General features: G+C 36.5%; 64 protein-coding genes (1 of these 64 running past the window's edge). 19 read left to right on the top strand and 45 right to left on the bottom strand.

What is annotated here, in order from left to right:
* The 6 genes from SLH51_RS07775 to megL all read right to left on the bottom strand — a co-directional run.
* Nucleotides 1–1,658, bottom strand: partial view of an ABC transporter ATP-binding protein gene (locus SLH51_RS07775; RefSeq protein ID WP_335960439.1) — the 5' portion only. Its footprint begins 376 nt before the window's first position; only the first 1,658 of its 2,034 coding nucleotides appear in the window; it begins with the start codon at nucleotides 1,656–1,658; its stop codon lies beyond the left edge, outside the window.
* Nucleotides 1,659–3,407: an ABC transporter ATP-binding protein gene (locus SLH51_RS07770; protein ID WP_335960437.1), complete on the bottom strand. Its 1,749-nt coding sequence runs from the start codon at nucleotides 3,405–3,407 to the stop codon at nucleotides 1,659–1,661. It abuts the gene before it with no gap.
* Between the two features lie 551 nt (nucleotides 3,408–3,958).
* Nucleotides 3,959–5,329: a hypothetical protein gene (locus SLH51_RS07765; RefSeq protein WP_335960435.1), complete on the bottom strand. Its 1,371-nt coding sequence runs from the start codon at nucleotides 5,327–5,329 to the stop codon at nucleotides 3,959–3,961.
* A gap of 496 nt (nucleotides 5,330–5,825) precedes the next feature.
* Nucleotides 5,826–8,942: an efflux RND transporter permease subunit gene (locus SLH51_RS07760; protein WP_335960434.1), complete on the bottom strand. Its 3,117-nt coding sequence runs from the start codon at nucleotides 8,940–8,942 to the stop codon at nucleotides 5,826–5,828.
* 17 nt (nucleotides 8,943–8,959) lie between these two features.
* Entirely contained in the window at nucleotides 8,960–10,312 is a 1,353-nt protein-coding gene (locus SLH51_RS07755) for an efflux RND transporter periplasmic adaptor subunit (protein ID WP_335960433.1), read from the bottom strand.
* 758 nt (nucleotides 10,313–11,070) lie between these two features.
* Nucleotides 11,071–12,261, bottom strand: a complete 1,191-nt coding sequence (gene megL / locus SLH51_RS07750) for a methionine gamma-lyase (RefSeq protein WP_335960431.1) — start codon at nucleotides 12,259–12,261, stop codon at nucleotides 11,071–11,073.
* A 209-nt stretch (nucleotides 12,262–12,470) separates the two neighbouring features.
* On the opposite strand from megL, the gene SLH51_RS07745 reads away from it, so the two are divergent.
* The 3 genes from SLH51_RS07745 to SLH51_RS07735 all read left to right on the top strand — a co-directional run bounded on the left by SLH51_RS07745 (nucleotide 12,471) and on the right by SLH51_RS07735 (nucleotide 13,656).
* A complete protein-coding gene (locus SLH51_RS07745; RefSeq protein WP_335960429.1) occupies nucleotides 12,471–12,635 on the top strand; it encodes a hypothetical protein in 165 nt (54 codons plus the stop codon).
* 248 nt (nucleotides 12,636–12,883) lie between these two features.
* On the top strand, nucleotides 12,884–13,246 hold the full coding sequence (locus tag SLH51_RS07740) for a hypothetical protein (protein ID WP_335960428.1): 363 nt from the start codon (nucleotides 12,884–12,886) through the stop codon (nucleotides 13,244–13,246).
* 62 nt (nucleotides 13,247–13,308) lie between these two features.
* Nucleotides 13,309–13,656, top strand: a complete 348-nt coding sequence (locus SLH51_RS07735; protein ID WP_335960426.1) for a YhjD family protein — start codon at nucleotides 13,309–13,311, stop codon at nucleotides 13,654–13,656.
* Here the strand turns inward: SLH51_RS07735 and SLH51_RS07730 are convergent.
* A complete protein-coding gene (locus tag SLH51_RS07730; RefSeq protein ID WP_335960424.1) occupies nucleotides 13,653–13,775 on the bottom strand; it encodes a hypothetical protein in 123 nt (40 codons plus the stop codon). The genes SLH51_RS07735 and SLH51_RS07730 overlap by 4 nt on opposite strands.
* 384 nt (nucleotides 13,776–14,159) lie before the next feature.
* Between SLH51_RS07730 and SLH51_RS07725 the strand changes: the two genes are divergently transcribed.
* Entirely contained in the window at nucleotides 14,160–14,357 is a 198-nt protein-coding gene (locus SLH51_RS07725; RefSeq protein WP_335960421.1) for a hypothetical protein, read from the top strand.
* Nucleotides 14,358–14,418: 61 nt separating this feature from the next.
* Nucleotides 14,419–14,628 (top strand): CDGSH iron-sulfur domain-containing protein, encoded by a 210-nt coding sequence (locus SLH51_RS07720; RefSeq protein WP_335960419.1) that lies wholly within the window; start codon nucleotides 14,419–14,421, stop codon nucleotides 14,626–14,628.
* A gap of 453 nt (nucleotides 14,629–15,081) precedes the next feature.
* Here the strand turns inward: SLH51_RS07720 and SLH51_RS07715 are convergent, their stop codons facing one another.
* On the bottom strand, nucleotides 15,082–15,573 hold the full coding sequence (locus SLH51_RS07715; RefSeq protein ID WP_335960417.1) for a YajQ family cyclic di-GMP-binding protein: 492 nt from the start codon (nucleotides 15,571–15,573) through the stop codon (nucleotides 15,082–15,084).
* A gap of 203 nt (nucleotides 15,574–15,776) precedes the next feature.
* Here SLH51_RS07715 and SLH51_RS07710 point away from each other — a divergent pair, with 203 nt between their 5' ends.
* The gene (locus tag SLH51_RS07710) at nucleotides 15,777–16,211 is read left to right on the top strand and encodes a MarR family winged helix-turn-helix transcriptional regulator (RefSeq protein WP_335960415.1); all 435 of its coding nucleotides are present in this window, start codon (nucleotides 15,777–15,779) and stop codon (nucleotides 16,209–16,211) included.
* A 96-nt stretch (nucleotides 16,212–16,307) separates the two neighbouring features.
* Nucleotides 16,308–16,934 (top strand): FMN-dependent NADH-azoreductase, encoded by a 627-nt coding sequence (locus SLH51_RS07705; RefSeq protein WP_335960414.1) that lies wholly within the window; start codon nucleotides 16,308–16,310, stop codon nucleotides 16,932–16,934.
* A 430-nt stretch (nucleotides 16,935–17,364) separates the two neighbouring features.
* On the opposite strand, the gene SLH51_RS07700 is transcribed toward SLH51_RS07705, so the two are convergent.
* The 8 genes from SLH51_RS07700 to SLH51_RS07665 all read right to left on the bottom strand — a co-directional run bounded on the left by SLH51_RS07700 (nucleotide 17,365) and on the right by SLH51_RS07665 (nucleotide 22,867).
* Nucleotides 17,365–17,991 (bottom strand): hypothetical protein, encoded by a 627-nt coding sequence (locus tag SLH51_RS07700; RefSeq protein ID WP_335960412.1) that lies wholly within the window; start codon nucleotides 17,989–17,991, stop codon nucleotides 17,365–17,367.
* A gap of 1 nt (nucleotide 17,992) precedes the next feature.
* Nucleotides 17,993–18,733, bottom strand: a complete 741-nt coding sequence (locus tag SLH51_RS07695) for a gamma-glutamyl-gamma-aminobutyrate hydrolase family protein (protein WP_335960411.1) — start codon at nucleotides 18,731–18,733, stop codon at nucleotides 17,993–17,995.
* A gap of 201 nt (nucleotides 18,734–18,934) precedes the next feature.
* The gene (locus SLH51_RS07690; protein WP_335960409.1) at nucleotides 18,935–19,147 is read right to left on the bottom strand and encodes a hypothetical protein; all 213 of its coding nucleotides are present in this window, start codon (nucleotides 19,145–19,147) and stop codon (nucleotides 18,935–18,937) included.
* Between the two features lie 128 nt (nucleotides 19,148–19,275).
* Nucleotides 19,276–19,473 (bottom strand): hypothetical protein, encoded by a 198-nt coding sequence (locus SLH51_RS07685; RefSeq protein WP_335960408.1) that lies wholly within the window; start codon nucleotides 19,471–19,473, stop codon nucleotides 19,276–19,278.
* Nucleotides 19,474–19,612: 139 nt separating this feature from the next.
* Nucleotides 19,613–20,518 carry a phosphatase PAP2 family protein gene (locus SLH51_RS07680; RefSeq protein ID WP_335960406.1) on the bottom strand — a complete coding sequence of 302 codons (906 nt, stop codon included), beginning with the start codon at nucleotides 20,516–20,518 and terminating at the stop codon, nucleotides 19,613–19,615.
* A gap of 259 nt (nucleotides 20,519–20,777) precedes the next feature.
* Entirely contained in the window at nucleotides 20,778–20,972 is a 195-nt protein-coding gene (locus SLH51_RS07675) for a hypothetical protein (protein ID WP_335960405.1), read from the bottom strand.
* 214 nt (nucleotides 20,973–21,186) lie between these two features.
* The gene (gene ald / locus SLH51_RS07670; RefSeq protein WP_335960403.1) at nucleotides 21,187–22,308 is read right to left on the bottom strand and encodes an alanine dehydrogenase; all 1,122 of its coding nucleotides are present in this window, start codon (nucleotides 22,306–22,308) and stop codon (nucleotides 21,187–21,189) included.
* 139 nt (nucleotides 22,309–22,447) lie between these two features.
* Nucleotides 22,448–22,867, bottom strand: a complete 420-nt coding sequence (locus SLH51_RS07665; RefSeq protein WP_335960402.1) for a hypothetical protein — start codon at nucleotides 22,865–22,867, stop codon at nucleotides 22,448–22,450.
* 139 nt (nucleotides 22,868–23,006) lie between these two features.
* On the opposite strand from SLH51_RS07665, the gene SLH51_RS07660 reads away from it, so the two are divergent.
* The gene (locus SLH51_RS07660; protein WP_390183840.1) at nucleotides 23,007–23,423 is read left to right on the top strand and encodes a DUF2621 domain-containing protein; all 417 of its coding nucleotides are present in this window, start codon (nucleotides 23,007–23,009) and stop codon (nucleotides 23,421–23,423) included.
* 185 nt (nucleotides 23,424–23,608) lie between these two features.
* On the top strand, nucleotides 23,609–23,725 hold the full coding sequence (locus SLH51_RS07655; protein WP_335960398.1) for a DUF6254 family protein: 117 nt from the start codon (nucleotides 23,609–23,611) through the stop codon (nucleotides 23,723–23,725).
* A 125-nt stretch (nucleotides 23,726–23,850) separates the two neighbouring features.
* On the opposite strand, the gene SLH51_RS07650 is transcribed toward SLH51_RS07655, so the two are convergent.
* The gene (locus SLH51_RS07650; protein ID WP_335960396.1) at nucleotides 23,851–24,348 is read right to left on the bottom strand and encodes a CcdC family protein; all 498 of its coding nucleotides are present in this window, start codon (nucleotides 24,346–24,348) and stop codon (nucleotides 23,851–23,853) included.
* Nucleotides 24,349–24,647: 299 nt separating this feature from the next.
* On the opposite strand from SLH51_RS07650, the gene SLH51_RS07645 reads away from it, so the two are divergent.
* Nucleotides 24,648–24,818, top strand: a complete 171-nt coding sequence (locus SLH51_RS07645) for an aspartyl-phosphate phosphatase Spo0E family protein (protein ID WP_335960395.1) — start codon at nucleotides 24,648–24,650, stop codon at nucleotides 24,816–24,818.
* Nucleotides 24,819–25,087: 269 nt separating this feature from the next.
* Here the strand turns inward: SLH51_RS07645 and mnmH are convergent, their stop codons facing one another.
* From mnmH to SLH51_RS07610, 7 genes are all read right to left on the bottom strand, one after another.
* Entirely contained in the window at nucleotides 25,088–26,152 is a 1,065-nt protein-coding gene (gene mnmH / locus SLH51_RS07640; RefSeq protein WP_335960394.1) for a tRNA 2-selenouridine(34) synthase MnmH, read from the bottom strand.
* A gap of 87 nt (nucleotides 26,153–26,239) precedes the next feature.
* On the bottom strand, nucleotides 26,240–26,455 hold the full coding sequence (locus tag SLH51_RS07635; protein WP_335960392.1) for a YneF family protein: 216 nt from the start codon (nucleotides 26,453–26,455) through the stop codon (nucleotides 26,240–26,242).
* A gap of 125 nt (nucleotides 26,456–26,580) precedes the next feature.
* Nucleotides 26,581–27,039 (bottom strand): sporulation inhibitor of replication protein SirA, encoded by a 459-nt coding sequence (gene sirA / locus SLH51_RS07630; RefSeq protein ID WP_335960390.1) that lies wholly within the window; start codon nucleotides 27,037–27,039, stop codon nucleotides 26,581–26,583.
* Nucleotides 27,040–27,212: 173 nt separating this feature from the next.
* Nucleotides 27,213–29,210, bottom strand: a complete 1,998-nt coding sequence (tkt, locus tag SLH51_RS07625) for a transketolase (RefSeq protein ID WP_335960388.1) — start codon at nucleotides 29,208–29,210, stop codon at nucleotides 27,213–27,215.
* Between the two features lie 139 nt (nucleotides 29,211–29,349).
* Complete coding sequence (locus tag SLH51_RS07620; RefSeq protein ID WP_335960541.1) at nucleotides 29,350–29,589, bottom strand: DUF896 domain-containing protein; 240 nt, start codon at nucleotides 29,587–29,589, stop codon at nucleotides 29,350–29,352.
* A 95-nt stretch (nucleotides 29,590–29,684) separates the two neighbouring features.
* Complete coding sequence (locus SLH51_RS07615; protein ID WP_335960386.1) at nucleotides 29,685–30,335, bottom strand: YneB family resolvase-like protein; 651 nt, start codon at nucleotides 30,333–30,335, stop codon at nucleotides 29,685–29,687.
* Nucleotides 30,328–30,564, bottom strand: a complete 237-nt coding sequence (locus SLH51_RS07610; protein WP_335960384.1) for a hypothetical protein — start codon at nucleotides 30,562–30,564, stop codon at nucleotides 30,328–30,330. Before SLH51_RS07610 ends, SLH51_RS07615 begins: the two co-directional genes overlap by 8 nt.
* Before the next feature lie 148 nt (nucleotides 30,565–30,712).
* Between SLH51_RS07610 and lexA the strand changes: the two genes are divergently transcribed.
* Nucleotides 30,713–31,336, top strand: coding sequence for a transcriptional repressor LexA (lexA, locus tag SLH51_RS07605; protein WP_335960383.1), 624 nt, complete (start codon nucleotides 30,713–30,715; stop codon nucleotides 31,334–31,336).
* Between the two features lie 75 nt (nucleotides 31,337–31,411).
* On the opposite strand, the gene SLH51_RS07600 is transcribed toward lexA, so the two are convergent.
* Together SLH51_RS07600 and SLH51_RS07595 are read right to left on the bottom strand one after the other, a co-directional pair.
* On the bottom strand, nucleotides 31,412–31,621 hold the full coding sequence (locus SLH51_RS07600; RefSeq protein ID WP_335960382.1) for a hypothetical protein: 210 nt from the start codon (nucleotides 31,619–31,621) through the stop codon (nucleotides 31,412–31,414).
* A gap of 244 nt (nucleotides 31,622–31,865) precedes the next feature.
* On the bottom strand, nucleotides 31,866–32,087 hold the full coding sequence (locus SLH51_RS07595; RefSeq protein WP_335960381.1) for a phage holin: 222 nt from the start codon (nucleotides 32,085–32,087) through the stop codon (nucleotides 31,866–31,868).
* A 282-nt stretch (nucleotides 32,088–32,369) separates the two neighbouring features.
* Here SLH51_RS07595 and SLH51_RS07590 point away from each other — a divergent pair, with 282 nt between their 5' ends.
* Nucleotides 32,370–32,522 (top strand): sporulation protein YjcZ, encoded by a 153-nt coding sequence (locus SLH51_RS07590; RefSeq protein ID WP_335960379.1) that lies wholly within the window; start codon nucleotides 32,370–32,372, stop codon nucleotides 32,520–32,522.
* A gap of 191 nt (nucleotides 32,523–32,713) precedes the next feature.
* Entirely contained in the window at nucleotides 32,714–32,995 is a 282-nt protein-coding gene (locus tag SLH51_RS07585) for a hypothetical protein (RefSeq protein WP_335960377.1), read from the top strand.
* Nucleotides 32,996–33,079: 84 nt separating this feature from the next.
* Here the strand turns inward: SLH51_RS07585 and SLH51_RS07580 are convergent, their stop codons facing one another.
* The 4 genes from SLH51_RS07580 to SLH51_RS07565 all read right to left on the bottom strand — a co-directional run bounded on the left by SLH51_RS07580 (nucleotide 33,080) and on the right by SLH51_RS07565 (nucleotide 35,462).
* On the bottom strand, nucleotides 33,080–33,379 hold the full coding sequence (locus SLH51_RS07580; protein WP_335960376.1) for a 2Fe-2S iron-sulfur cluster-binding protein: 300 nt from the start codon (nucleotides 33,377–33,379) through the stop codon (nucleotides 33,080–33,082).
* 62 nt (nucleotides 33,380–33,441) lie between these two features.
* On the bottom strand, nucleotides 33,442–34,308 hold the full coding sequence (locus SLH51_RS07575; RefSeq protein WP_335960375.1) for an ABC transporter ATP-binding protein: 867 nt from the start codon (nucleotides 34,306–34,308) through the stop codon (nucleotides 33,442–33,444).
* A 2-nt stretch (nucleotides 34,309–34,310) separates the two neighbouring features.
* A complete protein-coding gene (locus SLH51_RS07570) occupies nucleotides 34,311–34,703 on the bottom strand; it encodes a GntR family transcriptional regulator (RefSeq protein WP_335960374.1) in 393 nt (130 codons plus the stop codon).
* 18 nt (nucleotides 34,704–34,721) lie between these two features.
* Nucleotides 34,722–35,462, bottom strand: a complete 741-nt coding sequence (locus SLH51_RS07565; protein WP_335960373.1) for a hypothetical protein — start codon at nucleotides 35,460–35,462, stop codon at nucleotides 34,722–34,724.
* Between the two features lie 221 nt (nucleotides 35,463–35,683).
* On the opposite strand from SLH51_RS07565, the gene SLH51_RS07560 reads away from it, so the two are divergent.
* Nucleotides 35,684–36,112, top strand: coding sequence for a VOC family protein (locus tag SLH51_RS07560; protein WP_335960371.1), 429 nt, complete (start codon nucleotides 35,684–35,686; stop codon nucleotides 36,110–36,112).
* Nucleotides 36,113–36,813: 701 nt separating this feature from the next.
* Nucleotides 36,814–36,909, top strand: coding sequence for a YjcZ family sporulation protein (locus SLH51_RS07555; RefSeq protein WP_335960370.1), 96 nt, complete (start codon nucleotides 36,814–36,816; stop codon nucleotides 36,907–36,909).
* A gap of 527 nt (nucleotides 36,910–37,436) precedes the next feature.
* Here the strand turns inward: SLH51_RS07555 and glnA are convergent.
* The 3 genes from glnA to hflX form a co-directional block, all read right to left on the bottom strand.
* On the bottom strand, nucleotides 37,437–38,786 hold the full coding sequence (gene glnA, locus SLH51_RS07550; RefSeq protein ID WP_335960368.1) for a type I glutamate--ammonia ligase: 1,350 nt from the start codon (nucleotides 38,784–38,786) through the stop codon (nucleotides 37,437–37,439).
* A 292-nt stretch (nucleotides 38,787–39,078) separates the two neighbouring features.
* The gene (locus tag SLH51_RS07545) at nucleotides 39,079–40,332 is read right to left on the bottom strand and encodes a methionine gamma-lyase family protein (protein ID WP_335960366.1); all 1,254 of its coding nucleotides are present in this window, start codon (nucleotides 40,330–40,332) and stop codon (nucleotides 39,079–39,081) included.
* Between the two features lie 5 nt (nucleotides 40,333–40,337).
* The gene (gene hflX, locus SLH51_RS07540; RefSeq protein WP_335960364.1) at nucleotides 40,338–41,630 is read right to left on the bottom strand and encodes a GTPase HflX; all 1,293 of its coding nucleotides are present in this window, start codon (nucleotides 41,628–41,630) and stop codon (nucleotides 40,338–40,340) included.
* Nucleotides 41,631–41,864: 234 nt separating this feature from the next.
* Here hflX and SLH51_RS07535 point away from each other — a divergent pair, with 234 nt between their 5' ends.
* Nucleotides 41,865–42,872 carry a DUF3231 family protein gene (locus SLH51_RS07535; protein WP_335960363.1) on the top strand — a complete coding sequence of 336 codons (1,008 nt, stop codon included), beginning with the start codon at nucleotides 41,865–41,867 and terminating at the stop codon, nucleotides 42,870–42,872.
* A gap of 131 nt (nucleotides 42,873–43,003) precedes the next feature.
* On the opposite strand, the gene spoVK is transcribed toward SLH51_RS07535, so the two are convergent.
* The 7 genes from spoVK to nikA all read right to left on the bottom strand — a co-directional run bounded on the left by spoVK (nucleotide 43,004) and on the right by nikA (nucleotide 50,612).
* A complete protein-coding gene (gene spoVK / locus SLH51_RS07530; RefSeq protein ID WP_335960362.1) occupies nucleotides 43,004–43,957 on the bottom strand; it encodes a stage V sporulation protein K in 954 nt (317 codons plus the stop codon).
* Nucleotides 43,958–44,186: 229 nt separating this feature from the next.
* On the bottom strand, nucleotides 44,187–45,533 hold the full coding sequence (locus SLH51_RS07525) for an MATE family efflux transporter (protein ID WP_335960360.1): 1,347 nt from the start codon (nucleotides 45,531–45,533) through the stop codon (nucleotides 44,187–44,189).
* A 56-nt stretch (nucleotides 45,534–45,589) separates the two neighbouring features.
* On the bottom strand, nucleotides 45,590–46,360 hold the full coding sequence (locus SLH51_RS07520; protein WP_335960359.1) for an ABC transporter ATP-binding protein: 771 nt from the start codon (nucleotides 46,358–46,360) through the stop codon (nucleotides 45,590–45,592).
* The gene (locus SLH51_RS07515; RefSeq protein ID WP_335960358.1) at nucleotides 46,357–47,175 is read right to left on the bottom strand and encodes an ABC transporter ATP-binding protein; all 819 of its coding nucleotides are present in this window, start codon (nucleotides 47,173–47,175) and stop codon (nucleotides 46,357–46,359) included. The genes SLH51_RS07520 and SLH51_RS07515 overlap by 4 nt, the downstream gene beginning before the upstream one ends.
* A complete protein-coding gene (nikC, locus tag SLH51_RS07510) occupies nucleotides 47,172–48,020 on the bottom strand; it encodes a nickel transporter permease (RefSeq protein ID WP_335960356.1) in 849 nt (282 codons plus the stop codon). The genes SLH51_RS07515 and nikC overlap by 4 nt, the downstream gene beginning before the upstream one ends.
* Nucleotides 48,020–48,970: a nickel ABC transporter permease gene (gene nikB, locus SLH51_RS07505; protein ID WP_335960355.1), complete on the bottom strand. Its 951-nt coding sequence runs from the start codon at nucleotides 48,968–48,970 to the stop codon at nucleotides 48,020–48,022. Before nikB ends, nikC begins: the two co-directional genes overlap by 1 nt.
* 79 nt (nucleotides 48,971–49,049) lie before the next feature.
* Entirely contained in the window at nucleotides 49,050–50,612 is a 1,563-nt protein-coding gene (gene nikA, locus SLH51_RS07500) for a nickel ABC transporter substrate-binding protein (RefSeq protein WP_335960354.1), read from the bottom strand.
* Between the two features lie 219 nt (nucleotides 50,613–50,831).
* Here nikA and rpsN point away from each other — a divergent pair, with 219 nt between their 5' ends.
* Together rpsN and SLH51_RS07490 are read left to right on the top strand one after the other, a co-directional pair.
* A complete protein-coding gene (gene rpsN / locus SLH51_RS07495; protein WP_335960353.1) occupies nucleotides 50,832–51,101 on the top strand; it encodes a 30S ribosomal protein S14 in 270 nt (89 codons plus the stop codon).
* 33 nt (nucleotides 51,102–51,134) lie between these two features.
* Nucleotides 51,135–52,163, top strand: coding sequence for a GTP-binding protein (locus SLH51_RS07490; RefSeq protein WP_335960352.1), 1,029 nt, complete (start codon nucleotides 51,135–51,137; stop codon nucleotides 52,161–52,163).
* Here the strand turns inward: SLH51_RS07490 and SLH51_RS07485 are convergent, their stop codons facing one another.
* From SLH51_RS07485 to SLH51_RS07465, 5 genes are all read right to left on the bottom strand, one after another.
* Complete coding sequence (locus SLH51_RS07485) at nucleotides 52,164–52,967, bottom strand: TIGR03943 family putative permease subunit (protein WP_335960539.1); 804 nt, start codon at nucleotides 52,965–52,967, stop codon at nucleotides 52,164–52,166.
* A gap of 30 nt (nucleotides 52,968–52,997) precedes the next feature.
* Nucleotides 52,998–53,996: a permease gene (locus SLH51_RS07480; protein WP_390183831.1), complete on the bottom strand. Its 999-nt coding sequence runs from the start codon at nucleotides 53,994–53,996 to the stop codon at nucleotides 52,998–53,000.
* A 175-nt stretch (nucleotides 53,997–54,171) separates the two neighbouring features.
* Complete coding sequence (locus tag SLH51_RS07475) at nucleotides 54,172–55,137, bottom strand: CobW family GTP-binding protein (RefSeq protein WP_335960351.1); 966 nt, start codon at nucleotides 55,135–55,137, stop codon at nucleotides 54,172–54,174.
* 125 nt (nucleotides 55,138–55,262) lie between these two features.
* Complete coding sequence (gene dcd / locus SLH51_RS07470) at nucleotides 55,263–55,796, bottom strand: dCTP deaminase (RefSeq protein ID WP_335960349.1); 534 nt, start codon at nucleotides 55,794–55,796, stop codon at nucleotides 55,263–55,265.
* A 17-nt stretch (nucleotides 55,797–55,813) separates the two neighbouring features.
* A complete protein-coding gene (locus SLH51_RS07465; RefSeq protein WP_335960348.1) occupies nucleotides 55,814–57,013 on the bottom strand; it encodes a GTP-binding protein in 1,200 nt (399 codons plus the stop codon).
* 169 nt (nucleotides 57,014–57,182) lie between these two features.
* Here SLH51_RS07465 and SLH51_RS07460 point away from each other — a divergent pair, with 169 nt between their 5' ends.
* A complete protein-coding gene (locus SLH51_RS07460) occupies nucleotides 57,183–57,524 on the top strand; it encodes a hypothetical protein (protein WP_335960347.1) in 342 nt (113 codons plus the stop codon).
* The last annotated feature ends 147 nt before the right edge of the window (nucleotides 57,525–57,671 follow it).

Below are 57,671 nucleotides of genomic sequence, written 5' to 3'. Positions count from 1 at the left end.
GAAATAAACCTATCTGCTCCTACGTCTTGCAAGGCTTTTCTTGCTTGTTCCTTTGAAATAGCAGGGTCATCTAGGCTTACATTCGACTCAATGGTTCCTGTAAACAAAAACGGATCTTGTAGAACAATTCCCATATGCTTCCTGAGCTGTTGTCGCGGAAGAACACTCGCATCCATGCCATCAATTGTAATCTTCCCTGTCTCGATATCATAATAACGAAACAACAAATTGATAATTGAACTCTTGCCTGACCCCGTATGACCGACTAAAGCAACAGTTTCTCCTTTATTTGCTTCAAAATTAATATTCTTTAAAACATCATTTTTTCCATCATACGAGAATGTTACATCCTCAAACCGTACATTTCCCTCGTATCTTGGTAGAGCGTCAACATTGACTTCTTCTCCCTCTTCATCAAGTAGTTCAAATACGCGTTCGGATGCAACTCGTGCTTGTTCTAATTGAGCAAGCTGGTTGACTATATCAGTCACTGGTTGGAATAAACGATTTAGATAATCAACAAAGGCATAAAGCATCCCAATTGAAACGAGCCCTGCTGCACTCATCGATTGCCCTGCAAAATACCAAATTAACACAACAAAGGCTATATTACGCAGGACGAAAACGAGATTATGAGAAGTCAAAGAATTTAAGCTTAATAACTTATTTTGATACGTAAAGTGCTCATCATTTAAAGTCTCAAATTCTTTCGATAGTTGTTCCTTTCTTCTAAAGGCTCGAATAACAGGCATTCCTTGGATCGATTCATTAATCATCCCATTAATATCACTGACCCTCGTTCGTATAAGATGATTGTATTTTGACGCTGCCCTACGGTATAGTACCATCCAAATAAGAACAATTGGAACAAGAACCATTGTGATCATGGCAAGCTTTTGATCTAGGAAAAACAAAGCTATGAAAATTCCCGCCATATAAATACCACTTGTAAAAAAAGTAGCGAGCACTTTAACATAAAGCTCTCTTATTGCTTCTGTGTCATTTGTCACTCTTGCAACTATTTTTCCAGCCGGTCGATTATCAAAATATTGAATCGGCAATCGTTGAATATGCTCAAATACATCAGTTCTCATTTTTTGAATGATTCGATTCGCTGCTTTTTGCAGCATGAATGCTTTTCCATATTGAAAAAAAGCTGCAACAACGAGCAAACCAACATAAAAAGCGAGCAAAACGACAATAGGGCGAATTTCAGGTTGATAAAAGGCAAATATTTCTTGCTGAGTTAAGCGCTCTGCTTCAACATCCACCACATTTGTTCCTTGGGTAACGGTTAACACATTCCCTTCGATCTTTCGATTCCCATCAAAAGGAAGGTGCTCACTTGTTGCATAGAAGGAACGTCCTACTTGGACAATTTGTAATTCCTTTTCACCTATGGATTCTCCTTCTGTTACATACGCTATTCTCTTGTACAACCCGTCTTGATAAAGAACGGTTTTCTCATCTTCCTCTACTACTTCTACCCAAGGACTTTCAATTCCCATCATATGTTCATCGATCATTTTCTTTGCGATAAAGGGACCTGTTAGCTCTGCTGCAACAGCTACCGTTAGCAAGGCTAGAGCAATGAGAATCGTTCGTTTATACAAAAGAGCATAGTGAAAAAGACGTTTTCCTGTTGTTTTTTTGTCCACTTACATCACCTCTTTGTATGAATCAGCCTGCTGCCGATCAAATTGCTCTTTATACCAGCCGTTTCTTTTTAGCAATTGTTCATGTGTACCTTCTTCGATAATTATGCCTTCATCCATCACAACAATCCAGTCTGCATGTTGAACAGCTGAGAGACGGTGCGCAGTAATAAACGTCGTTTTTCCAGTGCGTTCACGACGAATGTTTTCAATAATTCTTGCTTCTGTTTTTCCATCAACGGCAGACATCGCATCATCAAGCAACAATATTTCTGGATCTTTTAGCAAGGCTCTTGCAATCGAAATTCGCTGCTTTTGTCCTCCTGATAACGCGACACCCTTTTCACCAACAAGCGTGTTTAAGCCTTTTGGCAAAACTGTAACATCTGTATCAAACGCAGCTAGATCTAATGCACTTTTGATCTCACTTTCCGTTACTTCATCTTTCCCAAATTGGAGGTTTTCACGAATCGTCCTCGAAAAGAGTATTTGCTCCTGGGGTACGTACCCAATCCACGATAGGACGTCATCAATCGAGAGCTTCTCTATTGGAATTCCAGATATCGAAATCGTCCCCTTACCTATTGGATACTCTCTTAGTAGCTGTTTAATTAGTGTTGTCTTTCCACTCCCTGTTCGACCAACGATCCCGATCGTTTGCCCTCTGGTTACATCTAGCGAAACATTCTGCAAATTATCCGCTGTTGACGATGGATATCGAAAAGTTACATTTGAAAAAGAAATCGTCTCTGCTATTTTCACATGTTTAGGATTTTCATTTTCCCTGACATCTGCTTCATACGAAAGGATTTCGTTCACTCTGTCCAATGAAGCGTTTCCACGTTGAAGAATATTAATTAATTCTCCGACTGCAAACATTGGCCAGATTAACATTCCTAAATAAATATTAAAGCTTATTAATTCCCCGAGCGTGATCGTCTGATAAAAAACTAAATAAGCTCCATATCCAAGTCCAATTACATAACTTAAGCCAACAAGGATTTTAATCGTCGGTTCAAATAAGGCATCGACTTTGGCAACAGCCATATTTTTCTGAAAAACATCCTCAGTTTGGTTATTAAACCGTTTTTCATCCGCTTTTTCTTGAACATATGCCCGTATGACCCTCACTCCTGCAATTGATTCAAGGACATTGTCATTTAAGTTACCAAATGCATCTTGTGCAAAAGTGAATCGCTTGTGAATCTGTTTTCCATAATAATTAATTGCAAGCGCCATTAGCGGCAACGGCAAAAGCGCCGCAAGTGTTAACTGCCAGCTAATTGTAAACCCCATGACGGCAATTATAATGATCATAAAAATGGTTGAATCGATTAACGTTAAAATACCAAAGCCTGCTGTCATAGAAATCGCTTTTAGATCATTGGTTGCTCTGGCCATTAAGTCTCCTGTTCGATTCTTTTCATAAAAGCTAGGAGTCATTGATAGTAAATGTCGCTTAAAACGAAAACGCAAAATCCTCTCAATTAAAAAAGCTCCTCCAAATAACTGGTACATCCACACATAGGTGATCACATAACTAATGACAATGATTCCTCCATATAGTAAAAGCAATTCACCTAAACGTTCTGCACTCATTTGCCCGAACTGAATATCATCAATTGCCCATCCAATTAGTTTAGGCGGGATGACATCTAATAAACTAGCAAAAAGTAATAATGTAACAGCAACAGTATACCGTTTCCAATATTGTTTAAAAAACCAACTTAACTTCCTAAGTACTGAGAACAAGTATAGTCCCTCCTCATATTTTCCTAAAATAACTTCTCAATCCGTTAGCCACCTTCAATCCAATCCAAATAAATCATGCGAATCACCTTTTCTTTATCCATTTTCAAACACTCCTTTCAATAATTTTATTTATTGTACGAGCAATAGCTCGAAACAAATGAAAAAGACATCATGCGAGAGTGCATGATGTCTTAAGAGAAGACAATATAAAAACGCACGTCACCGATTAGCGACCTGCGATAAAGATACCAAATATGCTTAGCTTATATTAGATTGCGAACAATCTACATACTTTTGGCGGGTCACATGTTAAATATGAAATTATTCGGTTTACAACCATTACGTTTTTCATTTTGTAACCCTCCATTTCTATTGAATATCTTACCATGTATTAATATATAATTTTCCAATTGTAATTGTCAATTATTTTTCAAAACTTATTATTCTGACTTTCCAAGCAGTCTTCTTTATGCAACTTTGCTTATACTTAATTCAGGAAACTATCACTAAAACTAGTAGATGCTGTGCTAGCATCTACCCCAATCTTCTATTTATAGCAACAAAAAACCAATCAAGGTACCCACTGCCCCAAACAAAAGCGCAAAAGGTAAGTTACGGAGTGTGATTCGATAAGGATTTTGTTTTGTATTCATAGATGTCATCGTAACAGTAACACCGTACACACCGACTGTAGCGGTTGCTAATGCTCCTGTAATCATAACCATTCCAATGCTTAAAGGATTCATAACACTATACAATGGTTGTAATACCTCTATTAACACACCGATCGTTGCGATCGGATGTACTCCAATCATGCTCATTACAAGATAGGTGACTTGAATTAATACTAAAATCATTAGAGGTCTTTCTGTAGAAGCTAGAAAAGGTTGTTGAATCAGTTGAAGGAAAGGAGTCTCATTTAAGCTACTGGAAAAGAAAGCAAGAGATAAAAAAAGAACGACAAAATTCTGCATACTATTCGTACGTTGCTTCCAAGTTGACCAACCAATAGCAAAGAAACTACGCCACCTTTTCATCATCACTGCCCATCCAAATGAAAACGGTAAGATCACTAATGTGACAGACAAAATAAAGTTTAAATCAAAATAATTTCCAATTGATACAACAACCACTAGAAAAATCGTTAAAGCAAAAAGCAGTTGAGCAATTTGTTTTGCGATTTGCTTCGGTTGAATCTCTCGAGGCCGCCTTACACTAGACACTTCATACGAAATTGTATTAAACCTTTTATTACTGGATAGCCAGTCAATTAATAAAACAAAGATTGAACATAAAAACAGCCATGGTAGATAGGAAAGATAGCTAACTCCCGTTGCATCTACTGTGATCGCAACGATTATCTCCATTGGACTCCACACAAGGGCAACAGCAAATGCTCGTAATGTTGTCCTGCTAATAAATGAGTCTTTTATCTTCTTCTTCATTTTTGACATATTCTCTAAAAGTACGTCCTGTGATAATGACAACGCTGAAAGGTTAATAAAAGAGCATAGTATATACGTTGTGAAAGAGCTTCTAACGTATAATTTTCCTAGATCAGAAACATTCTCTTTCATCACTTCATTGATACGACGATCAAATCGGCCTGCCCTTACAATACTATTCATCCAAGGTAAGAGCGTTAAAAAGGCCAATAGTGGCATCGTAGAAGTCATATATAATGGAATTTCATAAATTGGTAATCCTGCATAAATAAACAGGATGAGCGCAAACGAAATAAAAACACAGCCCAATATACGAAATAACTTGTTTGCTCCCCAAAAAGAAATAAATAGCATTGGGATTGCTAATAAACCAACAATATATGTCAGGACGTTGCTTGAGATAAACATATTGATAATAAAAAGAGACAATATTGCCGAATAAATTACATATAAACGTTGATTGATTGCTCCTCTCATACCTTTTCTCCTTTTCTCTTCATGAGACACACTACTGTTTCGTCTCCCTTAATACTTCGTTCTCTAACTTTACTCCTCTTCTATTAAACTTTCAACTGATTACACATGATTTTTATAGCTAATGAAGGGTTCGGTGTGACAGTATTTGAAGGAATGGGAAAAGATAGTATACGCTACCAATTATAAATTCTTACAAAACGGAGTATGGAGAAAAAAGTAATGAAAACCATTGAACAATATGAACCATTTGCTTTTTATTATTTCTTATGAACTACGTAAGTTTAAAGATGGCTATTTATTAAAAAAGGACACAGCCCTATTGCAATCTTAATTAGAGGGAGAAGAACAATTGACCTAGAATTAACAAGGAAAAAGAAAAGAAAGCACCTATAGCTGAAGTGCCCCCAAAAAATTAGACAGTTTTTTCATTAGACAGCTAGGTGCTTTTTATATTTTGAAGCAGTATTTAATTTATGCTTTCATTCAATGAAAGCTTTTATTCTGCATCGACTTCATTGCTTAGCTTCTTTTTACGAGTGAATAAGCCTTTCCACCAATTCGTAAAGTTATCAGTATAAATATACATAACTGGTACAAGAACTAAAGTGATCAATGTTGAGAAAGACAAACCAAAAACAATAACTGTTGCCATTGGGGCTTGAAGTTCTGCTCCCTCACCAAATCCAATCGCAAGTGGTACCATGGCGAGTACAGTCGTAAGCATTGTCATAAGAATTGGACGTAGTCTTGTTGGTCCTGCCTCTAATATGGCTTCTTCTCTGTTTAGCCCACGCTCTCTTAGCTTATTAATGTAATCAACTAAAACAATCGCATTATTCACAACGATCCCAGCAAGCATTATGACACCTATAAAGGCGGGTGTACTTAGTGGTCTACCTGTTAAGACAAACCCTAATATAATCCCAATAAAAGTAGCTGGTAAACTAAACATAACTATAAAAGGATACATAACTTTTTCAAATTGGAAGGCCATTACTGCGTAAACTAGAAAAATAGCTAGCACTAGCGCAAGAGTCAGATCAATAAAGGCATCCATCATCATTTCATAATCCCCACCAGTTTGATAATCATAACCTTCTGGGAAAATATACTGATCTAATTCTGCTTCTATGTCTGACATGACACTTCCTAAATCTCGCTCCATAATATCGCCTGTGATCGACACTCCTCGTGTTTGGTCTTGACGGTTAATAGCAGTCGGTCCATCTGCTTGTACGAAATCAGCAACCTCCGATAATAAAATCGTATCACCGGTAGGAGTTAATAAAGGAAGGTTTTGAACTTGATTGAAATTATCGCGAGATTCTTCCGGCAAGATAACTGTAACATCAACTTCCTGGCCATCAGTTCTCATTTGGGTTGCAACAACCCCTGTGACGCTGTTCATAACTGATTGCATAACTTCTCCATACGATAAGCCATATTGAGATGCGATATCACGATCAACATGGATTTGCATCTCTGGCCTTGTTTCCCCCATCGAATGTGTCACGTTTGTTGCGCCTGGAACTTCACTAATAATATCGCGAATGTCATCGGCAAGTAAGTTAAGAGTATCAAAATCTTCTCCTCTTACTTCAATTTCAATTGGATTCCCACCCATGCCATCACTTTCAAATGATTGAACAGTAAAGTCTAGATCAGGAATTGTTTCTGCAAATTCACTAAATCCTGCAATGACTTCATTGGTCGTTACCGCTCTCTCACTAGATGAAACAAGACGGATATAGAGATTGCCACTATTGGAGCCTCCTTCACGTCCCATGCCCATCATACCTCCTCCACCAACAGAGGTATACACGACTTCGGTTGCACCAGTATCTAATAAATATTCCTCAAGCTGAGTAAGAGTCTCGCGCGTTTCCTCCATAGACGTACCCGGAGGCATTTCAAAGCTAGCTGAAATCTCACCTTGATCAAACGCTGGCATTAGTTCAACACCGACGAACTTCACGCCACCTAAACTAGCTATTAACAAAAACAATGTTCCAAATACAATCGTCTTTTTATGATTGATGACCCATTTTAAAACAGAGCGATATAGATTATCAATTTCATCAAAAAACTTCCCTATATTTGCACTTATTTTTGCTAAGCCTTTCGGATCTTCTTCAACAGAAATTCGCGGCAATAGCAAGCCTGATAACATCGGAACGACCGTTAAAGCAACAATTAATGAAGCAATTAATGTAAATCCAACGGTTAATGCTAACGGCATAAACAGTTCAGCAGCAATTCCCCCAGTGAACACAATAGGAAGGAATACCACTAAACTAGTTAACGTTGATGCTACAACAGCCGAAGAAATTTCTGATGCCCCCTTCTTGGCAGCTTCAACGCGGCTATACCCTTTTTCCCTGTACTTATATATATTTTCTAAAATAACAATGGAGCTATCTACTAACAATCCAATTCCTAGTGCCAATCCACCTAATGTAATAATATTAATTGTTTGCCCAGCAAAGTAAAGCAATGTGAAAGCAGAAATTAAGGCAATAGGTATGGCTAATCCAATGATTAATGTACTTCTAAAACTTCTTAAAAACATAAGAAGTACGAAAACAGCCATCACTCCACCAAGAATCATATTTATTACAACACTTTTGATCGAGTCATTGATAAAGTCGGCAGAGTCCATAATTTTTGTTAAGGTTACATCTTGAGATAACTGTTGTCCAACTACTTCTATCTGGCTCGTAACAGAATCAGATACGTCTACTGTATTCGCATCTCCTTGCTTAACGATATCAATGCTTAGCGTTGGATCCCCATTAACATATGCTAAAGATGAAGTATCCTTAAACGTATCTTTTACTGTTGCAACATCTGAGAGCTTTAACGTCCCTCCAGTTGGTAGTGGTATATTTATATCCTCGATGTCAGCCGTTGAACGCAAATCCCCTACAATACGTAATGGAACTTCCTGACCTCCACGCTCAACCTCTCCTGCAGAAGCACTCATACTTTCTCCGCCAATAACCTGAGATAATTGAGATAAAGTTAAGCCATTCCGTTGTAACATAGTCAGATCCGGTTCAACAATAATTTCTCTTTGCTGTCCACCTGTTAGCTCGACTTGAGCCACACCTGGAATCCGTTCCATTTGAGGAATAATCGAATCTTCTGCAATGTGAGTCAGTCTCGTTAAATCCATATCTGCTGAAATTCCAATTTGCATAATCGGCATTTGATTCGGATCAAAACGCATAACACTTGGTGAACCAGCACCTTCAGGGAGCGCTTGACGAACCATATCAATCCGATCTCTAAGGTCTAGCATAACTGTATCTAAATCGGTATTAAAATCATACATTAACAAAATGAGTGATTGGTTTTGGGCTGATATCGATTGCATCGTATCTAACCCCTCAGTAGCACTTACGGCACCTTCAAGGGGCCTAGTAACCAAATTTTCCACCTCTTGCGGGGCAGCACCATTATACGGTGTCATGACAACTGCAACAGGTAAATCCATATCTGGCATTAAATCAACTTTTAACCCAGTTAAGGAAACTCCTCCTAATATCATCATTACAAGTGTGATGATAATGACACCAACCGGTCGCTTGACAGATTCATTTATCAACTTCAACTAACGTACCTCCGTTTTTAGTTTCCTTTAACAGAAGATTCATCGTACTCATCTTCTGTAATCTCGTTGTCCTCATTTATATCAGCTTGTTGGTTGAATGTCGGGTCAATATCATTACGAATATTAACCAAAGCACCATCATAAAGTTGATGTACTCCTTTGACAACGACGTATTCTCCATCACTAAGTCCATTATCAACCCCAAACCATTCTCTTGTTTCCCCGTTAGTCGTAATAATACGGAGTTCTACACTTTCTCCATCAGAGGTAACATAGACAAATTGTTCTCCATTCTCTTCGATTACAGCTTCAACTGGAACTAATACTTGTTCAGTAAACGAAACTGTATCAACTTTTACTTCTGCTAACATTCCGACTCGGAGGCTTGAATCTGCTTTTGCCAGTTCAATTTCAACTGGATAAGAACGTGATTGCTCAGCAGGAATGAGGCTTATGTGCCTGATGTTTCCTTCATATGTTTGATTGAAAGATCGAATATGAACAGCAACCGTTTGCCCTTCCTCAAGATTAGGTAACATCGTTTCATTTACTTGCACTTCAACAATGGGTGTATCCATTTGAACTAGTTGCATTAGTGGAGCTTGAGGGGAAGCCATTTCACCTACACTAACAGATAGACCAGTTACTTGTCCCGACATTGGAGCTGTGACAACAGAATGACTCTTCTGTTGTTCAGCCATCTGCTTTGAAATTTCTGCTTGTTTAACTGACAATTCTGCTGCCTTAATTTGATCGGTTGCTTTTGCTTGTTCCAAACCCATTTCCGCTTGCTTTACAGCTGTTTTTGCTTGGTTCTTATCTTGTTCAGTTGGCATGTTACCACCTAGTAAACTAGCAAAAACCCCTTGAAGCTCTTCTGGCACATCTGCTAGAGCCGTGTTCTCAGGTGCTTTTGCATTTGCTACCATATCATACATGTCCTTTGCTTGTTTTAATTGTAGCTCAGCTTGTTTAACGCTCTGTTCCCTCATGTTTTTTGCACTTGTTAAACTTGCTTGGGCAGCCTCTAACCCAGCAGTCGCTTGAGCAATACTTAACTCCATATCAGTAGCGTCTAATTCTATTAGCATATCTCCTCGTTGAACTGTATCTCCATTCTTTATATGCACAGCTTTTACTTCACCTGTTAACATTGGTAGAACAACCATGTGTGAACCAGCCATTACATTTCCTGTTAAAGTTAATTCGCTCGTTAATTCACCTGTTGTAACTTCACTGATTTCAACCGGATGAATTGGTAATATCTCTTCATCTGCTGACACTTGATTGTCAGTAGTTTCAGAATTACAACCAACTAAGATCATTATCATAATGATGAATATAGGCCAAATGCTTTTTTTAACGACCATCTGCTTACCTCCACAAATTAATAAAATCATATTTTTCTTACCAGTTTAAAATAATTTTCACTAGTGTTACAGACTAATTACCTATTTGATATTGTATCACTCCTACATAAACTGAATATGAACTATTATTGAACAATAAAATAAGCATAAAGAAAGTGAATGCCATTCCATTTACGTTTGAAATTAAACAATGTTTCAAAATTTGATTAATTGGCCTTTACTTTCTTTTTCAATTCACCTTCACCACTTTACATTTACTTACTTTATATAGTGTCTAATCTTGTCTTTCGTATCACATATCGCATTTAAATAGATGGATCTGATCCACCATCTTATTTCTTTTACACAACTGAGCATTTACACCTTGTCTTTTTAAATTATCTATTATTTGATTAATTGAATTCTTTTGGAGATAAACTCGATTTGCAACATTAGGTAGTTGTGACGCAACCAAATGCTCTATTTGATTTCCAATGTCATTTTTCACCAAAACCCCGCACCTCTTCTACATATATTGATCTTTTTCTTCTTTTCTTCACATATTATAAACGTTCAATATGAACTGAGTATGAACTTGTCAGAAAGCCGGCCATACTTTTTATTAGAAACCTTATTTACTTTCCAAAATAAACTCAAGCTTTCTAAATTTGCTATAAATTGATTACGTGATGATGTAGTGAGCTGTCAACAATATTGTAAAAAAGAAAACAACCTCATTTACTAGCTAAATGAGGCTGTTTCTAATTATTTTTATAGATTTAAGACAATGAGTCTAGTGCTTGCTTTAAATCCTCCCAAATATCCTCTGGTGCTTCAAGGCCAGCTGATAATCTCAATAATTTATTGGAAATCCCCATTTCAATTCTCGCTTCTTCAGGGACGACAGCATGCGTCATCGAAGCTGGATGTTGTATGAGTGTTTCTGCATCACCTAGGCTTACAGCAATTTGGATTAATTTAAGCTGATTGACCACATGAACAGTATCTTCATATGTCCCATCTACTTCAAATGAAAGAAGCCCTCCACCTTTCTCCATTTGTCTCTTCATAATCTCGTGATCTGGGTGGTCTTTGTCCCCAGGGTAGTATACAGCCTTTATTCTCGGGTGTTGTTTCAATTGTACGGTAAGCGTTTCAGCATTTTTACAATGGCGGTCCATTCTAACTGGAAGTGTTTTGATTCCACGTACTAGCAACCACGCATCAAATGGCGAAATGACACCGCCAATATCTTTTTGAGTTGTTTTCTTTAGGTAACGAATCGTTTCTTCATCCCCTACAATTATTCCTGCTACTACATCTCCATGACCACCAATGTATTTCGTTGCACTATGGATGACTAGATCGCAGCCCAATTGTAATGGTTTTTGTAAATATGGGGTAGAAAACGTATTATCGACTACAACTTTGATTCCCTTTTTCTTTGCAACCGAAATGACTAGCTCTAAATCAATTACTTTCATTGTCGGATTTATTGGAGTTTCAATATAAATGCAGGTTGTTCTTTCTTGAATACTTGAAAGAATTTCTTCTTCCGTATCCAGAATAGAGAATGTATGATCAACATTGTATTTTCCCTTTAACATTTGTAACAGCCCAAACGTACAGCCATAAACTCCTTTTGAACATAGGATATGATCATTAGCCTTTGTCATTCCTATTAGCACTGACGATACAGCTGCCATACCAGAAGCAAACGCCAGTGCCGATTCTCCCACTTCTAATTGCGCGATGCGTTCTTCTAAAATTGAAACAGTAGGATTTGAAAGGCGCGAATAGATATATCCATCTTCTTTTCCCGCAAATCGCTGCGCTCCTTGCTCCAACGTGGAAAAAGTAAATGTTGAAGTTTGATAAATTGGTGGAGTTAAACTATCAAGGTGATGTTTAGACTTATAACCTGCATGAATTGCCTGTGTCTCAAAGCGATAAGTCTGTTCTTTTTTCATTATTCTCCCCCATTTCCCTAAAGTAAAAAAATACGCAAGCACTTCATTTCATTCTATTTTTCTAGACTATAATTGAACATGATCACACTTATTTGGAACTTCGTTTTATTCAGAGTAAAATCCAGTAAATTATTCAATGCTATTTCATCATTTTTTAGCATATATCTGAATATATTTTTGTTACATTACACCTTTAGGAGGCGATGTCTATGGTGCATTGGAAAGTAACAGCTTTTTTACAAAATGGTGATTATATACTTCAGTTTGGGTCTTCAGATACCGAAGAACTTGCACAGAAGCAAATGAAAGAAGAAGTGAGCCAAATTAGAGAGCAATATAAAGACAACATAAGAGAAATAGACTATTCACTATAATATTTATTGCTCTCCAGCGTTACCCTGCAGCACTTAGAATACTAGCTGATGTGCAGCGCTGGAGTTCTCCTGATACATCCCACACCGACAATGACTCATTCTTTTTCCCGCTAACATCAAAATCCTTCCTAACTCGTTTCCCCATTATTAAACGTAGTATAGAAAGAATGATTTCGTTTCTATGCTAATTGCTTCATATTCTTCCTTTCTGCTAAAATAGATTCTAGACTAAAATAGGAGGTCATCACTTGTATAGAGGAAAAGCCTTTTGTGAAGCAAGCATCTATTTTTACTTAAAAGCAGATAAACAAGATGAGGAGTTGTGTCATCGTTTAAATAGCTTAAAAGACGTTCGAAGCAACACTGTAAAAGTTACTGATGTACGTATTATTAAGACATACTTTGATGAAGCTCATAATGAACAAGTTACTTCCATCTCTGTTATGGCTGAAGTTCTTGTTAAGTATGATTCCAATATTACACACCTTAATGATTATAGAGTAAATGCTTGTCGAGAATTAAGAAAACATCTCCCTAAATCCGGTGCTATTATGGCCCATTCAATCGACACGTATAGTCCTTTTCGATTAGACGGTTTTATAAGTCGTTAAAGTGCAAGAGAATTGACAAACGAACGTGTGTTCTTGTATAGTGAAATAAAAAGGTGATCTGCATGTTAAATAAAGAAGAGGAAGAATTAGTATTTGACTTTATTTATCTCCCATTAGTAAGAAGAGTTTTGCTGCAAGATATCGAGAAAGTAAAAAATTCGAATGTTAAGTTTACTGAACCTTATATTCTTTTTTTGGAGAAAATAATAAACAACGTAGGGATGGATTTAGGTAAGGTTAAAAAAACAATGTTCAAACAAGGAATCATTGTGTATGATCAAGGTATAATCGAACAACGGTGTAACTATTTAATTGTATGTCGTGGCTATCGTAAGGAGATGAACCTCTTCCCTCATTTGATGAAGAATGATGTTATGGAGTATATCAAGAAATACTTCCTTGATATTTAAGCTGATGCTTCATGGGATTGTAATGCAGTCATCCAATGAATAAACTTGACTTCTTCTTCCGTAAGCTCTCTTTGTAGCTTATTCTCAAATTCTTGTCTTAATTCCTCTGTCGTTACCATCTTACCAACCCCTTCCTTTTTTTATATTATCCTTTTTATTCTAGGATTACCGCCCTTTTTTCTCAATCTTTGTTCCTAAGTTTATTATATAGCTCAAAGGATTTTTTGCAAGCGTTTCCATAAATTAATATTTTCATGAATAAGTTTACTAATTAATACGAATAATGATTGTTACATGGTTTTGATACACCTCACACAAAAAACAACTCAAACCATGTAACAAAAAACATGAGGGTGTCTCAAAAGGTCAGAGCCTTGAGAGATATCCTCTATTCTTTTGTGAATTCTTTTACTATATAAATCACTTTTAACATAATAATCAGAAAAAGGAAATTATAGATTATTAAAGAAACGTGTTATACTTTCCTAAAGGAGCTGATTAGTATGCGAAAATTTCAAGTATCCGTTGAATTTCTTAGCGGACAGAAAGTTGATTTCACTACTAAGTCAGATATTAGAAAGGAAATGTATCGCCTCAATATAAATGGCGAGGACTGCATTGTTACAGACGATAATTTCGTATTAAATATTGCAAAGATTAAAGCGATTCGCATAAAAAAAGCAAAAAGAAATTCAGCTTAGTCTAGTTTCATTTTTCATTGTTTGTCCTCATCGATCAATAAAAAGTGAAGGAGTGGCATGAATGAGTGAAAGCAATAAGGTAGTTATAAAAGTAAACGACAATGGTTCACTTCGGGTTACAGGTGAAGTAGAGTTGATTGATGCAGAAGGAAACGTATTTGTTACAAAACCAACCTTCACTCTCTGTCGCTGTGGTGCTTCAAATAACCAACCTTTTTGTGATGGTGCCCATAGATCCATTTCATTTAAGAGTACTCCACGAGCTAAATAAACATCCCCCCTTAAGATAGCGCTTCTGTGCTGCCTTAAGGGGTTTTTATTTCTACTAACATTCTATTTGATGTTAGTAGAAATAAAAAATAACACTTACCACGTCAAAGAAATTTGGAAAGGTCTGATTAATCTTTTCTAAAAAAGCTATCAAAAAAAATAATCTTAATTTATGACAGATGATTTTTCCATTATCAAATGAAGTCTTACTATTCGATCAAGGTACAACCGATGAATTCTTTGAGGAGGGAATCGCTGTTAATAACAACTAGAAGTATCTCCGCACAAACAACTCCACAAAAAATTATTGTATTAGAGGAAAAGGAATAAAATAATAAAAAAGCAGGATCACTACACATTGTGAATGAGCCTGCTTTTTATAATTCCCTAAAATTCTTTCTTTATTGGATCTAATTCAACGTGGGGTACCCCAGAATCAGTCTTCCTATTTGTATTAGCGATAATTAATAAACTGCACGTCAATCGACAGATCCGCTTCGCGTATGGCTGCAATAATCGCTTGTAAATCATCACGCTTTTTTCCAGTAACACGAATTTGATCATCCTGAATCTGACTTTTCACTTTTACACCACTATTTTTTATGATTGTATTGATCTTTTTCGCTTGTTCTTTATCAATCCCTTGTATGAGTTTTGCACGTTGACGAACGGTTCCACCTGAAGCGCCTTCAAGCTTGCCATAATCTAAATTCTTAATTGACACATCACGTTTAATGAGTTTACTAATTAAAACATCTTTTAACTGCTCCATTTTATATTCATCATCAGATATTAATATAAGCTCTTCATTTTCAAATGCAATGCTGCTTTTACTTCCTTTAAAGTCATAGCGAGTCTGTATTTCTTTTGTAGCCATTGTCACTGCATTTGTGACTTCGGATAAATCAACTTTTGAAACAATATCAAATGAACTATCTTTTGACATAATCTACCTCCGATTTGTATTTCTATTATTATAAGATATAAACCTCACCTACTTCAACCAAACACCCTTAGAAATCAATGTATGTAGAAATGCCCCTAAAAATAATAAACAGCCAAACGGGTCGTTTGACAAACTCTTATCTGTTCTTTATACTTACAAAAGTAAAGTAGTATGTATAGCAACTTTATAGTGAGGGATGCATTTTGGAACTTTCTTTTCAAGACTATATAAGTATTAAGATTCATAAAACAGATTTACATTTAACTAATTTTGTTAAAGCAAAATTAGAGCCTTTTAATCTAGCTCCTGAGCAAAATTTAATTATGATGCTCCTGTGGGAAAAAGATGGCTTAACGCAGATTCAATTAGCACAAAAGCTAAATAAAGACAAAACAAACGTCGCAAGAATGGCTTCTAACCTTGAACGAAAAGGATTTATTAAAAGAAGTTGCTGCTTAGACGATCGTCGTTCTTTAAAGCTTTACTTGACACCTTGTGGCAAAAAGCTTGGGGACCAAGTAATTCCGATTGCTGAAGAGTTTAATGACATTGTATGTAAAGATTTCACCAAAGAAGAACTAGTTGAATTGGAAAGGCTCCTCTCAAAAGTTAATAAGAATGTCCAATGTTTTTTATAATAGGACATTCAGCCTATATAGTTGCTATAACAACATTATCCCCCACGAAAGGTTGCTACAACAACATTTACTATATTTATTTCGGAGGTTTTATCCATGGCAAATGTACTATTTATTAAAGCGAACTCTAGACCGATTGAACAATCAGTAAGCGTAAAACTTTATCATACGTTCCTTGATAGCTATAAAGAATCGCATCCAGAAGATACAATTACAGAATTAGATTTATTCGAAGAGAACCTTCCTTATTATGATACAGACAAAATTAATGGTATGTTTAAACTGGCAAGAGAGTTAGAGTTAACTCCAAGTGAAAGAGAAGCAACTGAAACTGTTACGAAATACCTAGACCAATTTCTAGCAGCTGATAAAGTAGTATTTGCTTTCCCACTATGGAACTTCACTGTTCCTGCTGTCTTGCATACGTATTTAGATTATTTAGCACAAGCTGGCAAAACGTTCAGATATACAGCTGAAGGTCCAGTTGGCTTACTTACAGAGAAAAAAGTAGCTCTACTAAATGCACGAGGCGGAGTTTATTCTGAAGGGCCAGCACAATCAGCAGAGATGGCTGTAAACTTTGTCACAACAATGCTACATTTCTGGGGTGTTGAAGATATGACTACCGTTATTGTAGAAGGACATAATCAATTTCCAGACCAATCAGAAGATATTATTAATGAAGGGTTAACGAAGGCTACATTTGTTGCTAAGGAATTTTAGTATTATCCCTCTAGTAATAAACCCTGCCCCTTACAGGGCAGGGTTTATTAAATTTCATCTATGTATTTATATTACAGCTAATAAGACTATTCAATTATTTTCACATCGAGAACTCCTGAGTTTAGAATAAACGGAAAACATGGATAAATTATGTGCTTATTCACTTGATTTCGTTTTATTACGTATTCTTGCACAACTTCTCTACTAGAAATCGCCTTACTACTTCACGTCCATCAAATTAAAGCGGTTCTTCCCGATTTTTGTTCAAATCATGATTCCCCTTCCCCTTTATATTTTTCAGAATTTCGTTCTTTACTTGACTTGTACCTGTACTTACACATTACTACAAATGTCATATTTTCGATATTTGTATTTCAATAATTATAGTACTTTACGCTTTTTTAGCTATGATCCATTCTCTTTTCAAATACTAAATTAACTGTTCTATATCTGCGCGATTGTAATGACCGGCGACACCTGGCTTCTCACACAAATAATTGATAATTTCACTATCGCTAAGCTCTACATTCTTTTTTAACCCTGATATGATCATCTTTAAATATTCGTTAGACGGATTGTTAAAAGGAACATCCAGGTCCCAATCAGCTGTAAATGTAAAGATTGGAATCCCTTCTTCTTTACCTAAATATAAAATCGTACCGTACCAAGAATCTCTTAAAGTCCTATACCCACGTTTCATTACATCATTTAAATCAAATTGTAATTCTACCCCATTGTTTTCTTGTTTGACAACGTCTATAAACTGATCTTCTTTTATTAAATATTTTCTACTATACGTTTTGTATTTCTCATCCTTACTCAATCCAATGAAAGCAACTCCTTGTTTTTGCCAACGTCGTGACTCTTTAGCAAAATAAAGAGGATAATTCATCACATAGGTTGATTCTTTTATCGGAAGCGATTGGTCCGTACAACCAACTTCTACCTTTTCAGAACCCTCTGGTTTACCGCCTCTTATGTAACACAAGAAGCGCTCCATATTTAAGTTGGATCCATAACTTGCATACCAAACATAATTTGTTATACTGGTATCCATTTTAATACTCCCTTTCAACCTGTACGTTATGCAAGCACTCTGCAATGAACTCTTCAAATAGAAGAGACATACTTCGATTATCGTTCGCCATTTCCTCAGGGTGCCACTGAACTCCTAACAGCAGAGGTGTTTTTCCTTCAACAGCTTCAATAACACCATCTGGAGCAGTAGCAACTTTTCTAAGACAAGGAGCAAGCTCATCGATCGCCTGATGATGCATACTATTCACTCGGATTTTTTGAGAATCAAAAATTTGAAATAATCGACTCGTTTGATCAAGATGAATATCATGCGTAGGCTCTGATCTTGCAGCTTTTTGAGAATGGTTGATAGCATTTGGTAAACTTGCTTCGATATCCTGTATGACAGTTCCTCCTAAAGCTACATTAGCAATCGTAACCCCTCTACAGATTGCTAAAATGGGCTTATTCTGTTTTCTGGCATATTGAACGAGTTCTATCTCTAGTTTGTCACGTTTCCCATTCGTCTTTTGTAACTTCGGATGAGGGGCTGCTTTATAATAATATGGATCAATATCTTCTCCACCAGTTAATATGAGACCATGACATATGGAAACCAACTGTTCTGCCATTCCATCTGTAGCTAATGGTAAAACAATTGGTATCCCTCCGGCATCAATCACTGAGCGAGTGTATTTCTCATGTACAAGAACACTCTGAATTTCATTATGGTATTCAACCGAGCTAGAAATTCCAATGACAGGTTTTGTTGGACGTTTCAAACTCTCATCTCCTCTAGTGGTTTTATGATGCACGTCCTTTTTAATATGAGGCTAGAACGAGCTATTTTATTCGCACAACTATTAATTTATCTTATGAAATATCTGATATATTGAGGAAGATAGCAAGCATATCCTATACAATACTAAATAGGACTAAACTTTATAGTAAGTCTAGTCCCTTTGCTATTCCATCTACGTTTTTTATTTGAATCCTCTGCCCTTTGTTAACCTGCAAGGAACGCCTTTACCGATAGCCCCTGGTTTGCTCATTTTTTCTAAATAGGCCAATCCTCTAGGACATTGTTGTTTACAAATAAAGCATGTTTCTGAGGTAACGAGCTTCATCGTATATTGATACTTTTCACTTGCTGCTATTTTTGGAGCCGCTTTCTTCTTTTTCTTATTCGTAGCCATCCTCATCGCTCCGTTCTCTATTATTGATACATAATATGCAATCAATAACGGATGTGAGCTTCTTTATAAATATTTATTTTCCATAAAGACATGCTACTTACTCATGCAAGTTATCAATCCGGTCATCACTACTCACTTGAAGAATCCTTTTTTGTTTTCTTTTTGTTTCTCTCTTCCTTTGCTTCATGGTTAATTTCTTCTAGTGGAAGCTCATCGATAGGCATTACAAGTTGATCTCGCTCGGCTTGTTTTTTTCTACTTTTTTTAAATGCTACATTTTCGTTATTCCGATGCTTTGCATTTGATTCTTTTTCATATTGATTCATTACAACCCCTCCTCTTTTTCTTCTCTTTCCCGTCTGTCCCTTCACTTAAACTGTTCTTTAAAGGTCAACTCAAAAGAAAGGTGTCAGTTACATCCACTGACACCTTTCTTTATTTTTATGAAAAAACACTTATAGCCTTCTAAAACCTTACAGTAACTTCGCTCAATGGAACTTCTTTGTTGGTTTTATATATGTTCAACTTCACAAATACATATGGAGCTCCAAGTAAACCCCATAAGCCAATACAACCATAACGAATAAAATCGAACACGATCATTTCAGGAAATATAGCCTTTAACCCTACTTGTAGAAAAAATAAACCTCCTACACCAATAAGGTAGGCAGCTACTTTCTTCCATAAGTTTGTTGGGATGAGCATTTGAACTGTTCTCGCCTCAAGTAAATAACCAATTCCTGCCCCAAACAAAAATCCTGCATATTTCACTCCTTCTTCTTCTGGGAATATGAAAACAAGCAGAAGTGGAACAACTGTTGCTAACGACCAGTGATATTTACTTGACAAATTAGACAATCTATTTTGCAAGCGAACTGCTATTACTAAGAGGATAATCGCAGCAAAAATTCCTACTAGAACATCTGATGGCCAGTGCAGACCTGAATATAGTCTAGATAAAGAAATAAAGAAAATAAGAATGATTGATAATACCCAAAAAAGTGGTTTAGCCATCAAATAAGCTAAATACCCCCAAAGTGTCGTCGAACCTTGGGCATGACCGCTTGGAAATGAATCATAGGGATAATGACTCCCTACTTCGGCTGATTCAATGAAAAGAGAATTTACTCCTTCTACGCCAATTGGTCGCTTAACAGCGAATTTAATTTTCAAAAATGCATTTACTGTTACGGAAATGAGGAATATATAAAACAATCGAAATCCTGCTTGCTTCGACATACACCAATAAACAAGAGGAACTATTAAAAAGTAAAACTCCTCATTCCCCAAAAACGTAAAGATTGCAGCAAGCTCATCTAAGATAGGATGTTGATACTTGGTGATGCTTACTAATAATTCTGTTTGATTCATATGCCCCTCCAAAACTATTTGATTTTATAGCCTTTATAACTTCCATCTTAATTAATAGAAATCCTTCATATTTCGACTAAATATACCACTTGGAGAGCATTTGCTAGTACGCAAAGCTCCGACGTTAGATTTACCTTTTATTCTTTTGGCAATATAAAACCGCGTACATTTCCATCTAGAAACGTACGCGGTTTATCTAATTCTATTTATTGTATTTACGACATTATATGTACAGGCAAATAAGTAATGACGAAAATTTTTATTTTGTCCATCCTGGTTCATAGGTATAAATCGTTTCGCCCCTATGTTGTGCATTACCACGAAAGTCAATAGCATCCTCTTGCTTCAGTAATACCGCACAGAAATGAAGAAAATCAGCCTTTGATACTCGATATAAATCCAATTCATTATTACGAAGCTTTTGTAAAACGTCTAACACATCTTCTTGATTCATGAGATTTATCTTCCTTTCTTAATTCATTTAACTTAAATAAACTAACAACAAGCTATACATATGTGATTCTTATTTTATCAGAAATTACACTACATAGTTAGTACAAGGTATCGCTTTTTGCTCTAGTTTATCAATGAGAAAAAGACCAATTCTTTTTTGATAGTATAATATTGAATGAAAAAAGAGGATAGACCGAAGTCCACCCTCTGTTTGATTAAACTCTTTCTAACGCTTCTATTGCAGGCAGATAATCAAGCTTAAGATCTTCAGCTACGGCAGCATACGTGATTGCTCCTCCTGCTGTGTTTAATCCAAGTTCTAGTGCATGATTCTCTGCCAATGCACGGTGTACGCCTTTATTCGCTATTTGCAGCGCATATGGAATGGTTACATTTGTTAATGCGATTGTTGATGTTCTTGGTACAGCACCGGGCATATTGGCTACTGCATAGTGAACTACATCATATTTCGTATACGTTGGCTCATCATGAGTTGTAATTTTGTCAACAGTCTCAATAATTCCACCTTGATCAATTGCAACATCAACAACGACTGAGCCTGGTTTCATCGATTGAATCATTTCTTCCGTTACAAGCTTAGGCGCTTTAGCACCTGGTATTAAAACCGCTCCAATAACTAAATCTGACTCTCTGACAGCCTCAGCGATATTAAGAGGATTCGACATTAACGTTTGAATATCCGTTCCATATAAATCATCTAGTTGACGTAGGCGGTCTGGACTTAAGTCCATAATGGTAACGTCTGCTCCGAGACCCATTGCAATTTTAGCTGCGTTAGTTCCCACTACGCCTCCACCAATAATGGTTACCTTGCCACGTTTTACACCAGGCACTCCTGATAATAGAATTCCCATACCTCCTTTTGGTTTCTCAAGAAATTGAGCTCCAATTTGAGCAGCCATTCTTCCTGCAACTTCGCTCATTGGAGTTAACAAAGGTAACGTACGTCCTACTTGTACCGTTTCATAAGCAATAGCTGTTACTTCCTTATCCACTAGCGCTTTTGCAAGCTCAGGCTCTGCAGCTAAATGTAAATACGTAAATAAAATTAAACCTTTACGGAAGTAATTGTACTCTGATGGAAGTGGTTCTTTTACTTTCATAATCATATCAACCTTTTCCCAAATTGCTACTGGGTCACTTTCAATTTCAGCTCCAGCTTGGATAAATACCGCATCCGCAAAGCCGCTACCAAGGCCAGCATCTTTTTCGATGATAACTTGGTGACCAGCCTGTACAAGTGTCATCACACTCGCTGGTGTCATCGCAACACGATTCTCGTTGTTCTTGATTTCTTTTGGAACTCCAATGAGCATAGTAAGTCCTCCTCTAACAAATACATTACTTATTGTCAGTATAGCCATTTCAATAAATGTTGACATTGTATACATCGCAAAACGTTTCTCGCAGCATTTGTTAGTTTTCACAAAAAAGCTACCATTTATTTACCATATTTTAGATATAGAGGATGAACTTCACGAAAAACATTGTGATAATACCAAACATGAGAAAGAGACTATACAATCGTAATTTATGAACTTCTTCTTCGGTCTTGGCATGTTCTTCTTTTTTTTCAAGGATGATCCGAACCATTTTTGCTGTCATCCCTAAAAGTGCACTAAGGAAAAGCCATATGATCAATACACTAACAAACCAAACACTTAGCCACTGTGTAGACATCATAAAACCAGATATAAGTGCGATTATTACTCCACCATGCGCTAACCATATGATTCGTTTGTATATCCGTAACAATAGGACAAATCTACCAGGCTCGTCCAATAAGCTTCCTTTAATTAAAAAGGGAAAAGGAATAAGTAAGAAAAACAAAAACGAGACTAACATGTGAAGGGCATAGCCAATCAAATACAACATTTTTTTCATCACCTCGATTATCAATCTTATCAAAAGGATCCCTAATATGGAATCATCTTAACTATTTCCAGCATAATGTTTTTTGTGGTAGGATAAGTATGATGAAGAGCTGAGGTGAAAAGTGGTGCCTACTTGGTTTATGTGGTTCATTGTCTTGTGGACAATCTTTCTTATAACGGTAATGTTTATTGGTGGGTATTTTATGTTCCGGAAATTTCTTAAACGATTTCCAAAAGAAGATGGAAAATCAATTCTTGACTGGCAAGATTATTACATCGAACAAACGCTACATCTTTGGGATGAGGAGCAACGTCAATTATTAAACGATTTAGTCGAGCCCGTTCCTGAATTGTTTCGTGATGTTGCGAAAGGAAAAATCGCAGGTAAAATCGGTGAACTTGCACTGCAAGATGAAATTGACCTTTTGACTCAAGACTATATTATTAAAGGCTATATTTTAGCAACGCCTAAACGTGACCATAAATTTCTTAAAAAGAAATTACGTGAAAAAAATATTGATATGACGCCGTATCAAGATTTGCTTGAAACATCATAAGCCTTAGATAACCAAAGGATAACACGAAACTTATGTTATCCTTTGGTTAATTTACATTTGTTACTAATACAACCTAACTTCTACAATCATGTACTGAGGTAAATATAAATGAATAGTTCACGTCTTATATGGAAGAATACATATTAGCTTGACGTAAGTATTTATTAAACAAAAGGTGTGAAACAATGACACAATCCAAACGACAAGAGGAAAGACAATTTAGAAAACGCAAGGAATCTCAAAATCCACACGGGAAAATTAAATCCCTAAAGAAACTTGCTGAAGAGGATACGAAAGAATAGCGAAGGGGAAATCCCTTCGCTATCATTTATATTAAAAGAATTTTCTTGTCTACTTCTCGTAGCTTTAGAGAGATACTAGTATGAAATTGCCCCCGTTAAAGCCTACAGGATATAGTTTTAGACAGTTACGTTTGTAGATAAACACTGCATTGGGAATCAAGTTCCTTTTCCATCTTCCGGAAGCTTATATACATAGTAATCCGCCAAGGTATAATCATCCCATATGCAAGAAGAAAAAACATTCCTGCAAGTTCTTCAACGTTTATTGCATCCCCTATTAACAACTTAAAGACAATCCTCACAAGTAATAAGCCAATTAGTAAAAATGCAAACGCTTTTGATCGTTTCAAGTAAATTTGTTGATCCCTAATTTCAAATTTTGATGTTTTTATTAATAGAACGGAAAAGACCATTCCTACAGCTACCGCTTCTACAACTTGTAAAAAAGCCGGCCTAGCTGGCTCATATAAAAACATTAAGAAACCGGTTGACATAAAAATAGGAGGGAAAATGATTTTCTTTTCTGAAACCGGTTTTTTCGTTGCTTTTAATCGAATCATCATAGCTACTGAAGCCATTACTACAGCTCCAATTGTTGTTAGCCAAACATAAATGTCATTCAAGCTGTTCACCCCTTTCTCAACGACACGGTGACGGTGTTCCCTCTTAAAGATACAGGAAAGCTCTCGTTGTTTCAATTTTTTTAATTAGTGCAAACGGGCAACGAGCTAATCCATTGCCATTACGTGACTATGGGTGAGTTCCCTTTTTGAACAGTCTAAAAGGCAATGAGCCACTATGTGAACTCACTTTACTAAACCGTTTCACAATAATTGTTTCATGTCTTTCTGCCACTAAAGGTTGTAAATTTAGTCGGTAATTTGTATAATTATTACAAGATTTAGCGAAGAAGGGAATCTCTATGAGCGAAGGATTACTTACAATTATCGAGAAAAAACGCAATGAATTAATAGAACTAGCCTTAATTAAAGGGCTTTCCTCCCAAGCCGTCCTGACCGTAAGCCAAGAACTAGATTCTTTGTTAAATCATTATGAAAATCAAAATGAAAAAGAGAACCAACTTCAAAAATAAAATGAAGAAGGTTCTTTTTTTAGTGAAAGCTCATAATTAACGAAAAGTACTCAATCACACTTTCAAGCTGTTTTATGGTTTTAGATATTTCTAATAATAAAATGTAAGAAACCCCCACAATTAAAAGCGGAACAAGGGTAAGAAAAGATACGATGGCCATAATAATAATTCCTATTCCATATGCCTTTTTCTCTTGTTTGAAAACCCACCATAAATCTTTGAACACATTCACGATTTATACGACACCTTTCCTAAAGACTTTACCCCTGTTAGCCTGTTATCTTTGTACGATATTTTTCAATAAATGCTATCATTTTTCCAACCCCAGAATTTAAATCTTCAAACTCAATATGAATTGATGACGTCTGATATTTTGAGAAAGCATAATCATAGCGTGGGTCATAATACTCTTCTAACAACTTAGAAAAAATGGACTTGAAGTCTTCTTTTTGTTGCAGAACATCAAGTTCATCTAATAACTGAGATGATAAGTATTTACGCATTTTCATTATTGCCTCATATATATTTTCTTTGTATTTTTCAGGTTGGTAAGTATTATAAATATGCTCTACTCTAGACCAAAATGGATAATCAAGCTCCACTCTAACTCCATTTTCTTTCCCTTTAATAATGAAATCTGGAAGAATGATATGGCCAATTCGTTTGCTCTCTGCTTCTATAATTAGGTAACTTGAATTTTCTAGTTGCTGTAATTGCTCCAATAATAATGATTCAAACTGCTTTTGACTTTTTGGTTTCATTCCAATATGTCCAAAAATCGATCCTCTATGACCCGCGAGTGCTTCTAGGTCAATAACTGGATACCCTTTTCTCTTAAGAACCTGAAGGATCTCCGTTTTTCTTGATCCTGTATGACCAGCAACTACAATAAAATTTCGTTTCTTGAGTGCTTCTTGCTCTAACCCTTTCTGAACATACTGTCTAAATGAGCGTATACCTCCTACTAACTGATAACACTCTACCCCTAGTAAACCGACAGTTCCAGCAATCGTTTTACTGCGCATTCCACCTCTCCAGCAGTAAATAACCATACGTTTAGTCGGCATTTCTTCTTGTAATCCCTTTAACTTCTTGAAAAAAGCAAGGATTTTAGGTGCATACATCGACAAGCCCAGCTCAATAGCATGTTCTTTGCTTTTTTGTTTATAAGCAGTCCCAACTTTTGCTCGTTCTTCATTCGAAAAAAGTGGAACATTAATCGCATTTGGTATTTGATATTCAGTAAACTCTGCCGGAGATCGAACATCAATGAATATATCTTCTTCAAATGATACATCTTGTAACGTTATTTGTTTTACCTCAACTGTTGACATCCCATTCTCCTCACTTTAAGTTCCTTGCGATACAACGACTAAAGTAGAAAAACACCCCAAAAAAATGAGGTGCTTGTCCATCAATAACTATTTTGATTGTTGTTTTTGCATCGCCTTCATCATCTGATTGATTTTCTTCTGCGATGGATTTTGTCCCATTTGCATCATCATGACACGGAGCATTTGCTCATTAAATGGTGGGTTCTTTTTCAAATAAGACATCATCGTCTTACGTGCTATAAAGAAGCCAATTGCAAGACCAGCAGCAACAGCTAGTGTATACCCTAAAATATGAATCCACATAAGTCCAACATCCTCCTTCGTGCTATCTAAAACAATCGGGATAAACCCGAATTAACCTTATCTATTATATCTTAATGACAAGGGATTTAAAAGCACTTCAGAAAAATATCATGAACGAGTGTAACTTATAATTGATTCGTTCGTAAGAAATCTTCTTGCTTCAATGGTTTTAACCAACCATAGCGGTGTTCTTCAATTGAAAATGCAAAAAATGCAGATTCACATTTTCTAAGAATTTCAAAAAACATTGTTTCTACTTCAAAAGATCCTGCTGCAGTTAAATAAAGAGCATCCGCTTCAATTACTAATTCAGCTTTAGAATCTAGTTCAACCATTTCAATCACATGAGTATTTTTTTTCTTTCTATACTCATCTACTTTTCCAAGATTTTGATTTAACTTTTGTTGTAAGAGAAGAGATGGAATCGGTTTTGTAATATATTCAATTTGTTTGCGTAATATTTCTTTTTGCGATCCACTCACTTTGTCGTGTTCAAGAAAAAGATAAAATAATTTTGATTCTTGTCCGTAATATTGACGAGCAACATCTTCTTCAAAAATATACAACTCATAATGTCTCATCATGGACACCCTCTCGCACTTTGATTTTCTATTAGTATACGAGAACTCTTGTAAAATGATTGTCTGAAATCGGAGAAGATATGCACTAGTTTTGTCGAACAAAAAAAAAACTGACTCTAAAGGTCCGACTAGCCTCATTATGTGAGGAAAAGTGTCCAATAGAGTCAATTTCAAATTTATTTTTGTAGTAGTACTTTCACTTTTGCAACTACATTATCAACAGTGAAGCCATATTCTTCTAAAATCTTTGCAGCTGGTGCAGAGGCTCCAAACTGATCAATGGCAAGTACATCACCGTGATCGCCTACATATTTAGACCATCCTAATGAAGAAGCCATTTCAATCCCTAAGCGGATTTTTACATTTGGAGAAATCACTTCGTCTTTGTAAGATTGCGGTTGAGCCTCAAAGCGATCCCAGCTCGGCATACTTACAACGTCTGCATGAATGCCATCTTTTTCTAGCGCCATTTGAGCTTCAACTGCTAAAGGTACTTCAGAACCAGATGCAAGTAAAAGAACGTCCGTTTCCCCACTTGATTTAGAAGCAATATAAGCACCTTTCTTAACGCCTTCATATGCAAGCTCAGCAGTATGATCTAGCGTCTTTAAGTTTTGACGAGTTAATACAAGCGCTGTTGGAGTATCTTTACTTTCAAGAGCAACTTTCCAAGCAGCAACTGTCTCATTACTATCACCAGGACGAATAACAGACAAGCCAGGCATCGCACGTAGTGCTGGGAGTTGTTCAACCGGTTCATGAGTTGGTCCGTCTTCTCCAACCGCGATACTATCATGAGTAAAGACATAAATAACTGGCAGTTTCATTAATGCCGCTAAGCGAATAGCCGGACGTAAATAATCCGAGAATACAAAGAATGTAGCACCGAATACTTTTAATCCACCATGAAGTGCCATCCCATTGATCGCAGAACCCATTGCAAACTCACGAACGCCAAACCAAATGTTACGACCCTCGTAATTGTCGCGGGAGTAGTCACCTAAATCTTTCATGTATGTCTTATTTGATCCAGCAAGGTCAGCAGATCCTCCAAACAATTCAGGAACCGCTTTAGCAAAAGCGTTTAATGCTTCGCCTGAAGAAGAACGAGTTGCTACGCTTGAAGCAGGCTCATAAACAGGCGCTTCTGAGTCCCAGCCTTCAGGTAATTCTCCAGTAATCGAACGCTTAAATTGAGCAGCTAATTCAGGATAAGCTTGTTTATACTTTGCGAAAAGTTCATTCCACTCTGCTTCTTTTTTCTCCCCTTCTGCTTTGACAGAAGAAAATAATTCACTTACAGCTTGAGGAACATGAAATTCCTCTTCATGTGTCCAGTCATACGAGGACTTTGTAAGAAGCACTTCGTCTTTTCCAAGTGGTGCACCATGCGAAGCTGATTTCCCTGATTTATTAGGTGATCCATAGCCAATAACTGTTTTCACCTCAATTAAAGTTGGACGCTCATCTTGCTTTGCTGCTTCTATAGCACGATTTATTTCATCCAAATCAGTTCCATCTTCTACACGAATCACTTGCCAACCGTAAGCTTTGTAACGATCTTCCACACTTTCTGAGAACGAAATGTGAAGATCTCCATCTAATGAAATATCATTTGAATCATAAAGAACGACCAGACGACCTAATTTAAGATGCCCAGCTAGTGAAGCTGCCTCTGCCGAAACACCTTCCATTAAATCTCCGTCACCACAAATAGAATATGTATAGTGATTGACAACTTCGAAATCGTCTTTGTTGTAAGTGCTTGCTAAGTGACGTTCTGCCATCGCCATTCCAACCGCCATTGCTACCCCTTGTCCGAGAGGTCCAGTTGTTGCTTCAACACCTGGTGTATGCCCATATTCAGGATGGCCTGGTGTTTTGCTTCCCCATTGACGGAAGTTTTGTAACTCCTCTAAAGACAAATCATAGCCAGTTAAATGTAATAGGCTGTATAGTAACATTGATCCGTGACCTGCAGATAGCACAAAGCGATCTCTATTCGCCCAATCCGGATTTGCTGGGTTATGATTCATAAATTGTGTCCAAAGACTATACGCCATAGGTGCTGCCCCCATTGGCATCCCCGGATGGCCTGAATTGGCTTTTTCCACACTATCAATCGATAATGTACGAATTGTATTGACGGCAAGTTGATCTACTTGTTTCGACATAATAATACCCTACCTTCCATAATAAACTAAAATGTATATCTACCTTTTTCATCTTATACTTTATCCTTAATTTTCACAAGCATTCAAACAGAAGGAAGGTTTACACAAAAAAGCCTCCAAAGACTAAACTGGAGACTGATCAATGCATCGGTTTATTTTGATTTTTTTTGCTTTCTTTTAACGTGTCTGGAGTAACATCGTTTCCATTTTCATCCACAACCGTGACGGAATGTAGCTGGTTTTTGAACGACTTCCGAAATGTCTGGATGTACTCTTTGCGAAGCGTTTGTTGTTCCTTTTCTTCTTGTTTCGTTAATCCTGTCGTTTTCGCCCGCTTAGACAATTCATTAATTCTATTTAGTTTTTCCTTTGATAGCACGTAAAAACCCTCTCTTTCAACAAACATTCATTTCCCTACTTTACATGATCAGGACTATGTTTTCAACCAAAACAGCTTGTTTTTATGAAGTACGACTATTCGCTCATTTGCTGATTCTGATATTCTTGATAACGTCTGTGCACAGTTGCTTTAGAAATATCATATCCGAACCCTCTTAACGTTGCTGCTATATCATGAAAAGTTAAATCCATTTTTCGAAGCCTGATAATCTCTTCTAAAGGAGCTTGTTTTTTCATTCGCCCGCCACTAACCCCTCTTTTTAAATTAGCTTCTGGACGATAACCATTTTTAATAGCTTCATTCATCCCTCTTCGTATTTTACTATTATGTAATTTCCGTTGAAACTCCTCTACAATTGAGACTATTTCTAACACCATCTCATCAGCTTCCGATAAAGTTAAGTCCCCATGATCTTGTATTGTTAATAATTGAACATTTAACTTTCGCAGTTGGTGCAGTAAAGCAATTTTCGCGTGTCCTCTTCCTAATCGAGTATCATCTTGAATCAATAGAGCTTGCACTGTTCCTTCTCCTAAACGCGTTAATACAGTAAGTATTCCATCACGATCAACATCGTATCCACTTGCTCTTTCTTCAATAATTTCTTCAACATGCAAATTATGCAGCTCAGCTAATTTCACAAGTTCATTTGCTTGCCTTTTTAATGAAGTTTCTTGGTCTTTTTTATCCGTACTAACACGGCAATAAATCAATGCTTTATTCATCGTTATTGCTTTCATCATTTGAATTTACGGCTAAGAAACGAGATTTATGACTAGTTTGCTCGGACATAGATTTAAATTCAGCAGAAGCCACCGTTAGTTCAACTTCGTCATGTAGATCACTTGCTTCAATTGGCGATGCAGATATAATAATTGTTAAATACATAAAGAACAGTACAAACAATGCTGCTAAAATTATAAAGATTTCTTGACTTGTAAAACGTTTAATCATTGTATTCACCCCGAATAAGAATGTTTGTTCGTGTTTATGATAATACGAACGCTCGTTTGTGTCAACGTTTTTTTAGAACTAACGTTTGCATTACATATGTTCGCATGGTACAATTTAGATAATTAGGAAAGTAAGTGAGGTGTACTATATGACAAAGCTATCAAAACGGCAGCTCGAAATACTAGACTTTATTAAAATTGAAGTGAAAAAGAAAGGATATCCCCCTTCCGTTCGAGAGATTGGAGAGGCTGTCGGACTTGCTTCAAGTTCTACTGTTCACGGACATCTTTCACGTTTAGAAAAAAAAGGGTTTATTAGGAGAGATCCTACGAAACCAAGGGCAATTGAAGTATTATCACTAGATAATGAAACTGTTTCACTTCCAGATAAGAAGACTACATATGTACCGGTTCTCGGGAAAGTTACTGCAGGTCTACCAATCACAGCAATTGAAAATGTTGAAGACTATCTTCCCCTACCAGAACACCTTGTTTCTGATGACAAAGTGTATGTTCTTGTCATTCAAGGGGACAGTATGATAGAAGCAGGAATATTCGACGGGGATATGGTCATTGTTCGGCAGCAGCAAACTGCTAATAATGGAGATATTATTGTGGCGATGACAGAAGATGACGAAGCAACAGTAAAACGCTTTTTCAGAGAAAAGGATTATATTCGTCTGCAACCAGAAAATTCAACAATGGCTCCCATTCTACTAAAAGAATGTTCAGTACTGGGCAAAGTTATTGGCGTATTTCGAACTATACATTAAAGGTAAGTGAACTTGTCATTTCTTGGGCAGGTTCTTTTTTAGTTCGTTTTCCTCAAATGGAAAACAGCATCCTAATTATTCGGATGCTGTTTTAATTTCTTGCTTTTCCTTCTCTTTTCTTCTTTCTTTTAAATAAATACGAAGAATAAGCGTCATAACTAAAGCACTAACAATCACCATGCCATAGCCACCAGTTCCTTCATTCACCATTATTCGAAATACACTACGTAAGAAGAACAGGAAAGATAAAACATACATGATTAAGAGAACTGTCTTTTTACTCATCTAACCACCTCTCATTCATTATTAGTGATAGACAAGCAGATTACAATACAGAAGTAAAAGGATATCATTATTAGAAATCAGTTCACTACTTTCAGAAAACAAAATCTTTACGCTCATATTATTAAAACAATCGGTCAATCTATATACAACATGGTTGTATAGTATCACTCCACGAACGACAACTGAAACCATGTTGTGTGAGGGTTCTCTTTTGGTCTAGTGTCCTAAGAGGCACCCTCATTCATTAGTGAAGTTTATGTTTCTTTAATACATCTTTCTGTTGTAGTCCCTTCTTACTTAAATAATTGTTCTTCCAACCTGCCCATATAAAATAAACACCTGAAATGACCGCAACTACATCATTAATAAATTGCTCTGAGATTGTTTGATAACCAAGTAAGTTTAATACTGCATTTATCACGGCTGCAATCAGAACCGTAAAACGAGAAAGAGATGCTTTGTCCATTTCACTACCTCCCACATTATATCGGTTTTAGAACGCGTAAACCTTGGTAAGAGCATATAGAGCTAGTCTATGTTTTAAATAAACAGAAATGACCATTACTCTTATTAGAGTTTCAAATGGTAGGAAATGGCTCTCCTCACCTTACATCTCACAAACTCAAAATTAGGCTTTTGTCATTTTTCATATTCCTGCATATGATGAATGAGATAACAGTCTAGAACGAAAAAAGTTCTTCAATCGTGTAAGATAGGGAGGATTCATAACAGAAGGGTGGTCGTATAAATGAGTTACTATGGATACAACTGTGGATATGGATATGGATATGGAGGACCAACTGATGGAACGAATCATGGTTACTACAATGAAAAAGACCTTATTCTTATTCTAATTTTGTTTATTTTGTTGATCATAGTTGGTCTTTATTTTTTATCATAAGTAGACTTAGTTTATTTAACTTAATTAAATATTTAGCTCGCTATATAGAACAACTCCTATTAGCGAGTTTTTTCATTCACTTGATAATTGGTAGTTGCAATTAATTTAACAATTTACGAAAACGCTTACTTGGCATATAATTAGAATAATAACTTTTTCATTCAAAAAACGCTTGACTAAAGGAGAGAATCATGAATACAGACATAAATAAAGATCAAAAGCGCCAGACTGATTTAAGCTTACTCACTTTTGTAGCTGCTATATATAACTTCCAAAAATACAAACTCTATACTAAGGAAACATTGATACGTTTAAACCTATACTTATTTATTACGTTTGTTGGAGTTATCCTTATCGTTACATCTTTTCCTAACTTAAATTTTTCTACGGATCTTTTTGCGATTTATTTTGTGGCGGTTATTTTTCCGCAAATGTTGAAATGGAATAAGTTAAAACATATGAGACGCCCTTAAAAAGAATGCCGCTATTAAAGTAGACAAGCTTTAATAGCGGCATGAACAACTTTATTTGTACTAGCTTTTTCTATCATCTATTTCTTATTTAAATTTGGCTAAACAAGCTAATCGATAACCTGATTTAATTGTCGTTTTACCTACTGACAACGACATTTGTTCTGCTTTCGTTGGTGGTTCCAGTAATTCTTCATTTCCTTCAATTTTAATGACACAACTTCGACACGACCCTTTTTGACAAATAAACGGTATTCCTTCACGCTTTGGATCTTGATAATGCGTATTGACTAACCCTAAAACAGCACAGCCTGACTCTGGAATGACTGTGAACTTTTTATCATTATTGTTATAAGCTTGAATCTGTAAACGTTCCAGTTTATCCAACACCTTTCTTATGTTTAAGCTTGTGATAACCTACTAAGTAGATGTAATTAACATTCAATTTCTTATGCATGAGTCTGTTGTAAATGCTCAATCACTTCTTCAAGTGTTAATCTTTGTGTATGAGTAATCGCTATGTCTAGACTATTCAACTCGTTTTCAAGTGTGGGCAGATTATTTGTGACAATTTGAGGTGGTGTACGACCTACCATCAGCACATTCGGATGCTCTAAAAGGGTGTCTGTCACATTGACTACCCATACTCGTGCCCACTTTTCATAAACTTCGTCTTTATCAAACGAATATAGAAGCTTCCCTTTCTCTAATACGGCAATATAATCACAAACTTGCTTGATTTCATCAACAATATGAGTCGCAAGTAGAATACTTCTCTCTCCATCTTCCATAAAGCTCATTAAATCTTCCTTCATTTTTCGTTGAGAAACAATATCCACACCAGCAGATGGTTCATCTAAGAGAAGGAGCTTTGGATCATGACATAATGAAAAGATAAACTCTGCTTTCTTTTTCGTACCTTTTGAACTTTTCCCGAATTTTTCACTGTCATCAATGTTGTATCTCTTCAGTAAGTAAGAATAACGCTCATCGTCCCAACTTGGGTACCAATAAGAAACGAGTGATTTAAGTTCTTTAATTGTGAAATGACCAAACTGTTCATATAAATCACCTACATATCCTATTTTTTGTTTCAGTTCTGTCTCCTTTTCGACCATGTTTTCACCGAATAATTGAATAGAACCTTCATCAGATTGTAGAATGTTTAAAAGCAACCTAAAGACTGTGCTTTTCCCTGAACCATTTGTACCAACTAAAGCGACGGCAGTGCCTTTCTCTACCTGAAAATCAATCGGACCAAGTGTGAATTTTTTATAATGCTTCATTAACCCAACAACATCTATTACGTTATTCATGTTCACCCACCATTCGTTTTGTTATGTATGACAGCATTAAAGATTTTCTGCATGTCGTCTACAGAGCACCCCATTTGCTTAGCTTGATCAACTGCTTTTACGAACGCATCATAAACAACCTTTTGCTTTGTTTCTTCTTTTCTTTGTCCTTCTAATTCTTTTACAAATGTGCCTTTTCCTTGAACTGTTTTAATAAATCCACTAGTTTCTAAATTTTGATAAGCTCTTCTTGTTGTAATGACACTACACGCTAACTCATTAGACATCGCTCGAATGGAAGGAAGTGGAGTACCAGGTGAAAGTTGACCACTTACAATAAGAGATTTCACTTGTGTTTCAATTTGATGATAGATCGGCTCTCTGCTTTCCTCGGAGACACGAATGGGTAACTTCATATTTCCTTCCTCCTTCCATTATAAATAATCTCTTTTATCTAAACGATATTTGAGTAATGTATTCCATACGTAACAACCAATGAACCCAATTACGACAGAAATCAATGCTATCATCCATCCGTAATCCTTTACTAAAAGGAGACTCCATTCCACTATGCTATGTTCAAATATTTGACGAAAGATAATCATCGTGGTAATAAAAGCGCCTAGAAATATAAATGGAGTGAGATGAAGTATTTTTCCGTTCGTTCCATATTCAATAAATGGATTTACTCCTCCGAGCGCTAAAGAATAACCAAACCAGATGAGAATAAACATCATTAATTCCGTAGTCGATAGGAATTGAAAGAATGAATTTGACAAACCAATGACGATTACAATGTAAAAAATACTAGACATGATCAATAAAGTAGCTAACATCGTGAACGTTCTACTTAATGCAAGCACATTTACTGGGATTGGCAGCGAGCGAAGTAAAGCCATTCTTTTGCTAAATGTATCCTCTGTCACGGTTCGAAAGCTCAAGTAAGGCCCTTGCATAAAAATTGCTGCTAAAGACGGGGTAAGACCGACAAACATAATATCAAGTAAAAAATCATTATAATACATCGTCTCCGTACCGAATAACTTTCTTGATGCCTGCTCAAGAAGAACTATGGAAAACAGAGCAAAGAACACTGTAACAATTGCAGTAAAGATCAGTGGAACCCAGTTTGATCTCAATTCTTTCTTCGCTAACCATAAAGCTTGTTGTACCATGGTGCTTCCCCCTTTTTTTATTATAGAAAACATTATCATAAACAAATTTCCATTCCACTGTTATAGTGTATATATATATATGAACACTATAACATTTAGATCGACCAATGCAAAGAAGAAAATATTTATATACACAAAATTTGTTTATTATAAATTTATTGTATAGAATGGAAGTGAGCATTTATCTTAGATTTATAATTATAAGATTTGGAGTGATTCAAATGGCTGTTGATGTTTATATTAATTTCAATGGAAACTGTCGTGAAGCAGTAGAGTTTTACGCACAGGTATTCAAAACAGAAAAACCACAAATTATGACCTTCGGAGAATCACCGCCTAGCACAGAATTTGCTCTACCTGAGGAAGCAAAAAATTTAGTCATGCACACAAGGCTTACGATTAGCGGAAGTACGGTTATGTTTTCCGACACTTTTCCAGGAATGCCTTTTACACTAGGAAACAATATAAGTCTTGCTATAGTCAGTACTAACAAAGAAGATATTGAATCTTACTTTCATGCATTGAAAGAAGGTGGCTCTATCGGCATGGAACTTCAAGAAACGTTCTGGAGCAAATGCTATGGTCAAGTAACAGATAAGTTTGGGGTCATATGGCAATTCAACTATGATAGTGGCGAAATGGGAATATAATTTTATTAATAAAAAAAGAATATGGAGCTTTTCTTTAAGAGAAAAGTCCATATTCTTTTTTGTTTTGTGTTTTTATCGATATAATAAAACTTTAGTCTCGGCCATATCATTTTCTTTAAACCAATCATCATTAAAATCGAATCACGAAAAACTGTAGTTAAAGTCAGAGGAGTTTCTGTTGTTGAAATTGAAGAAGAAGATCCACCAATTGAGAAAGAATTCACCTTAGAACTTTATGCTAATATAAATTAAAATTAACTATAGAAACCTAAGTGATTTAATAACAAAAATAGGTATGATTAAAAGGTATTAAATTGTGAAAGCCCCCTCACTAAGTGGGGGCTTTTTAACATTTAAAAAGAGGCTTCACGTTTGTGGGCTAACTTCGCCATCGACAGTAATTCTTGACTAACACTCCATTGTTTAATGACAACAGAATAACTATTCATATTTTTCAAATATTTCTTTGCTCCCTCAGTTAGCTTTTGTAGATCAGGATGAATTTTCACCCTGCCTGTTTGAGCGTATTGCAAATTGCTCTTTACTGTGTTTAACAGGAACTCAGCGCTCTATTACCTTGCCCGCTGTGCATATATACCTCCTTTAAATATCCATTTTTTACAAAGTCCGCTCATTGATCAATACTTTTAAGTGCTTGTTGCATATCTTGTACTATCTTGGTACGAAAGGTGGTGAGCCATATGTCTGATTACAAAAGAGACAATAACTTCGCTTTAATTGTCGTCTTGTTTATTTTATTAATCATCGTTGGTGCAGCTTTTGTAAGATCTTACTAGTAACCGTTTTGCGAGCATTTTTAAAAATGCTCGCTTTTCTGATGACTCTGTCTACTCTCGAAGTTCTTTGTATTTGTTTCATCGTAACAGTACGACAATGAAGCTTAATAACCTTTCTCTCCTCGAGACGATCAAACGCTTCACGTATTTGTTTATAGAAAAGCCAAAACCTTTCTCAAAAGATTCATAGTCTCGTTGCATCAGATCTGTTTAGAATTTCTTTTTAATCTTTTTATATTGACCTGTTTCATTAACACTGACGTACGTGGATCTATACATTCAGCAACATTAGCAAATATCTTTATAGCAATTATCTGGTTTTCCTGTCCTAAGTAAAAGGATCTGATACCATGAGTGAGGCATCAATTTCCTCCTAAATGTAACCGCTGCATTTGATTAACGGTGTCTGAATCTGTAGCTAACTTCATTTACGCCTCCTCCCTCCTTTGACAAATAGCTTTCATACTAAGACCATCAGCAATTCCAAAAAAACCCTCAACACCAATAGTGTCAAGGGTTTGATCATCTTAATAGTTTTGCAAGTATTGGTCACGTTCCCACGGATGTACTTGCGTGCGGAACATATCCCATTCGATTTCTTTTGCTTCCACAAAGTTCTCGACTGCATGTTCACCAAGAGCTTTTACAAGAATTTCATCTTTAATTAAAGCATCAATTGCTTGCTTTAATGTTGCTGGAAGATCATTGATTCCTTCTTCGATGCGCTCTTCTTTGCTCATTACATAAATGTTTCGATCTGTTGCTGCTGGCGGAGTTAGTTTCTTCTTAATTCCGTCAAGTCCTGATGCAAGCATAACAGCCATCGCTAAGTATGGGTTTGCTGCTGGGTCTGGACTACGTACTTCAACACGAGTACTTACACCTCTTGATGATGGAATACGAATTAATGGACTACGATTACGCATAGACCAAGCAACATAAACTGGTGCTTCATATCCAGGTACAAGACGCTTATATGAGTTAACAATTGGGTTCGTAATTGCTGTAAAAGCTTCAGCATGCTTTAAGATACCAGCTAAAAATTGCATTGCTGTTTCGCTTAATTGCGATTCTGTACCTTCATCATAGAATACATTTCCTTCTTTATTGAATAGAGACATATTTAAGTGCATACCAGAACCGTTTACACCGAATAATGGCTTAGGCATGAATGTTGCGTGCAAACCGTGCTTACGTGCGATTGTTTTTACAACAAGCTTAAACGTTTGGATGTTATCGCATGCTGTAATAGCATCTGCATATTTAAAGTCGATTTCATGTTGACCAGGAGCTACTTCGTGGTGAGATGCTTCAATATCAAAGCCCATATCTTCAAGCTCTAATACGATATCACGACGGCAGTTTTCTCCTAAATCTGTTGGAGCTAAATCAAAGTATCCACCTTTATCATTTAACTCTAAAGTTGGCTCACCATTCTCATCATTTTTGAATAAGAAAAACTCAGGCTCTGGTCCAATATTGAACGCTGTAAAACCAAGTTTCTCTGCATCTTTTAATACACGTTTTAGAATTCCACGAGGATCTCCTGCGAATGGAGTTGGTTCCTCGCCTGGTTTACCAGGAAGATAAACATCACAAATGAGACGTGCTACTTTTCCTTTTTCAGGTGTCCAAGGGAAAATAACCCATGTATCTAAATCTGGATATAGATACATATCAGATTCTTCAATGCGAACAAATCCTTCAATAGAAGAACCATCAAACATCATTTTGTTGTCTAGAGCTTTTGATAATTGATCGACTGGGATCTCTACGTTCTTAATCGTTCCTAGTAAATCAGAAAATTGAAGACGAATAAAACGAACATTGTCTTCTTTGACGATACGCATAAGATCGTCTCTCGTAAATTTTGCCATTATATGTACTCCCCTTTCAAAAAACTATCAATGTATTTAGAAAAACAAGTCACATTGTCCTTGTTTAATCTCCTAATGTTCAAAAACTTTCAAAAAAACAATAAGCGCTCTATTCGACTATTTTTCTATTTTCATCGAATAGATAAAGGCACCTACTTATGTATTACCCTAATAATTATTTTTATTCGTATCATCCTTCATGTTACTAGAAGCAAGGTATAGTGTCAACCATTGTAAAATAAGCTCACAACTTGGTATTACTGGATTTGTAATTGCTTTCAAATTAAAAACATTACTGATCATCTAAAATGACATCAACTGCTTGGAGAACGGCAATTTTTACATGCTCATACGTTAATCCACCTTGAACATAAGCAACATATGGAGGACGAATCGGACCATCTGCCGTTAACTCAATGCTTGCTCCTTGAATAAATGTACCAGCTGCCATAATAACAGGATCTTCATAACCTGGCATTGAACTTGGTTGAGGCGAAACATGAGCATTGACAGGTGAAGCTGATTGAATCGCTTGACAAAAAGAAATCATCTTCTCCGCTGTTGGAAAATGAACCGCTTGAATTAAATCAGTTCTTCTTTCGTCAAATTTTGGTGATGTACTCATGCCAACCTTTTCTAATGTCGCTGCTGTGAATATCGCTCCTTTTAATGCTTGTGATACAACATGTGGAGCCAGAAAGAAGCCTTGGTACATTTCTAGTAAACTATACAAGCTTGCCCCACCTTCAGATCCAATTCCTGGGGCAGCCAAACGATACGAAGAAAGTTCCACTAGATCTCTTCTTCCAACAAGATATCCGCCTGTTTTAACAATTCCCCCACCAGGATTTTTAATTAGTGATCCCGCCATAAGGTCTGCTCCGACTTCACAAGGTTCTCTTGTTTCAACAAACTCTCCGTAGCAATTATCAACGAATACAATAACATCTTCTTTAATTGATCGAACAAATTGAATCATTTCCTCAATTTGACCAATTGTAAAAGAAGGACGATCTCCGTATCCTTTTGAACGCTGGATTCCAATCATTTTTGTCTTATTTGTCATTTGACTCCGAATCATTTCTTCATCAATCCAACCAGAATCGGTAAGTGGTACGGCATTATATCCAATCTGAAATTCTTTTAGAGAACCATTTCCGTTTCCACGTATGCCAACAATCTCCTCTAGCGTATCATAAGGTTTACCTGTTATGTAGAGAAGATCATCCCCCGGTCTGAGTACGCCAAATAAAGCCGTTGCAATTGCGTGTGTACCGGAAATAATTTGCGGTCGAACGAGTGCGGCTTCTCCACCAAATACTTCAGCGTATATCGATTCAAGCGTATCCCGGCCAATATCATCATACCCATAACCAGTTGAAGGAGTAAAATGAAAATCGGCAACTTGATGATTACGAAAGGATTGCATCACTTTTGCTTGATTAAATAAAGAGGTTGCCTCAATCTCTTGATGGTGCTCTCTAATTAGTTGTTCCACCTCTAGAACAACTTTCTCTAATTGATCTTGATTCTTCAACGTCAACATATTACTTATTCCTCAACTTTCCTTCTCTTTGGTTCGATAACCGACCTTATCTGTAGTTCATGTCCTAATGCGGTATCAGGTAAAACAAATCCACGAATTTCATGATGTTCTGTTTCTTCATTCCAATCTTGCTTTTGGATAAGAGTTGCTTTACGGCATTTCGAAAGCAACGCTCCTTCATCTGCTTTTAATAACACATGGTATTCAATCATTTGCTCCATTAATTTTTCTTCCATTGCATGCTTTAAACTATTAAGATCATCTTGTTCAAATGCACTAATCTCAATTGAATCCTCATCCGTTGTCGGAAAAAACTCAGCAACCTTTTGTTCGCTTTTGTTGTATACAATTAGTTGGGGAATCGACTCTGACCCTAGTTCTTTTATTAATTGTTTTACCGTTTTCTCATGCTGTTCATAATCAGGGTTCGAACAGTCTACGACATGCAACAATAAATTCGCTTCTTGAAGTTCCTCGAGTGTTGAGCGAAACGCGGCTACAAGAGTCGTCGGCAAATCTTGTATAAATCCTACTGTATCTGAAAGTAACACCTTCATCCCACTAGGCAAATTAAATTGTCTTGTCGTAGGGTCAAGGGTCGCAAATAGTTGGTTTTCCTCTAATGTATCTACATCTGCTAATCGATTTAAGATCGTTGACTTCCCTGCATTCGTATAACCAACAATCGCAACTTGAAAAGCTTCATTTTGCTTTCTACGCTCTCGATAACGCTGCCTGTGTCCTACTACAGCTTCAAGTTGATGTTTAATTTCATCCATTCTTCTCCGAATGTGTCTTCGATCTGTCTCTAGTTGCGTTTCACCCGGACCTTTTGACCCAATCCCACCACCTTGACGTGAAAGAGCAAGGCCTTGACCGGCAAGACGCGGCAATAAGTAAGACAGCTGGGCTATTTCTACTTGTAATTTCCCTTCTCTTGACTGAGCTCGTGAAGCAAAAATATCTAAAATTAATTGAGTTCGATCAATGACTGTTCTTTGGGTCCTTGTATGAACATTGCGAATTTGACTTGGCGACAACTCATCATTAAAAACAATGGTATCTACGTTCATTTCTTCTATAAGCAGAATTAACTCCTCGACTTTTCCTTTTCCAATATATGTAGAAGGTTCAACTTTTGGTCGCTTTTGCATTAGCGTTCCAACGACTGTCCCTTTAGCCGTTTCGACTAAGCTTTTTAATTCATCCATCGATCGTTCAAATGCTACATCATCAGCATCTAACTGACACCCTACTAAGATGACATCTTCTGTTTCTCTATGGTTAATTTCTTGCAACGATTTTCACATCCTTTACTAATGTTCTTATTATCCTTTGTTTCTGCAATCATTTCATACGCATCATACCATGAACGAGCAAAAAAAACAGATTTCAATACTTATGATTGAATGGTTAATTTGTACTCGTAGACCTGAAAGAAACATAAACGAATATTTCAAAAAAATGAAACAAGTAAATAAATTATGAGTAAATGGTCAATATATATATAAAGAAAAAAGGGGGCCAGTATAATGACTACATCTAATCAAGTTACGATTACGTCTTCAGAATTAGGGAACTTATGGATGACTTTTCAAGAAAAAACAATGCTTATGAGATTTTTAGAGCATTTTCTTGAACATGCCGAAGATCAAAACACTCAACAAATTCTAAGGTCAAGTTACGATGCTTCTACTCAAACAGTAGAAACAATTATAAATATCTTTCAGCAAGAAAGAGCTGTTATTCCTACTGGATTTACTAAAAATGACGTTAATAAAGGTACTCCTAAATTATTCGACTATTTGTATGATCCAATGTTTTTACATATGATGAGCAAAATAGAAGTTAATCTTTTTGCCCTCTTTTCAACCATGTCCTATCGTAAAGATATAAGACAGTTTTTTAATCAATTGACATCAAATTCTCAACAAATTTTTGATCAGTGCTCTCAATTCCTTTTAGAGAAAGGAGTTCTTGCTCGTCCTCCATATGTATCCATGCCAAAAGAAGTTGCTTTTGTTCGAAACATTCATTATTTATCAGGATACCAGTTGTTAAAGGAAGCCAGATCTTTAAATGTCATTGAACTTTCTCAAATTCACCATGCAATTGAAACAAACCTAACAGGTATGCAGTTAATGGTGGGTTTTGCCCAAGTAGCAAATGATCATGAGGCAAAGAAATACTTTGTAAAAGGAATGAAATTATCCAAAGAAGTTGAAACAAAGTTAGGAGAATATTTGCGAAAAGATTATATCGAACCACCAGCTACACATGCAGGAAAAGCTACTAATTCAACAGTTGCTCCATTCTCTGATAAGATGATGCTTTATACTACGAACTTGTTAAGCACTTTCGGTCTTGGTAGTAATTCACTTGGTGGTGCTTTCAGTTTACGAAGTGATATACCTTTTACAATGGCACGTCTAGGTAAAAAGGTTTTCAACTTTGCAAAAGAAGGGGGAGAAATTATGATTAAAAAAGGTTGGATGGAGGAACCGCCTCAAGTAGAAGATAGGAGACAATTAACTAAATAAAATAGTATTTGATTCAACTCTGATTCTTAATAATACCATCAAAAAGGCTGTTGAGAACTCCGTTCAACAGCCTTAGGTTATTCTTTAACTATTTCTTTTTCCTTTCTGTACCACAAGGCTTCTTCCACATATTAATTTACCTTTACATGCGAAGAATGAAATTTAAAATCTTCTCGTTTCATCGTCAAAAGCGAATCTCGATCAAATGCATTTTCTTTCAACAGACGAACCGCCTGAAGTCGAATCCCTTCTTCAATTATATTACGTATATAACGACCGTTACTAAATGTCCGTTCTTGTTCCTGTCTAATTCGTCTGATATGTTCTTTAATATGAAATTCTCCTTCTTGAGTTAGCACATACTCCCGTTCAGAAAGCATCCGACGTACCATCTCCATTAATTCATCCGTTGTATAATTAGGAAAATCAATTGCAATGGGAAAACGTGATGGGAGTCCTGGATTAAGCGATAAGAAATAATCCATCTCTCTTGAATACCCTGCTAATATTAAGACGAAATCATGTTGGTGATCTTCCATCGCCTTCACTAGTGTATCAATTGCCTCTTTGCCAAAATCCTTTTCCCCACCTCTTGCTAACGAGTAGGCTTCATCAATAAATAATACACCACCACTTGCTTTTTTTAATACTTCTCTTGTTTTTTGTGCGGTGTGCCCAATATATTCTCCAACTAAATCGGCACGCTCTACTTCCATAAAGTGACCCTTAGCAAGTACGCCCATTTCATGTAGAAATTCAGCAATTATTCTCGCCACTGTTGTCTTTCCTGTTCCCGGGTTTCCTTTAAAGATCATATGGAGAACTTGCTTGCTCGCTTTTAACCCTTGCTCCTCCCGACGCTTGTTAATGAAGAGCCATGCATAAATTTCATTAACAAGCCTTTTCACTTCTTCTAACCCTACATATTCTTCTAATTTTCGCTCGAAGCGAGTAAGAATATCATGCTCTTCTTTTTCTTCTTCGGTTTGAAAAAGTGATCCGTTCTGTCCGAATTTCTCATTTAGTTTATGGTTTAATACTACATTAATCCGCCCTCTTTTTTTGGAGTTAACCGGGTTACTCATGATGTACACCCCTTTGCTGTTCCGTCTTGCAACAAGATACTCTCTTCTCACACTATACGCAAAAATAGGCGAACTTGTGACAACCGCCTACTTAAAGCTTTTCCTTTAGTTAATATAGTAAGAACACAGTCTCCTTATTGTCTATCTTTATCATCTTACGCAGAATGAACAGGAAGGATTCCAATTTAATAATAATGCGACAGTAGTATTATTAGTTTATATAATCAAGTTAACTAAATTTTGTTCGAGTTAATTTCGGTACAAATAATGATAAAAAGAAGGAACGCGCAAGACTAAATAATACAAAGGCGAACCAAATTCCATGATTATGATAGTTAGGTACGAACAACCAAATAGCTAATAAAAATACGAATAATGCTAGGATAATAGAATCTCTAATAGATCCGGCCTCTGTAGCACCTGAAAAAATCCCTTCTAATTGCAAACCCCAAAATCCAACAATAGGAAAAGCTGTCATCCATATTAAGAGCTCAAATGCAGTTTCTTTTACCTCAGTAATCGTTGTGAAAAATGAAACTATATTATCTCCAAATACAAGTATGGTTAAAGACAATATGAATGCGGCAACAAAGCCCCATTTTGCTGATAGAGAGAATGCACGTTTATAAAGGGAGTGATTTCCTCCTCCTATTGCTCTTCCGACAATGATACTCGATGCATTGGCAAATCCGCCAAACAAATACGCCATAATATAGTGAATCTGCAATAGAATAGCATTGGCTGCTAATGTTACTTCCCCCATACTTGCACCCTTTGCGGTAAAGATCCCGGTCATCGTAAGTAAACAAACGGTTCGCAGGAATAAATCTCGATTAACTTTTAACATCTTTATTAAAGGTTCAGACTCCAGTAACATTTGGAGGCTGATGTGCCTTAAACTCACTTTTTCGGTTCGAAAAATGATCCATGCTCCAAATAAAACAGCACTAATTTCGGAGATTATTGTGGCATAAGCAACCCCTGTAACCCCCATTTCGAACACTAAAACAAAAACAATACTTAAAATGATATTTAAGACATTCATTAATATTTGGGTCGCTAAAGATAATCGAACCTTCCCCGTCCCCATCAGCCAACCAATCATTACATAGCTTAGAAGAATAAATGGTGCACCCCAAATTCGAATAGAAAAATAGGTTGCAGCAATTATCGATACCGCTTCGCTTCCTCCGATTAAAAATAAGGCAATCTGTAAAATAGGCTGCTGTAACATGATGAAAAACAAGCCAAATATCACGGCCATAATCATCGGTCGAAAAAACGACAATAGCATTTCTTTTTGATTATTTGCCCCTTGTGCTTGGGCAGTAAAACCACTCGTACTAACTCGGAGAAAGCCTAGAAGCCAATACATCGTATTAAAAATAACGGCCCCAATCGCTACTCCACCAATTGAAGCCGGATCAGGAATTCGTCCAACTACTGCTGTATCAACCGCACCTAATATCGGAGTCGAGATACCTGAAATAATAAGTGGGATCGCGAGTATTAAGTACTGCCTATGACTTAAAGTCAAGTCATTCTTTAATTCTAAAGAAGCTGTCGCTACCTTCATCCTTTTCTCCTTTTACTATTCTTACTTTATGAAAAGATTGTCTCCCTTTTTGGTACTTACTCAATTGACGCTGCTTTAATTAAGGATTTTGTATAAGGATGACGTTCCTCATGGTAAATTCCTTCCAGTCCGAACTGATCGACAATGGAACCGTTTTTAAGGACAATCACTTTTTCACATAAAAATGTTACAGCCCTTATATCATGAGAGATAAAAAGAATAGTCATGTTCGTTTTTTTCTGAAGGGCCTTTAGCAGACGCAAAATTTGAACTTGAACCGTAACATCTAAGCTTGCTGTCGGTTCATCACAGACAAGAAGGGTTGGTTCAATGCTTAAAGCTCTAGCAATACTTACTCGCTGCTTTTGTCCTCCACTTAATTCTCCGGGATAGCGATCGACCATTTTTTTCTCTAACCCCACTATTTCTAAAAGCTCTTCTGCAACTTCTTTTCTTGAAAGGCCTTCTGCCTGTAGAAAAGAAGGGGTGATTTCCTTAAAGTTATCTAGTGGTTCTAGTATACTTTTCCATATCGGTAACTTCGGATTCAACGTACTTGTCGCATCTTGAAAAATCATTTGTACACTCTTTCTGTACTCGCGTAAGAGGGCTCGTTTCTTCGGAGCTATTGGTTTGCCATTAATGGTAATGCGCCCATCTTTATAGGATTCTAATCCTAAGAGTACTCTTGCTAGTGTACTTTTCCCACTCCCACTTTCCCCTACTATCCCAATGCATTCTCCCGCGTTTACACGAAACGAAATGTTATCCAAAGCGTGAACGCTTTTAGAATAATGTTTTGATAAACCATCTACGACTAGACTCATAAGGAAATCACTCTTTCCTTTCGTACTGATTCGTCTTCAGGAAGGGAAAGCAAACAAGAACATAGTTTTTTTGTATATGGATGCTTATGATGACAGCGAATCTGTTCTGGTAAACCTTCTTCAACGATTTCACCTTGATGCATCACATACATACGATCCGTTCGCTTATAAGCTTGGGCTAGATCATGAGTAATCATTAGGACAGCACAACCAGTTTCCTTCCGAACTTGATCTATATAACTTAATACTTTCTCTCCATTCATTACGTCCAATGCCGTTGTGATCTCATCACATATAATTAAGGCTGGTCTTAATGCCAAGACCATTGCAATGGCAGCACGTTGAACCTGTCCACCACTTAATTGAAACGGATAACTATGGTAAACTCGTTCTGAATTCAGACCCATTTCACAAAGAACCCGAAAAGCTATGTTCTTTGCTTCTTTTTTTCGAACCAATTGATGTGTACAAATAGTCTCAATCATTTGCTTTCCAATCTTAATAAATGGAGTAAAGCTCCCACGGTAATCTTGAAAGATAATGCCTATTTCTTTCCCGAGAAGTTTACGGTGTTCTTTTGATGTGATCTTTATCAGATCATCGTTCTTATATAAGATACGGCCACTTACATTCATTTCTAACGGAAGAAGACCCATGATGGCTCTCGCTGTTAAGCTTTTCCCGCTACCACTTTCTCCAATCAAACCAACAATCTCCCCCTTTTTCACCTCTACATTGACTTTTCTCAAAAGCGACTTTTCACAAACTCTATTCTCAACATGCAAATTTTGTATGGAAATAAGAGGCTCGCTCACAAATAATCCCTCCCTTTTCGAATATCAAAATAACTTTTTAACCCATCTCCTAGTAAGTTACAACATAAAACGGTTAACATGATTGCAAGTCCTGGGTAGATCATAAGAGAAGGCATCACTTGAAAGTATCCTCGGCCATCGTTAAGCATCGCTCCCCATTCTGGGATAGGTGGTTGCGCTCCAAGACCAATATAGGACAATGCAGAAATTAGTAAAATTACTTTCCCAACGTCAATAGCGGCCATGACAATAATGTCTGGCATCACTTGAGGTAACAAATGCATACGGATCGTTTTGAACGTACTAGAATAAGAGACCTTTGAAACTAAAACATATTCTTTTTCTTTTTCCGTAAGAACTAAACCTCGGACAACACGAGCATAAACAATCCACCTTACTAAAACAATCGCAATGATAATATTGATTAAACTAGGCCCTAACATACCAGCTATCGCAATGGCTAAAATAAAATCAGGAAAAGCTATAATTCCATCTATGATTCTCATAAAAAAAGCATCAATTCTCCCACCAATGTAACCTGAAAGGAGTCCAATTGGAACGCCTATACATACTGCCATAAGGATGGCAAACATCCCTAAACCAACCGTTAACTTCGCACCGAATACAATTCTTGAAAGAACATCCCGACCTAATTGATCCGTTCCTAGCCAATGAGCAGATGACGCGCCTTGCAACCGGTTGCCCATATCGATTTGAAAGGGATCATGAGGAACGAGGGCTCCACCAAGAAACGTAACACCTGCAATAAGTATAGCAAGGAGCATTCCAATACTCATATTAGGATTACGGAGGAGTCGAGAGGTTTTAATCAATGTTGTTTCCATTACCCTAACTCCTTCCCTTGCTTTATTTGAGGATTAATCATCAAGTACAGTAAATCTACGATAAGGTTTGTTATCACTACTAGGAAACCTACAATAAGAATATAACCCTGAATGACCGGATAATCACGCTGCATCACGGAATTCACAATCAGTTCCCCCATTCCTGGCCAAGAAAAGAGAATTTCAATAACGGTGATTCCCCCAAGAAGACTGCCAATGCTTAATCCAAACATGGTAACCAACGGAATCAGACTCCCTCTCAGTGCATGAAAAAGAAGAATACGTTCCTTTCGTAATCCTCTTGCTTTTGCTGCTTCAATGTACGAGCTTTGCAACGTCGAAATGAGTCGTTCTCGTAATAATCTAATATACATTGGAGCCATTGCAACCCCAAGAGTAATCGATGGCAAAACAAAATGAGCGAATGTACCTTTCCCCATTACGGGTAATAGGTTGAGTTTTAAAGAGAAAAAATAAATTAACAACAACCCAAGCCAAAAGCTTGGAATAGAAGCTCCGACCATTGCCATCCATCTACTTAAATAATCAGGCCAACGCCCCTCATAAACAGCTCCTAATATTCCAAGTGGAACTGATACCAAAAAGAGTACCAGCATGCCTCCTATCGATAATGCAACCGTCGCCGGCAATCTACTCATAATCATGTCCATTACTGGCCTTTTAGCGATGAGAGATTCTCCTAGATCTAATTGTAAAACACTCCATATCCACCGACTATATTGCACTAAGATTGGTTGATCAAAGCCATATTCTTTCATTAATCGTTCCTCTTCAGCTGTTGTAGAAATCACATCATCTACTTTTAAAATAGCTCTAATAGGATCACCGGGTGTAATTTTCATTAACAAAAAAGTCACAAAAGAAAGGATTAAAACCATTATGACTAATTGGAGCATTCTCGAACCAATAATAGATAAAATTCTCCGCATGTTACTCACCTGCCAAACATCAATTTATAAAAAGCTAACAAGAAAAGTGAAAGTATCTTAAGACACTTTCACCTTCCTATTATTCTATCTCCATTTTATTGGTAATTAAGTAGTATTCTTCGGACCCTGGACTCCAGTTCTTAACACGTTCATTGACGCCTACAATAATATGAGGATATAAAATAAACGATTGTGGAACCTCATCCTGAATGATGGCAACAGCTTTCTTTTGCAAGGCAGCTCGCTCTTTTAGATCGGCTGTCACATTTAGCTGTTTCGTAATTTCATTTAGTTCTGGAATATCGATTTGCCCTGGATTTAATGAACCATCTGGTAAATAAGCAACATTTAAGAAATAACCGCCGTCTCCTCGAGGTGCCGTTAAAATAGAGTACGTCACAAGATCCCATTCATCCTGTTGATCCCATAAATAACTATCAATGTTCTCAACCGTTATTATATTGATCCCAATTCCGAGACTTGCAGCTTCTGCTTGTAAGTATTGCGCCATTAATGGAAGTTCTGGCCGTCCTTGAAAAGTTGCCAATGTTAATTCAAGAACCTCTCCCCCTTTTTCCAATTTGCCATCTTTATTCTTCTCATACCCAGCTTCTTTCAGTAAAACCTCGGCTTTCGCTGGATCATAGCTTTTTGGCTCTTCTTCGCTTGCAAATGCAAAATCAGGATGGAACGGTCCATTTGCAGCTGTTGCATGTCCATTCATGATCTCACTTACTGTTACAGGACGATTAACGAGTAAATCTAGCGCCTTTCGAACTCTTACATCTTGTAATGCAGGATTTGCTGCATTATAAAGAATGAAATGAGCACGTAAACTTGAAACTGATTCCACACGAAGATTTTCACTATTTTCGATTGGGTCTAACGCCTCAGGAGGCAAATGATAAGCAATGTCCGCTTCACCTGATTGAAGAGCAAGTGCCCGTACATTCCCATCAGAGTTAAACTTTATTGTCACATCATTAATGTTTGCTGCCCCGTCCCAATAATCTTCGTATCTTTTTAGCTTAATCTCTGCTTCCGCTGTAAAGTCAGCTACTTTGAATGGGCCTGTTGCGATTGGTTGTTCACTAATATTTTCTTCGTCTGCCTTAATAATAGAAGCATTCGTATGCACTAGTTCAGAAAGGAACGCTGGATACTCTTCTGTCGTAAAAAAGGTAATTTCCTGTCCGCTCGCTTTCATAGATTCAATTTTTAAGTTAGATGCAATCGCATCATTCACGTCAATTACACGCTCAAACGAAGCTTTTACAGCCTCTCCATCAACCGGTGTTCCATCGTGAAATGTAACACCATCTTGAATGGTAAACGTCCAAGTTCTCTCATCGTTTTGCTCCCATGATTCTGCTAACCATGGCTGGATTTGTAAGTCTTCATCAATTTTTACTAACGTTTCTGCAATACCTGCACGAACACCCATCCAGTCCTGATGAGGGTCTATCGTTTTAGAGGCAAAACTAAACAACATCGTTAAAGACTTATTCTCTGTCTCAGAAGACTCACTTTTATTTTCCTCCTGTGCGTTAGAAGCAGTTTCCTGACCGCCGCTATTACACCCCGAAACAAAAATGAGAAGTACGGCAATAATCATATAAAAAATTGCATGTTTTTTATTCATAAATATTCAACTCCTTTTTTTAATAGAAAATAACCACCACAAACCGTAATGGTTATTATTTACACTCAATTACTATATATAAAAGTATATTAGGTCGTCAATAACAAATCGTAATTATTACGACTTTTTTGGTGTGTAACTTTACTTTTTGTATTTTTTGCTCTAAAATACAAATCGTAATGATTTTGATTATCAAATTATTAAAAAGGTGGTATCATAATGGCCAAAAAATCAAAGGTTGCAAAGGAATTGAAAAGACAGAAGCTTGTCGCTCGATATGCAGAAAGAAGAAGAGAATTAAAAGAAAAAGGTGACTATATAGGGCTTAGTAAGCTTCCAAGGGATTCAGCCCCAAGTCGCTTAACGAGAAGATGCGAAATGACTGGTAGACCGCGTGCTGTATTGCGTAAATTTAGACTCTCTAGGATTGCATTCCGAGAGCTTGCTCATAAAGGTCAAATTCCAGGTGTTAAGAAATCAAGCTGGTAATATTCAAGATATGGAAATAGGGATGTGTGAAAATTGGAACAACGAAAACCTCTAACAATCATAACAGGTTTCTCAATAAAGGATAAATGTGATTTAATTAAAGAAATTCAAGGAAGTAAACAATCAAAAATAAAAGTGATTCTTTTTCGCCCTACCGATGTTAACTTAGTAGTTAATTCAGCAGATCCCTATCCTCTTACACACTTTATTGGTGAAGCTGTTCATGAGTTAGAGATAAATACATTGACCAATCTAATCACTACTCTAGAAGAGATATCGAGTCACAGAAATGTAGACGAGATCCTTTTAGATATTTATCCAACCTCAGATATAGATTCACTTTTTGATTGCTCAATTTCTCAAAATAACCATCAAAATTGGTACCTTAAGTCCCATATTCATGTAATTGATGCACGGGACTTTTGGTTTTCTTATTTTTCTGAACATGGGATTGAGTTAACGAACCATACACTCGAGTATACATTAGGCGAAGCACTTATTAATCAGTTAGAGCTGGCTGAAATGATTTACATCTACAATACAAACCAGCTTTCACATGAACGACTTGGTGAATTAATGGTGTTTATACAAAATTTACAACCTAAAGCTTTAATAAGTGTAATGAACGATAGCGACTGGAGAGGCGAAGATAAAAAGAATGCTTTTAACATGAAAGCAACCTCTTCCCTCTATGTTGATCAAATTAACCTTTTCTCCTCTAGGAGTAACCTGAAAGTAATAGGACAATATGGCATTGATACCTTTGTATATCAGAGCCACTTGCCAGTCGATTTTAATCGCTTAGAACAGTTTTTCACGAAAATCCCTGGTGAGGTCTTTCGAATGAAAGGGAGATGCTATAGCCCCTTTACACAAGAGATCCATTGCATCTCCCAAGTTGGGTCTAACATACAAGTTGAAACTTCTAAAATGTGCTCGACAAAATCGATAGATATGTTAACTGAGTTTCTTTTCATTGGTTCTGAATTGAATCAAGAAGAAATTATAACGATGCTAGATGACTGTTTACAAAATAAATATAAAGACATAATTGCTTATTAACTATGGGTACACATATGGATCTATTGGAGATTGAATTTCTTCCCAACTGCTAACATTAATAATAGGAAAAAGTATGCTATCACCCTTTTGGACGTTCAATTCTCCTTTTACACGGATCCATGAATTCTCTTGAATTCCAAAGGATGCTCCGTTCTCAATTACGATTCCAGTGGCATGAGCATCCGCAACACAATGGGTTACAAGAAATCTAGTAATAATTGAGTGATTACTAGTAAGAGAATCATCTTCTAGTATAAACCCCTCTAACACAATTGATTTTCCCACAAAACTATTCGGATAAGTAGTAATAGCACCGATGTAACTTGCAAAATTTTCATTATTAAAATGAATGACAGATTGCTTTAACATTTCTTTTACTCTTCTCTCCAACTGACCATCAAGTATGTCATGTTCTTCCAAATGACCATGATCATGGGTTGAATAGCTAATTCCTCTTTTAAGTGCTTCTGCTGCGCCAAAATCTTTATACGGGAGAAGAAACCCTGTCAGAAGTGGCATAATGATTAATCCGTAAGCAAAAATGGTTTTTAACGTTAAACCTCCTTCACCAGCATCATGATTGCATCCCCAAAGACCACACTCACTATGATCATTCTCAATTTGTAAATGTGTGAAAATACGAGGTACTTGAATAAAAAATAAAAATAAAAAAATAACGGAAGCTATTTGACTGAAATAGAGATAATTCGGATTAATAAATCGAGTAATCTCCCCAGTCTCATGTAAAATGAAAATAAATACAGCAAACAGCAATAAAACGAAAGCTTTTACCGCTTGTCTTATTTGTATATGTACGATCGTCTCTCCCTCCTTTTATATCCATGGATGAACGAAAAGTAGGAGCCCTAATACAGCACCTGTTATGACCATCATAAGAACAATAACAAAACGAATATTAAATACAGCCATCATCATAATCGTATTTTTCAAATCAAGCATTGGACCATAAATTAAGAACCCCAGTAATGAAGTTTGTGGAAAGAGATGTCGAAATGAGGCAGCAATGAACGCATCAGCTTCAGAACATAAAGAGAGTAAATAAGCAAGACCCATCATCACAAGTGTCGATGCAAGGATCCCCTCCCCTAAACCAAGAATCGATTTAGTCGATATAGATGTCTGAACAAACGCTGCTAAAATAGCTCCCATAATTAAAAATTTCCCCATATCAAAAAATTCATCAATCGCATGCTCGAACATTGCCTTTAGCCTCTTGTCCAGAGGTTGTTTAGAAACCGTCTGTGCTTGGATGGCAAGTGATTCCTTGCTTCTTTTTAATTGATTTGACTTATAAAGAATACAAATGATTCCAGCAATGATTATTGCAATCACTAACCCTAGGCCCATCCTTAACATGGCCATCCTAAGATTTTCACCAAAAGCCATATAGGTAGAGAACACCACGATTGGATTAATTAATGGACCTGTTAACAGAAAACCTACTCCAGCAAATAAGGGAACTCCTTTGGCGATTAAACGGCGAACAATAGGAACGATTCCACATTCACAAGCAGGAAATAAAGCACCTATTAAACAACTTGTAATGACAGCTAACAATTTATTCTTGGGAATGAGTCTTTTAAGGTGCTCTTCCGTCACAAAAACTTGAATGATCCCTGCTATAAAAACACCAATTAAAACAAATGGGATTGCTTCAATTAATATGCTAAGAAAAATCATATTAAAGGTTAGCAGTGACTCCGGAAAAAACAAGTTGCTTATTGTAAACTGATCATTAAAAAATATGATCATAACCGCGATTCCAAGAAGAATAAAACCAATCACTTCTGTAAAATTATGTTGAGTCCGCATTTTTATTAAAGCCCTCCATCTTTTGTTTATTTATATATATGCGGACAAGATGTCAACATGAACATAAATCATAATAGTTACGTTTTAATATTAGTGGTATTAAATCCATCTATTTCGTTTTTATTTAGTAATTTAAAAGACGTCAGGATTCATAGAAATCCTAACGTCTTGGCTATTATGATGGAGCACCTGCTTTTTGAATGCTCCGTTCCCATTCCTTTTTAATTTCCTCCTCATTCAGCTCGATGCCAATAAGAACTAAGTATGAGTCTCCGATGTAAGACGAGCGTTCCCAATTTACGCGTTTCATGACATGCTGCATGAGGTATGTACCATCCCCAAGCGATAAATATCCTTTTGCACGCAGAAGATTCGATTTCCACTTTTTGAGAAATGTTTCAATTTCAGTTGTGCTGGTTTGGGACGATAGTTTTAGTGTAATACTATTGATACGAGAATAAGAGTGATTGTGGTGATTGTTATGCTGTGGTTCCCCTTTAATTCGAACCTTTACGGTATGCTTGGGAGACTTTAGTTGATATAATATTGGATTTAAATCGATATTACTGTAAGTTGAGAAAAAAACTCTCGACGTTGAATTTTGTTTTATTAAGACTTTGTATATTTTTTGTTTTTTTGATTCTGACACTAAATCGGTCTTATTTACAATAAGTAAATCGGCCACTTCTATTTGTCTCCTAGTTGTTTTCACTAATTCACGATCCGACTCAAACAAACTATTGTAAGATAGAATATGTTCAGCATCAATTAACGTAATGACTTTTTCTAAATACACAGTATTAATTAATTCCGGTTCTGTTAATGAATCAGCAACCTCTTCTGGATTAGCAACACCCGTTAATTCAATAAAAATAACATCAGGCTTTAATGCAATTAGCTTTTTCATACTCTGAACCACTTCACTTTTTTTATTGCAGCAAATGCATCCATCTAACAGCTTTTCAATTATTTTACTCTTCCCAGAAAGGCTTTCACCATCTGTATCCGTTTTGCCGATTTCATTCATCAAAACAGCAACCGATAGATTTCTCTGAGAACACTCTTGAAGTAGTCGCTCTAACAGCGATGTCTTTCCACTTCCTAAAAACCCACTTAATACAAATACAGGTATCTTAGACATCTTTTCAACCTCCTATTTAACGATCTTCTTATACCTATAGCGAACAAATCGTAATTATTACTATTTATTGACTTGATAAAAATAGAACTCTCATAATAAAAGAGTTCTATTTTCCTAAAACCATTTCACTGTATATCCTTATAAATTGCGCTTTGCGTTGCTCCTTTTTGAAAAAGATATTTCCCATTGTATGGATCAGCTTTTTCATTTACTTCGGCAAACACGAGTTGACAGATTCTACGACCAAGTGTTAGTTCAATCGGAAGACGATTAGCATTAAAAAGTTCTAGTGTGATTTGGCCTTCAAAACCCGGATCAACCCATCCTGCATTTTGAATAAATAAGCCAAGACGTCCTATTGAACTTCTTCCTTCTACAAAAGCCGTTACATTATATGGCAATCTAATCGTTTCAACCGTTGTTGCTAATAAAAAAGTTTGAGGTGGCAAAATAATTGATTCATTACTTGAAATAATCTCACGGTAACTAGCGGACTTATCAAGTGTTATCAAACCTTCTTTATACTCATCAATCGTCACAAAATGATTTCCTAATCGTAAATCAACAGATGCTGGCTGAATCTGCTCATTGGTAAGAGGAGAGATCTCCAACTCGCTATTGTTAATTTTTGATAAAATCGTCTTCCCAGATAAAATCAATTTATTTCCCTACTTTCTTACGCCTTCTGCAAATTCCAATCAAACGGATCTTCTAACGTTTCCCAATCAGTTGTGAATTCAGTATCTGTTAACAGGCAACCGTCTAATTCTTTCGTGATTTTTTCTATGTCTAAATCAGTTCCTATGAATACAAGTTTTGTATGTCTGTCACCAAAATCAGCATCCCAATCGTCTACTAAATGAGGGTTTTCCTTTAGTATTTGTTTTTGTTCTGTTTTTGGAAGGCTAGCGACCCAATAGGAAACGGGCTCAATTGACACAGAGGGCCCTGCTTGAGACATTAATAAGGCTAGATTGTTTCTTGTTGCACACCATGCTATTCCTTTTGCTCTCACAATGTTATTTGGCATATTGTTAACCCAGTTATAAAATCGCACCGAGTGAAATGGCTCTCTTCTCATATAAACAAAAGAAGAAATCCCATACTCTTCTGTTTCTGGCGTATGTTGCTCGTGCCCAGCTGTCAGTTCACGAATCCATCCAGCTGAATTGCTTGCTTCTTCAAAGTTAAACAAATGTGTATTCAAGATTTCTTTAGGATCAACCTCAGCTTGAACAGAGCGAATGATCTTTGCCTTTGGTTGCAATGTTCTTAATACTGTTTCTAGTTTTTCTAACTCTTGTTCTGATACAAGATCACACTTATTTAGAATAAGAACGTCACAGAATTCTATTTGATCGATAAGTAAATCAGCAATCTCTCTTGTGTCATCCTCACCTAACGATTCTTTTCGATCGAGCAAGCTATCTCCTGAACGAAAATCTTGCCAAAAACGATTCGCATCAACGACAGTCACCATCGTATCTAAACGGCAAAATTTTGTTAAATCAATATTTAATTCCTCATCTATATATGAAAAAGTTTGAGCTACTGGCGTTGGTTCACTAATGCCAGTTGATTCAATGACGATATAATCAATATTTCCAGCAAGAGCCAACTTCTTTACTTCAATTAATAAATCTTCTCTCAATGTGCAGCAAATACAACCGTTAGACATCTCCACTAATTTTTCTTCGGTTCTTGATAACTCGCCGCCTTGCTTAACTAATTCAGCGTCAATGTTGATCTCGCTCATGTCATTCACTATAACTGCCACTTTCAGTCCTTGACGATTTTTCAAAATATGATTTAATAAAGTCGTTTTCCCTGACCCGAGGTAACCACTTAAGACTGTTACCGGAATAGTGTTATTCATAAATACCTCCTGTCATCTCAACAAATCGTAATGATTACTATTTTCATATTTTAAACTAGGTCTTCACTATTGTCAAAGGGTTTCCATTAACTAGCATCTGTTTGAACGTTGATTTATACGGATAAGATATAAGAAACGAATTCATACTACATAAAAAGGAGGGTGGAAAATGGAAAAAGAACACCATATTCATGAAAAACATCCACATAAGCACAGTGTGGCTTGTGGTCATACAAAGATTAAGCATGATGATCATATTGATTACGTACACAATGGTCACCTTCATCATGAACACAATGGACATTGGGATGAGTGCAAGATTCCTGTTACAGAGAATAACCCCGATGAATGTCTTCCCATGAATTGTGGTTGTACTCACGATGGAGATTGCGGTCACGAACTAGTACCTCATGGCGATCACATGGACTATTTAGTCAATGGACGCTTGCATCACGTTCATGGCGATCACTGTGACGATCACGGACCTGTAGAATTAGTAAGTGTTCACTAACCCTATATACCCAATTACTTTAAGGTGGAACTAATTGGAACATAAACATCCCCTTGCAAAGCAAGAGGCTACTGAAAAAGTCCTTTTTAGCAGATTCGAGGAAGTAGCAATGGCTCCACACGTTGCGCGGCTGCTATGAGAAACCCA

It is taken from the genome of Halalkalibacter kiskunsagensis (assembly GCF_037027555.1).
Classification (GTDB): domain Bacteria; phylum Bacillota; class Bacilli; order Bacillales; family Bacillaceae_D; genus Halalkalibacter; species Halalkalibacter kiskunsagensis.
The sequence above is the reverse complement of the archived record's forward strand: the minus strand, read 5'-3'. Positions and strand labels throughout refer to the sequence as shown.

Excerpts from the sequence above, each read along its gene's own strand:
- SLH51_RS07725 (WP_335960421.1), top strand. The coding sequence starts at position 14,160 with ATGCGAAAATTTCAAGTATCCGTTGAATTTCTTAGCGGACAGAAAGTT.
- SLH51_RS07595 (WP_335960381.1), bottom strand. The coding sequence starts at position 32,087 with ATGGACAAAGCATCTCTTTCTCGTTTTACGGTTCTGATTGCAGCCGTG.
- glnA (WP_335960368.1), bottom strand. The coding sequence starts at position 38,786 with ATGGCAAAATTTACGAGAGACGATCTTATGCGTATCGTCAAAGAAGAC.
- rpsN (WP_335960353.1), top strand. The coding sequence starts at position 50,832 with ATGGCCAAAAAATCAAAGGTTGCAAAGGAATTGAAAAGACAGAAGCTT.
- SLH51_RS07680 (WP_335960406.1), bottom strand. The coding sequence starts at position 20,518 with ATGAATCAAACAGAATTATTAGTAAGCATCACCAAGTATCAACATCCT.
- SLH51_RS07525 (WP_335960360.1), bottom strand. The coding sequence starts at position 45,533 with ATGAAGGTAGCGACAGCTTCTTTAGAATTAAAGAATGACTTGACTTTA.
- SLH51_RS07465 (WP_335960348.1), bottom strand. The coding sequence starts at position 57,013 with ATGAATAACACTATTCCGGTAACAGTCTTAAGTGGTTACCTCGGGTCA.
- SLH51_RS07590 (WP_335960379.1), top strand. The coding sequence starts at position 32,370 with ATGAGTTACTATGGATACAACTGTGGATATGGATATGGATATGGAGGA.
- SLH51_RS07535 (WP_335960363.1), top strand. The coding sequence starts at position 41,865 with ATGACTACATCTAATCAAGTTACGATTACGTCTTCAGAATTAGGGAAC.
- SLH51_RS07675 (WP_335960405.1), bottom strand. The coding sequence starts at position 20,972 with ATGAATCAAGAAGATGTGTTAGACGTTTTACAAAAGCTTCGTAATAAT.
- SLH51_RS07560 (WP_335960371.1), top strand. The coding sequence starts at position 35,684 with ATGGCTGTTGATGTTTATATTAATTTCAATGGAAACTGTCGTGAAGCA.
- SLH51_RS07565 (WP_335960373.1), bottom strand. The coding sequence starts at position 35,462 with ATGGTACAACAAGCTTTATGGTTAGCGAAGAAAGAATTGAGATCAAAC.
- SLH51_RS07745 (WP_335960429.1), top strand. The coding sequence starts at position 12,471 with ATGGTGCATTGGAAAGTAACAGCTTTTTTACAAAATGGTGATTATATA.
- SLH51_RS07585 (WP_335960377.1), top strand. The coding sequence starts at position 32,714 with ATGAATACAGACATAAATAAAGATCAAAAGCGCCAGACTGATTTAAGC.
- SLH51_RS07665 (WP_335960402.1), bottom strand. The coding sequence starts at position 22,867 with ATGTTGTATTTGATTGGCTATGCCCTTCACATGTTAGTCTCGTTTTTG.
- SLH51_RS07475 (WP_335960351.1), bottom strand. The coding sequence starts at position 55,137 with ATGTCTAAGATACCTGTATTTGTATTAAGTGGGTTTTTAGGAAGTGGA.
- SLH51_RS07755 (WP_335960433.1), bottom strand. The coding sequence starts at position 10,312 with ATGGTCGTTAAAAAAAGCATTTGGCCTATATTCATCATTATGATAATG.
- SLH51_RS07715 (WP_335960417.1), bottom strand. The coding sequence starts at position 15,573 with ATGTCAAAAGATAGTTCATTTGATATTGTTTCAAAAGTTGATTTATCC.
- SLH51_RS07520 (WP_335960359.1), bottom strand. The coding sequence starts at position 46,360 with ATGAGTCTAGTCGTAGATGGTTTATCAAAACATTATTCTAAAAGCGTT.
- SLH51_RS07720 (WP_335960419.1), top strand. The coding sequence starts at position 14,419 with ATGAGTGAAAGCAATAAGGTAGTTATAAAAGTAAACGACAATGGTTCA.
- SLH51_RS07765 (WP_335960435.1), bottom strand. The coding sequence starts at position 5,329 with ATGAGAGGAGCAATCAATCAACGTTTATATGTAATTTATTCGGCAATA.
- SLH51_RS07610 (WP_335960384.1), bottom strand. The coding sequence starts at position 30,564 with ATGATTAAACGTTTTACAAGTCAAGAAATCTTTATAATTTTAGCAGCA.
- SLH51_RS07570 (WP_335960374.1), bottom strand. The coding sequence starts at position 34,703 with ATGAAGTTACCCATTCGTGTCTCCGAGGAAAGCAGAGAGCCGATCTAT.
- SLH51_RS07655 (WP_335960398.1), top strand. The coding sequence starts at position 23,609 with ATGACACAATCCAAACGACAAGAGGAAAGACAATTTAGAAAACGCAAG.
- SLH51_RS07460 (WP_335960347.1), top strand. The coding sequence starts at position 57,183 with ATGGAAAAAGAACACCATATTCATGAAAAACATCCACATAAGCACAGT.
- nikC (WP_335960356.1), bottom strand. The coding sequence starts at position 48,020 with ATGGAAACAACATTGATTAAAACCTCTCGACTCCTCCGTAATCCTAAT.
- tkt (WP_335960388.1), bottom strand. The coding sequence starts at position 29,210 with ATGTCGAAACAAGTAGATCAACTTGCCGTCAATACAATTCGTACATTA.
- SLH51_RS07645 (WP_335960395.1), top strand. The coding sequence starts at position 24,648 with ATGAGCGAAGGATTACTTACAATTATCGAGAAAAAACGCAATGAATTA.
- SLH51_RS07730 (WP_335960424.1), bottom strand. The coding sequence starts at position 13,775 with ATGGTAACGACAGAGGAATTAAGACAAGAATTTGAGAATAAGCTACAA.
- SLH51_RS07685 (WP_335960408.1), bottom strand. The coding sequence starts at position 19,473 with ATGAATCAATATGAAAAAGAATCAAATGCAAAGCATCGGAATAACGAA.
- SLH51_RS07660 (WP_390183840.1), top strand. The coding sequence starts at position 23,007 with ATGTGGTTCATTGTCTTGTGGACAATCTTTCTTATAACGGTAATGTTT.
- SLH51_RS07575 (WP_335960375.1), bottom strand. The coding sequence starts at position 34,308 with ATGAATAACGTAATAGATGTTGTTGGGTTAATGAAGCATTATAAAAAA.
- SLH51_RS07545 (WP_335960366.1), bottom strand. The coding sequence starts at position 40,332 with ATGTTGACGTTGAAGAATCAAGATCAATTAGAGAAAGTTGTTCTAGAG.
- mnmH (WP_335960394.1), bottom strand. The coding sequence starts at position 26,152 with ATGTCAACAGTTGAGGTAAAACAAATAACGTTACAAGATGTATCATTT.
- SLH51_RS07615 (WP_335960386.1), bottom strand. The coding sequence starts at position 30,335 with ATGAATAAAGCATTGATTTATTGCCGTGTTAGTACGGATAAAAAAGAC.
- lexA (WP_335960383.1), top strand. The coding sequence starts at position 30,713 with ATGACAAAGCTATCAAAACGGCAGCTCGAAATACTAGACTTTATTAAA.
- SLH51_RS07635 (WP_335960392.1), bottom strand. The coding sequence starts at position 26,455 with ATGTGGATTCATATTTTAGGGTATACACTAGCTGTTGCTGCTGGTCTT.
- ald (WP_335960403.1), bottom strand. The coding sequence starts at position 22,308 with ATGCTCATTGGAGTTCCAAAAGAAATCAAGAACAACGAGAATCGTGTT.
- megL (WP_335960431.1), bottom strand. The coding sequence starts at position 12,261 with ATGAAAAAAGAACAGACTTATCGCTTTGAGACACAGGCAATTCATGCA.
- SLH51_RS07555 (WP_335960370.1), top strand. The coding sequence starts at position 36,814 with ATGTCTGATTACAAAAGAGACAATAACTTCGCTTTAATTGTCGTCTTG.
- nikA (WP_335960354.1), bottom strand. The coding sequence starts at position 50,612 with ATGAATAAAAAACATGCAATTTTTTATATGATTATTGCCGTACTTCTC.
- SLH51_RS07700 (WP_335960412.1), bottom strand. The coding sequence starts at position 17,991 with ATGGATACCAGTATAACAAATTATGTTTGGTATGCAAGTTATGGATCC.
- SLH51_RS07600 (WP_335960382.1), bottom strand. The coding sequence starts at position 31,621 with ATGAGTAAAAAGACAGTTCTCTTAATCATGTATGTTTTATCTTTCCTG.
- nikB (WP_335960355.1), bottom strand. The coding sequence starts at position 48,970 with ATGCGGAGAATTTTATCTATTATTGGTTCGAGAATGCTCCAATTAGTC.
- spoVK (WP_335960362.1), bottom strand. The coding sequence starts at position 43,957 with ATGAGTAACCCGGTTAACTCCAAAAAAAGAGGGCGGATTAATGTAGTA.
- SLH51_RS07690 (WP_335960409.1), bottom strand. The coding sequence starts at position 19,147 with ATGGCTACGAATAAGAAAAAGAAGAAAGCGGCTCCAAAAATAGCAGCA.
- SLH51_RS07705 (WP_335960414.1), top strand. The coding sequence starts at position 16,308 with ATGGCAAATGTACTATTTATTAAAGCGAACTCTAGACCGATTGAACAA.
- SLH51_RS07735 (WP_335960426.1), top strand. The coding sequence starts at position 13,309 with ATGTTAAATAAAGAAGAGGAAGAATTAGTATTTGACTTTATTTATCTC.
- SLH51_RS07480 (WP_390183831.1), bottom strand. The coding sequence starts at position 53,996 with ATGCGGACTCAACATAATTTTACAGAAGTGATTGGTTTTATTCTTCTT.
- sirA (WP_335960390.1), bottom strand. The coding sequence starts at position 27,039 with ATGATGAGACATTATGAGTTGTATATTTTTGAAGAAGATGTTGCTCGT.